The organism is Mesorhizobium sp. B2-7-2, assembly GCF_006440775.1.
Lineage (GTDB): Bacteria > Pseudomonadota > Alphaproteobacteria > Rhizobiales > Rhizobiaceae > Mesorhizobium.
In genome coordinates this window covers 1-53765 of sequence record NZ_VFTZ01000024.1, presented here as the reverse complement: position 1 = coordinate 53765, position 53765 = coordinate 1, and the positions used below count along the sequence as shown (strand labels likewise).

Annotated in this window: 61 protein-coding genes, 1 pseudogene and 1 riboswitch (1 of these 63 running past the window's edge); of the genes and pseudogenes, 44 read left to right on the top strand and 18 right to left on the bottom strand. The window is 64.0% G+C overall.

Annotation, left to right across the window (positions count from 1 at the left end; genetic code table 11):
• A protein-coding gene (locus tag FJ425_RS25875; RefSeq protein WP_140726930.1) for an NAD(P)/FAD-dependent oxidoreductase crosses the window boundary here: on the top strand, positions 1-1130 show its 3' portion. It extends 43 nt beyond the left edge of the window; 1130 of the gene's 1173 nt are visible here — the last part of the coding sequence; its start codon lies off the left edge, out of view; it ends in the stop codon at positions 1128-1130.
• A 203-nt stretch (positions 1131-1333) separates the two neighbouring features.
• Here the strand turns inward: FJ425_RS25875 and FJ425_RS25870 are convergent, their stop codons facing one another.
• Entirely contained in the window at positions 1334-3259 is a 1926-nt protein-coding gene (locus tag FJ425_RS25870) for an LTA synthase family protein (protein ID WP_140700165.1), read from the bottom strand.
• A 275-nt stretch (positions 3260-3534) separates the two neighbouring features.
• Here FJ425_RS25870 and fabD point away from each other — a divergent pair, with 275 nt between their 5' ends.
• From fabD to gmk, 9 genes are all read left to right on the top strand, one after another.
• Positions 3535-4488, top strand: a complete 954-nt coding sequence (gene fabD, locus FJ425_RS25865) for an ACP S-malonyltransferase (RefSeq protein WP_140726927.1) — start codon at positions 3535-3537, stop codon at positions 4486-4488.
• A 66-nt stretch (positions 4489-4554) separates the two neighbouring features.
• Positions 4555-4776 carry a ribbon-helix-helix protein, CopG family gene (locus tag FJ425_RS25860; protein WP_140726924.1) on the top strand — a complete coding sequence of 74 codons (222 nt, stop codon included), beginning with the start codon at positions 4555-4557 and terminating at the stop codon, positions 4774-4776.
• Positions 4760-5026: a type II toxin-antitoxin system RelE/ParE family toxin gene (locus FJ425_RS25855; RefSeq protein WP_140726922.1), complete on the top strand. Its 267-nt coding sequence runs from the start codon at positions 4760-4762 to the stop codon at positions 5024-5026. The genes FJ425_RS25860 and FJ425_RS25855 overlap by 17 nt, the downstream gene beginning before the upstream one ends.
• Before the next feature lie 37 nt (positions 5027-5063).
• The gene (gene fabG / locus FJ425_RS25850) at positions 5064-5801 is read left to right on the top strand and encodes a 3-oxoacyl-[acyl-carrier-protein] reductase (RefSeq protein WP_140726919.1); all 738 of its coding nucleotides are present in this window, start codon (positions 5064-5066) and stop codon (positions 5799-5801) included.
• A 198-nt stretch (positions 5802-5999) separates the two neighbouring features.
• Complete coding sequence (locus FJ425_RS25845) at positions 6000-6236, top strand: acyl carrier protein (protein WP_006203723.1); 237 nt, start codon at positions 6000-6002, stop codon at positions 6234-6236.
• 34 nt (positions 6237-6270) lie between these two features.
• Complete coding sequence (gene fabF / locus FJ425_RS25840) at positions 6271-7533, top strand: beta-ketoacyl-ACP synthase II (protein WP_140636032.1); 1263 nt, start codon at positions 6271-6273, stop codon at positions 7531-7533.
• Positions 7534-7777: 244 nt separating this feature from the next.
• Positions 7778-8968, top strand: coding sequence for an endolytic transglycosylase MltG (gene mltG, locus FJ425_RS25835; RefSeq protein WP_246678003.1), 1191 nt, complete (start codon positions 7778-7780; stop codon positions 8966-8968).
• Between the two features lie 303 nt (positions 8969-9271).
• Complete coding sequence (locus FJ425_RS25830; protein WP_140726913.1) at positions 9272-10162, top strand: YicC/YloC family endoribonuclease; 891 nt, start codon at positions 9272-9274, stop codon at positions 10160-10162.
• Positions 10163-10166: 4 nt separating this feature from the next.
• Positions 10167-10841: a guanylate kinase gene (gene gmk, locus FJ425_RS25825; protein ID WP_095767013.1), complete on the top strand. Its 675-nt coding sequence runs from the start codon at positions 10167-10169 to the stop codon at positions 10839-10841.
• A gap of 201 nt (positions 10842-11042) precedes the next feature.
• Here the strand turns inward: gmk and rsmA are convergent, their stop codons facing one another.
• The 6 genes from rsmA to lptF all read right to left on the bottom strand — a co-directional run bounded on the left by rsmA (position 11043) and on the right by lptF (position 19041).
• A complete protein-coding gene (rsmA, locus tag FJ425_RS25820; RefSeq protein WP_140726911.1) occupies positions 11043-11888 on the bottom strand; it encodes a 16S rRNA (adenine(1518)-N(6)/adenine(1519)-N(6))-dimethyltransferase RsmA in 846 nt (281 codons plus the stop codon).
• A 7-nt stretch (positions 11889-11895) separates the two neighbouring features.
• On the bottom strand, positions 11896-12930 hold the full coding sequence (pdxA, locus tag FJ425_RS25815) for a 4-hydroxythreonine-4-phosphate dehydrogenase PdxA (protein ID WP_140726908.1): 1035 nt from the start codon (positions 12928-12930) through the stop codon (positions 11896-11898).
• Between the two features lie 262 nt (positions 12931-13192).
• Positions 13193-14113 carry a peptidylprolyl isomerase gene (locus FJ425_RS25810; protein ID WP_140540857.1) on the bottom strand — a complete coding sequence of 307 codons (921 nt, stop codon included), beginning with the start codon at positions 14111-14113 and terminating at the stop codon, positions 13193-13195.
• Between the two features lie 235 nt (positions 14114-14348).
• Positions 14349-16760 carry an LPS-assembly protein LptD gene (locus tag FJ425_RS25805; protein ID WP_181176050.1) on the bottom strand — a complete coding sequence of 804 codons (2412 nt, stop codon included), beginning with the start codon at positions 16758-16760 and terminating at the stop codon, positions 14349-14351.
• Entirely contained in the window at positions 16760-17842 is a 1083-nt protein-coding gene (gene lptG, locus FJ425_RS25800; RefSeq protein ID WP_140726905.1) for an LPS export ABC transporter permease LptG, read from the bottom strand. The genes FJ425_RS25805 and lptG overlap by 1 nt, the downstream gene beginning before the upstream one ends.
• A gap of 2 nt (positions 17843-17844) precedes the next feature.
• On the bottom strand, positions 17845-19041 hold the full coding sequence (gene lptF, locus FJ425_RS25795) for an LPS export ABC transporter permease LptF (RefSeq protein ID WP_140726901.1): 1197 nt from the start codon (positions 19039-19041) through the stop codon (positions 17845-17847).
• Between the two features lie 377 nt (positions 19042-19418).
• On the opposite strand from lptF, the gene FJ425_RS25790 reads away from it, so the two are divergent.
• The 11 genes from FJ425_RS25790 to FJ425_RS25740 all read left to right on the top strand — a co-directional run bounded on the left by FJ425_RS25790 (position 19419) and on the right by FJ425_RS25740 (position 29242).
• Entirely contained in the window at positions 19419-20921 is a 1503-nt protein-coding gene (locus FJ425_RS25790) for a leucyl aminopeptidase (RefSeq protein ID WP_140636015.1), read from the top strand.
• Between the two features lie 9 nt (positions 20922-20930).
• Positions 20931-21380: a DNA polymerase III subunit chi gene (locus tag FJ425_RS25785; RefSeq protein WP_140636013.1), complete on the top strand. Its 450-nt coding sequence runs from the start codon at positions 20931-20933 to the stop codon at positions 21378-21380.
• An 81-nt stretch (positions 21381-21461) separates the two neighbouring features.
• Complete coding sequence (locus FJ425_RS25780) at positions 21462-22319, top strand: hypothetical protein (protein ID WP_140636011.1); 858 nt, start codon at positions 21462-21464, stop codon at positions 22317-22319.
• 92 nt (positions 22320-22411) lie between these two features.
• Positions 22412-23401, top strand: coding sequence for a 3-oxoacyl-[acyl-carrier-protein] synthase III C-terminal domain-containing protein (locus FJ425_RS25775; RefSeq protein WP_140636009.1), 990 nt, complete (start codon positions 22412-22414; stop codon positions 23399-23401).
• 2 nt (positions 23402-23403) lie between these two features.
• Positions 23404-24387: an NAD(P)-dependent oxidoreductase gene (locus FJ425_RS25770; RefSeq protein ID WP_140636007.1), complete on the top strand. Its 984-nt coding sequence runs from the start codon at positions 23404-23406 to the stop codon at positions 24385-24387.
• Complete coding sequence (locus FJ425_RS25765) at positions 24384-25208, top strand: MBL fold metallo-hydrolase (RefSeq protein WP_140636005.1); 825 nt, start codon at positions 24384-24386, stop codon at positions 25206-25208. The genes FJ425_RS25770 and FJ425_RS25765 overlap by 4 nt, the downstream gene beginning before the upstream one ends.
• Complete coding sequence (locus tag FJ425_RS25760; protein ID WP_140636003.1) at positions 25205-26461, top strand: F390 synthetase-related protein; 1257 nt, start codon at positions 25205-25207, stop codon at positions 26459-26461. Before FJ425_RS25765 ends, FJ425_RS25760 begins: the two co-directional genes overlap by 4 nt.
• Positions 26458-27603: a GNAT family N-acetyltransferase gene (locus FJ425_RS25755; protein WP_140636000.1), complete on the top strand. Its 1146-nt coding sequence runs from the start codon at positions 26458-26460 to the stop codon at positions 27601-27603. Before FJ425_RS25760 ends, FJ425_RS25755 begins: the two co-directional genes overlap by 4 nt.
• On the top strand, positions 27600-28595 hold the full coding sequence (locus FJ425_RS25750) for a Rieske 2Fe-2S domain-containing protein (RefSeq protein WP_140635998.1): 996 nt from the start codon (positions 27600-27602) through the stop codon (positions 28593-28595). The genes FJ425_RS25755 and FJ425_RS25750 overlap by 4 nt, the downstream gene beginning before the upstream one ends.
• Positions 28596-28647: 52 nt before the next feature.
• On the top strand, positions 28648-28935 hold the full coding sequence (locus FJ425_RS25745; protein WP_140635996.1) for a type II toxin-antitoxin system RelE/ParE family toxin: 288 nt from the start codon (positions 28648-28650) through the stop codon (positions 28933-28935).
• 1 nt (position 28936) lies between these two features.
• On the top strand, positions 28937-29242 hold the full coding sequence (locus FJ425_RS25740) for an addiction module antidote protein (RefSeq protein WP_140540881.1): 306 nt from the start codon (positions 28937-28939) through the stop codon (positions 29240-29242).
• A 6-nt stretch (positions 29243-29248) separates the two neighbouring features.
• Here FJ425_RS25740 and FJ425_RS25735 read toward each other — a convergent pair whose 3' ends face one another.
• The 4 genes from FJ425_RS25735 to FJ425_RS25720 form a co-directional block, all read right to left on the bottom strand.
• The gene (locus FJ425_RS25735) at positions 29249-30385 is read right to left on the bottom strand and encodes a hypothetical protein (protein WP_246678002.1); all 1137 of its coding nucleotides are present in this window, start codon (positions 30383-30385) and stop codon (positions 29249-29251) included.
• Between the two features lie 120 nt (positions 30386-30505).
• Positions 30506-31576: a glycosyltransferase family 2 protein gene (locus FJ425_RS25730; RefSeq protein ID WP_140726895.1), complete on the bottom strand. Its 1071-nt coding sequence runs from the start codon at positions 31574-31576 to the stop codon at positions 30506-30508.
• Positions 31577-31581: 5 nt separating this feature from the next.
• The gene (locus FJ425_RS25725; RefSeq protein ID WP_140726892.1) at positions 31582-32499 is read right to left on the bottom strand and encodes a lysylphosphatidylglycerol synthase domain-containing protein; all 918 of its coding nucleotides are present in this window, start codon (positions 32497-32499) and stop codon (positions 31582-31584) included.
• 340 nt (positions 32500-32839) lie between these two features.
• A complete protein-coding gene (locus FJ425_RS25720) occupies positions 32840-33313 on the bottom strand; it encodes a carboxymuconolactone decarboxylase family protein (protein ID WP_140726889.1) in 474 nt (157 codons plus the stop codon).
• 132 nt (positions 33314-33445) lie between these two features.
• Between FJ425_RS25720 and FJ425_RS25715 the strand changes: the two genes are divergently transcribed.
• The 3 genes from FJ425_RS25715 to FJ425_RS25705 are packed head-to-tail and all read left to right on the top strand — an operon-like array spanning position 33446 to position 35631.
• Entirely contained in the window at positions 33446-34066 is a 621-nt protein-coding gene (locus FJ425_RS25715; protein ID WP_246676251.1) for a TetR/AcrR family transcriptional regulator, read from the top strand.
• A 31-nt stretch (positions 34067-34097) separates the two neighbouring features.
• Entirely contained in the window at positions 34098-34724 is a 627-nt protein-coding gene (locus FJ425_RS25710) for a hypothetical protein (RefSeq protein WP_140726886.1), read from the top strand.
• A gap of 58 nt (positions 34725-34782) precedes the next feature.
• Positions 34783-35631, top strand: coding sequence for a 23S rRNA (adenine(2030)-N(6))-methyltransferase RlmJ (locus tag FJ425_RS25705; protein WP_140726883.1), 849 nt, complete (start codon positions 34783-34785; stop codon positions 35629-35631).
• Between the two features lie 9 nt (positions 35632-35640).
• Here the strand turns inward: FJ425_RS25705 and FJ425_RS25700 are convergent, their stop codons facing one another.
• Positions 35641-36396, bottom strand: a complete 756-nt coding sequence (locus FJ425_RS25700; protein WP_140726880.1) for a helix-turn-helix domain-containing protein — start codon at positions 36394-36396, stop codon at positions 35641-35643.
• 183 nt (positions 36397-36579) lie between these two features.
• Between FJ425_RS25700 and FJ425_RS25695 the strand changes: the two genes are divergently transcribed.
• The 3 genes from FJ425_RS25695 (at position 36580) to FJ425_RS25685 (ending at position 38290) form a co-directional block, all read left to right on the top strand.
• Positions 36580-37002, top strand: a complete 423-nt coding sequence (locus FJ425_RS25695) for a VOC family protein (RefSeq protein WP_140726877.1) — start codon at positions 36580-36582, stop codon at positions 37000-37002.
• 36 nt (positions 37003-37038) lie between these two features.
• The gene (locus tag FJ425_RS25690) at positions 37039-37401 is read left to right on the top strand and encodes a DoxX family protein (RefSeq protein WP_140726874.1); all 363 of its coding nucleotides are present in this window, start codon (positions 37039-37041) and stop codon (positions 37399-37401) included.
• Between the two features lie 436 nt (positions 37402-37837).
• Complete coding sequence (locus tag FJ425_RS25685) at positions 37838-38290, top strand: hypothetical protein (RefSeq protein ID WP_140726871.1); 453 nt, start codon at positions 37838-37840, stop codon at positions 38288-38290.
• Positions 38291-38548: 258 nt separating this feature from the next.
• On the opposite strand, the gene FJ425_RS25675 is transcribed toward FJ425_RS25685, so the two are convergent.
• Entirely contained in the window at positions 38549-39139 is a 591-nt protein-coding gene (locus FJ425_RS25675; protein ID WP_140541114.1) for a TetR/AcrR family transcriptional regulator, read from the bottom strand.
• Between the two features lie 105 nt (positions 39140-39244).
• On the opposite strand from FJ425_RS25675, the gene FJ425_RS25670 reads away from it, so the two are divergent.
• From FJ425_RS25670 to FJ425_RS25650, 5 genes are all read left to right on the top strand, one after another.
• Positions 39245-39775, top strand: a complete 531-nt coding sequence (locus FJ425_RS25670) for a DinB family protein (protein WP_140726866.1) — start codon at positions 39245-39247, stop codon at positions 39773-39775.
• 410 nt (positions 39776-40185) lie between these two features.
• Complete coding sequence (locus tag FJ425_RS25665) at positions 40186-40551, top strand: hypothetical protein (protein WP_181176048.1); 366 nt, start codon at positions 40186-40188, stop codon at positions 40549-40551.
• 272 nt (positions 40552-40823) lie between these two features.
• On the top strand, positions 40824-41420 hold the full coding sequence (locus FJ425_RS25660) for a glutathione S-transferase family protein (RefSeq protein WP_140726863.1): 597 nt from the start codon (positions 40824-40826) through the stop codon (positions 41418-41420).
• Between the two features lie 263 nt (positions 41421-41683).
• Complete coding sequence (locus tag FJ425_RS25655; protein ID WP_140540900.1) at positions 41684-42061, top strand: TfoX/Sxy family protein; 378 nt, start codon at positions 41684-41686, stop codon at positions 42059-42061.
• An 86-nt stretch (positions 42062-42147) separates the two neighbouring features.
• Complete coding sequence (locus tag FJ425_RS25650) at positions 42148-42561, top strand: GFA family protein (protein WP_140726860.1); 414 nt, start codon at positions 42148-42150, stop codon at positions 42559-42561.
• Between the two features lie 154 nt (positions 42562-42715).
• Here FJ425_RS25650 and FJ425_RS25645 read toward each other — a convergent pair whose 3' ends face one another.
• Entirely contained in the window at positions 42716-43363 is a 648-nt protein-coding gene (locus FJ425_RS25645) for an outer membrane protein (protein WP_140540903.1), read from the bottom strand.
• A 413-nt stretch (positions 43364-43776) separates the two neighbouring features.
• Here FJ425_RS25645 and FJ425_RS25640 point away from each other — a divergent pair, with 413 nt between their 5' ends.
• The 10 genes and pseudogenes from FJ425_RS25640 (at position 43777) to FJ425_RS25590 (ending at position 51149) form a co-directional block, all read left to right on the top strand.
• The gene (locus FJ425_RS25640) at positions 43777-44541 is read left to right on the top strand and encodes an SDR family oxidoreductase (protein WP_140726858.1); all 765 of its coding nucleotides are present in this window, start codon (positions 43777-43779) and stop codon (positions 44539-44541) included.
• Positions 44538-46628 (top strand): excinuclease ABC subunit UvrC, encoded by a 2091-nt coding sequence (gene uvrC / locus FJ425_RS25635; protein WP_140726855.1) that lies wholly within the window; start codon positions 44538-44540, stop codon positions 46626-46628. Before FJ425_RS25640 ends, uvrC begins: the two co-directional genes overlap by 4 nt.
• A 513-nt stretch (positions 46629-47141) precedes the next feature.
• Positions 47142-47738, top strand: a complete 597-nt coding sequence (gene pgsA / locus FJ425_RS25625; RefSeq protein ID WP_040984724.1) for a CDP-diacylglycerol--glycerol-3-phosphate 3-phosphatidyltransferase — start codon at positions 47142-47144, stop codon at positions 47736-47738.
• 9 nt (positions 47739-47747) lie between these two features.
• Positions 47748-48005, top strand: coding sequence for a molybdopterin converting factor subunit 1 (gene moaD, locus FJ425_RS25620; protein WP_095767047.1), 258 nt, complete (start codon positions 47748-47750; stop codon positions 48003-48005).
• 1 nt (position 48006) lies between these two features.
• Positions 48007-48486, top strand: coding sequence for a molybdenum cofactor biosynthesis protein MoaE (locus tag FJ425_RS25615; protein ID WP_140635959.1), 480 nt, complete (start codon positions 48007-48009; stop codon positions 48484-48486).
• A 133-nt stretch (positions 48487-48619) separates the two neighbouring features.
• On the top strand, positions 48620-49033 hold the full coding sequence (locus FJ425_RS25610; RefSeq protein ID WP_140635957.1) for a YbaY family lipoprotein: 414 nt from the start codon (positions 48620-48622) through the stop codon (positions 49031-49033).
• Between the two features lie 181 nt (positions 49034-49214).
• Positions 49215-49484: a hypothetical protein gene (locus FJ425_RS25605; RefSeq protein ID WP_140635955.1), complete on the top strand. Its 270-nt coding sequence runs from the start codon at positions 49215-49217 to the stop codon at positions 49482-49484.
• 222 nt (positions 49485-49706) lie between these two features.
• Positions 49707-49769: riboswitch (Fluoride riboswitch) on the top strand.
• A 98-nt stretch (positions 49770-49867) separates the two neighbouring features.
• Positions 49868-50257 (top strand): annotated as a pseudogene (gene crcB / locus FJ425_RS25600) (fluoride efflux transporter CrcB); the annotation flags it as partial.
• A 90-nt stretch (positions 50258-50347) separates the two neighbouring features.
• A complete protein-coding gene (gene crcB / locus FJ425_RS25595; RefSeq protein ID WP_140726853.1) occupies positions 50348-50770 on the top strand; it encodes a fluoride efflux transporter CrcB in 423 nt (140 codons plus the stop codon).
• 34 nt (positions 50771-50804) lie between these two features.
• Positions 50805-51149 (top strand): DUF190 domain-containing protein, encoded by a 345-nt coding sequence (locus FJ425_RS25590; RefSeq protein WP_027165589.1) that lies wholly within the window; start codon positions 50805-50807, stop codon positions 51147-51149.
• Here the strand turns inward: FJ425_RS25590 and FJ425_RS25585 are convergent.
• Both FJ425_RS25585 and ndk read right to left on the bottom strand, forming a co-directional pair.
• A complete protein-coding gene (locus FJ425_RS25585) occupies positions 51124-51372 on the bottom strand; it encodes a hypothetical protein (RefSeq protein WP_140726850.1) in 249 nt (82 codons plus the stop codon). The genes FJ425_RS25590 and FJ425_RS25585 overlap by 26 nt on opposite strands.
• Positions 51373-51536: 164 nt before the next feature.
• On the bottom strand, positions 51537-51959 hold the full coding sequence (gene ndk, locus FJ425_RS25580; protein ID WP_027165590.1) for a nucleoside-diphosphate kinase: 423 nt from the start codon (positions 51957-51959) through the stop codon (positions 51537-51539).
• Positions 51960-52117: 158 nt separating this feature from the next.
• Between ndk and FJ425_RS25575 the strand changes: the two genes are divergently transcribed.
• Positions 52118-52351, top strand: coding sequence for a hypothetical protein (locus FJ425_RS25575; protein ID WP_140540922.1), 234 nt, complete (start codon positions 52118-52120; stop codon positions 52349-52351).
• A gap of 49 nt (positions 52352-52400) precedes the next feature.
• Here FJ425_RS25575 and FJ425_RS25570 read toward each other — a convergent pair whose 3' ends face one another.
• Together FJ425_RS25570 and FJ425_RS25565 are read right to left on the bottom strand one after the other, a co-directional pair.
• Positions 52401-52697: a DUF1905 domain-containing protein gene (locus FJ425_RS25570; protein ID WP_140540923.1), complete on the bottom strand. Its 297-nt coding sequence runs from the start codon at positions 52695-52697 to the stop codon at positions 52401-52403.
• 23 nt (positions 52698-52720) lie between these two features.
• Positions 52721-53413 (bottom strand): glutathione S-transferase family protein, encoded by a 693-nt coding sequence (locus FJ425_RS25565; RefSeq protein WP_140635947.1) that lies wholly within the window; start codon positions 53411-53413, stop codon positions 52721-52723.
• 60 nt (positions 53414-53473) lie between these two features.
• On the opposite strand from FJ425_RS25565, the gene FJ425_RS25560 reads away from it, so the two are divergent.
• Positions 53474-53765, top strand: a 292-nt coding sequence (locus FJ425_RS25560; protein WP_246678001.1) for a DinB family protein, incomplete at its 3' end; no start/stop codon positions are given.

Sequence of the window (53765 nt, the reverse complement as noted above, 5' to 3'; positions counted from 1 at the left end):
GTTCCACCGCCATTGCACTCGCCCAACATGGTTGGTCGGTGGCAATGGTGGAGAAGGTGGTATTTCCTCGCCGCAAGGTCTGCGGCGAATTCATGTCGGGCACCAGCCTTGCCTTGCTCGATCAACTGGGCGTCGGCGAGAGCTGGCGCGCGGAAGCCGGCCCTGAAATAAGGCGCGTCGGGTTCTTTTCGGGCGATGTCTCGGCTCAGGCGCGAATGCCGGGCGCCAAGACGGGTCTCGGCCGCGCGCTCGGCCGCGATCGTCTGGACACCATCCTGCTACAGGCCGCCGAACGTGCGGGTGTCGAGATACTCCAGCCTTGCAAGGCAGTCGCTGTCCGCCGGCGCGATGACTTGCAATTTCTGACTGTGGAGTCGGACCAGCAACAGAAGCTGCTCAGCACACCTGTCATCATTGCCGCGCACGGATCCTGGGAAACCGGGAAACTTCCGAGCCAGCTTGAAAGAACCAGCCAACCCTCCGACCTTTTCGGCTTCAAGGCGCATTTTACCGGCGCCGCACTGGCGCCCGATCTGATGCCGCTGCTGGTATTCCCGGGCGGATATGGCGGGATGGTAACTGCGGACCATGGCCGGGTTTCAATCTCCTGCTGTATCCGCCGCGATGTTCTATCCGGGCTGCGCCGGCGCTTTGGAAATATTGCCGCCGCGGATGCGGTATCGCGCCACGTCCTGGACTCGTGCCGAGGCGTGCGAACTGCGCTGGCAGGTGCCGAATTGGATGGCCCATGGCTGGCTGCGGGGCCGATTCATCCCGGCATCCGGGCCGGCTACGATCAGGGCATCTTCCGTGTCGGCAATATCGCGGGCGAATCGCATCCTGTCATCGCCGAAGGGATTTCGATGGCGCTGCAATCGGGCTGGCTGCTTGCGCGAGAACTGATCGCATCGGGCAAAGGTCACGAGGACCGCGACGCCGCCGGGCGTCGCTACGAACGCGAATGGCGTCGGCAATTCTCGACCCGTCTGCGTGCCGCGGCCTTGATTGCCAAAATCGCGCTTGGGCCAGGTGGCGCGTCGGCCATGCGCGCCGTGATCAAGAATTTTCCGGCCGCTTTGACGCTTGGCGCTCGGCTGAGTGGAAAGGTCCAGCCCGTTCCGGGCTTTTGACTTTCAGTGCGTTTCACCGTTTCACGGAAACGGCGAAACGCCCTGTCTCTTTGTTTTTTACGCAATTCCGGACGGAAAACCGCTCACACTTTTCCTGGAATTGCTCTAAATCGCAGCGACAAAACCTTTCCAAGGCCCGGCATCGAAGCATCGTTTCCCACCACGGACCGGGATAGCCGCGATCGGCTGTGACTGCGCTCAGCTCAGCTTGTATGCGCGACCAGCCTGTTCACCGTCTCGGGGAAGAAGTCGGGCGCCGAGAGCCGCTTGCCGAACATCATGTCGTATTGAATGAGCCGGAAATCGTTGATCTTCGGATCGATCTGCTTCTGCCTCGCCCAATCCGGCGTTGCTTCGCCCACGGGCGACAGGAGCAGGTTGCGGTCGACCACCCGGTAGTGTTCGCGCAGCGCGCCGAGGAAGCCGGTGTAATAGGGGTGGCTGATGCCTGCCGTGGTCAGGATATGGTAGGGCAGGAAGGCCGGGCTCACCGAGCCAATGTTCTCGACCGGACCGGAGCGGTTCGACCAGATAACCAAAGGCGTATCGTGGTGTTCGAGCGCGGCGACCGCCGGCTCTTTGCGCGGCGCGACATTGTCCTTGAGAAAACCGGTCTCGACATAGACGGGTCCGAGCGGCGGCAGATGGTCGCCGAAGAAGGCGATGATGGTCGGCCGCTGGCGGGCCTTTGCCCAGTCGATCAGGCGCTGCAGGCCGCGGTCGGCGTCGGCCGACCCCTCGGCATAGGAAAGCAGCGATTCCCGCGCCCAGGAACTGATCGGCGCGTCGATCGAATGCGTCGGGTTGTAGTAGCGGTAGGGCTCGTAAGGACCGTGGTTCTGCAGACTGACGGCGAACAGGAACACCGGATCGTCGCTGGCGTCCGCCTCGCGGATGATCTCGTCGGTCATTGCCGCGTCCGAAGCCAGCGGCCCACGCTTTTCCATCGGCGGCAGTGTCTCTTCGGAGCGGAAGTCGTTGAAGCCGAAATCGGCATAGACGGCGCCGCGGTTCCAGAACCAGTTGGTGCCGGGATGGATGGCGCGCGCCCGGTAGCCCTGGCTCTTCAGGAAGGTCGCCAGCGACGGGGTCGGGGTGCGCACATATTGCTGATACGGGATCGAGCCGGCTGGCAGGAAGGCGTTGGAAAAGCCGGTCAGCGCCTCGAACTCGATATTGGCGGTCATGCCCCCAAACTCGGGCGAGAACATCGAGCCGGAGCGCAACGCCCTGACCGTCGGGATCGGGTCGGGCTTGATGGTGACGCCGGGCAGGTGCGTCGGATCCCAGAAGGATTCGCTCATCACCACCACGATATCCGGCTTCTCGTCCGGCACGGAAGCGGCGACGTCGGGGCGCTGGATCGCGGCCATCGTCTTCTCGGAATAGCCGGGCGGCGCCGCGACATGCGCCATCGGCACGTTCATCGCGAAGGCCAGCGCAAAGCCGTTGGAGGCGTAGTTCTCCTTCTGGTCCCACATGATCGGGATGATCTGCAGCCGGTCGCGAGTCCACGAGAAGGTGGCGTAGTCCATGATCGAGACGAAGAAGGCGAGCAGCGGCACGGCAAGCGCCAGCCGCGCCAGGCGGCCCTTGCGGCTGAGGATAGGCACCCGCCGGCGCCAGGTCCGCCAGCCGTACACGAGCAACGTCAGACCGCCGACGATGCCGACCGCCAGCATGACGGCCGTCCACGGGCGCTCGCGCACCAGGAGCGGCATCAGCGCCACGATCTGGCGGGCGAACAGGAAATCCGTGGGATAGAGCGGGTCGCCGAGATAGCGCGATTTCTGGTGGCCGACAAAGGCCAGCGCCAGCGTCAGCGGCGCCACGATCATCAGGCTCTGGTGGCTGCGGCCGAGTATGGCGTCCAGCCCGAGCAGCACCAGGGCGAAGACGATGATGGTAGTCCAGCCGGGCTTGAAGGGCTGCATGAAGAAATCGACCGTGCCGAAGAAATCGCCGCGGACGATCAGCTCGATCGCGAAGACGAGCAGGGCTGAGGCAAGAAGCGTCGACAGGCCGTAGCGTACGGTCGGCCAGGCTCGTCCCGGCAGATAGCCGGTGGACGGATCGTCTTCCAAAAATTGCGGCGCGGGTTTGGCCGCGCCTTTCCTGATCCTTGCCACTTTGCTTCCCCGGCCCTTGTCACGCGTCTTCCACTCGCGTCACGCCACTGTCATCGAAATGTCACGAAAAGCTAGCGCCTGTGGCGGAAATAAGAAGAGCCAGCAAACTAAACGTGAGCGGTTTTCATCAGGTGTGATCGCCAAAAAGGCTTTTGGAACAGGCAGTCGGCAGGTTCTTACGGCTGAAATGCAGGCCGAAGAGACGCCTGCGGGCTTGACTTGGCTGTCCGCCTTGCGCCAGAGGCAGACAAAACCAGCCTCTGGAGAGACCTCAAATGGCCGTCGCATTCACCTTTCCGGGACAGGGCAGCCAGGCCGTCGGCATGGGCAAGGACCTCGCCGTTGCATTCCCCGAAGCACGCCGCGTCTTCGAGGAAGTGGACGCAGCGCTCGGCGAAAAACTGTCGAAACTCATCTGGGAAGGACCGGAAGAGACGCTGACGCTAACGGCCAACGCCCAGCCTGCGCTGATGGCGGTGTCGCTGGCGGCGATGCGCGCGCTCGAAGCGCGCGGCTTCTCTTTGAAGGACAAGGTGGCCTATGTCGCCGGCCATTCGCTGGGTGAATATTCCGCGCTTGCCGCGGCCGGCTTCGTTTCGGTCGGCGACGCGGCGCGGCTGCTTCGGACCCGCGGCAACGCCATGCAGGCGGCGGTGCCGACCGGCGAGGGCGCCATGGCCGCGATCATCGGGCTGGAACAGGCCGACGTCGAGGCCGCTTGCGCCGAGGCAGCTCGCGAGGTCGGCAACGGTTCCGTCTGCCAGGTCGCCAACGACAATGGCGGTGGCCAGCTGGTGATCTCCGGCGCCAGGCCGGCGGTCGAGCTGGCGGCGAAGCTGTGCACCGAAAAAGGCGCCAAGCGGGCGCTGATGCTGCAGGTTTCCGCCCCCTTTCATTCGGCGCTGATGACGCCGGCCGCCGACATCATGCGCGAGGCGCTGGCCGGTGTCGCGAAATCCGCGCTGGTGGTTCCGATCGTCTCGAACGTCACCGTAACCCCGACCAGTGACCCCGATGAGATCGCCCGCCGCCTGGTCGAGCAGGTGGTCGCCCGCGTGCGCTGGCGAGAGACAGTGGAATGGTTTGGCGCCCACGGCGTCGCGAGCCTCTATGAAGTCGGCGCAGGCAAAGTGCTGTCGGGCCTGGCGCGCCGCATCAACCGCGACATCGCCACCGGCGCCGTCGGCACAGCGGCGGAGGTCGAGGCGACGCTGGCGGCGCTGGGATAGTTATCAAAGCTTGAACTTTCAGCCCTAAGGCGATACATGAATACATGTATTCACCGGAAGCTCCTCATGCCGACATCCATCCGCCTGGCGCCTGAGATTGAAGAACGCTTGGACTTTCTCGCGGCCAAGACCGGCCGCAGTAAAGCCTACTATCTGCGTGAGCTCATTGAACGTGGGCTCGAAGACGTGGAAGACTATTATCTCGCTGCCGAGGTGCTTGAGCGCATCAGGCGAGGTGAGGAGGATGTCGTAAAGAGCGAGGATTTCTGGCGTGGCATGGACGCTTGAATATGCTCGTTCGGCCCGCAAGTTTGTCGAAAAACTAGATCCACATACACGCAACCGTATCCGCGACTTCATCGAAAATCGACTGGCCGAACTCGACAATCCGCGTGAGCTGGGCAAGCCACTAAAGGGGCCGCTGGCGACGTTCTGGAGATACCGGGTTGGGGATTATCGGATTATCTGCGATGTGCAAGACAGGCGGCTTGTCATTCTTGTCGTAACCATCGGCCATAGAGGCGACGTCTACAGATAGCCGGCACCTGACCTGTCCGATTTGAAAGGGAATAAAAATGTTCGAACTGACCGGCCGCAAGGCGCTCGTCACCGGCGCATCGGGAGGCATCGGCGAGGCGATCGCCAGGGTGCTGCACAGCCAGGGCGCGATCGTCGGCCTGCACGGCACCCGTGTGGAGAAGCTGGAAGCCTTGGCGGGCGAGTTGGGCGACCGCGTAAAACTGTTTCCGGCGGACCTGACGAACCGTGACGCGGTCAAGGCGCTCGGCCAGAAAGCGGAGGCCGATCTCGAGGGCGTCGACATCCTGGTCAACAATGCCGGCATCACCAAGGACGGCCTGTTCGTGCGCATGTCGGACGCCGACTGGGATTCGGTGATCGAGGTCAACCTCACCGCCGTGTTCCGGCTGGCCCGCGAGCTGACCCACCCGATGATGCGCCGCCGCCATGGCCGCATCATCAACATCACCTCGGTGGTCGGCGTCACCGGCAATCCCGGCCAGACCAATTACTGCGCCTCCAAAGCAGGCATGATCGGCTTTTCCAAGTCGCTGGCGCAGGAGATCGCCACCCGCAACATCACCGTCAACTGCGTCGCCCCGGGCTTCATCGAATCGGCCATGACCGACAAGCTCAACGACAAGCAGAAAGAGACGATCATGGCCGCGATCCCGACCCGGCGCATGGGCACCAGCGTTGAAGTGGCATCCGCCGTCGCTTATCTTGCCTCAAACGAGGCGGCCTATGTCACCGGCCAGACCATTCACGTCAACGGCGGCATGGCAATGATCTGAGGCTGGGCGGGCGCCTGTGAAAACAGCCATTTCGGCTTGGACGCCCGTCATTTTTCGTGTAATGCGGCCCGCAACCCGGCGGTTCGGGCAAAAACCGGTCCTGTGGCGTTGCGTTGCCCGCAAGACCATCTTTCAGCTTGATTAGCGGCATTCCGCCCGCTAACGAAGATAGACAACCTAAGACGAGGATTGCCCCAAATGAGTGACACCGCAGAGCGCGTCAAGAAGATCGTCATCGAGCATCTCGGCGTCGATGCCGACAAGGTGACGGAGCAGGCGAGCTTCATCGACGATCTGGGCGCGGACAGCCTCGACACGGTTGAACTCGTCATGGCATTCGAAGAGGAGTTCGGCGTCGAGATTCCGGACGATGCGGCCGAGACCATCCTCACCGTCGGCGACGCCGTCAAGTATATCGACAAGGCCTCGGCCTGAGTTCTCTCGCAGGCATCACCGGGGAGGACCTGCGATGAGGCGTGTCGTCGTCACGGGCCTTGGCCTGCTTTCGCCGTTCGGCATGGGCGTCGAGCATAGCTGGCGGGAATTGCTCTCCGGCCGCAGCGCCTGCCGGCGCGTCACCGAATTCGAGGTGGACGATCTTGCCTGCAAGATCGCCCACATCATTCCGCGCGGCGACGGCTCGAACGGCACCTTCAATCCGGAGGCTGTGCTCGAGCCGAAGGAACTACGCAAGATCGGCGAGTTCATTCTCTATGGCATCGCGGCCGCCGACGAGGCGCTGGCCGATTCCGGCTGGAAGCCGCAGACACATGAGGACCAGTGCGCCACCGGCGTTCTGATCGGCTCCGGCATCGGCGGCATCGACGGCATCGCCGAGAACGCGATGATCCTGAAGGAACGCGGCCCGCGCCGCATCAGCCCCTTCTTCATCCCCGGACAGATCATCAATCTGGTCTCGGGCCAGGTTTCCATCCGCCACGGCCTGAAAGGCCCGAACCATGCGGTGGTCACTGCCTGCTCGACCGGTGCGCACGCCATTGGCGACGCAGCCCGGCTGATCATGTGGGGCGATGCCGATGTGATGCTGGCCGGCGGCGCCGAGGCACCGGTCACCCGGCTGTCGATTGCCGGCTTCGCCGCCTGCCGCGCGCTCTCCACCGAGCGCAACGACAGCCCCGAAACAGCTTCGCGTCCTTATGATCGCGACCGCGACGGCTTCGTCATGGGCGAGGGCGCGGGCGTCGTCGTCCTGGAAGAGCTGGAGCACGCCAAGGCGCGCGGTGCCAAGATTTATGCCGAGGTCACCGGCTATGGCCTGACCGGCGATGCCCACCATATCACCGCGCCGGCCGAAGATGGCGATGGCGCCTTCCGCTGCATGACGGCGGCCCTGAACCGGGCGAAACTCTCGCCGGCCGACGTCGACTACATCAACGCGCACGGCACCTCAACCATGGCCGACACGATCGAGCTCGGCGCGGTCGAGCGGCTGGTCGGCAATGCCGCCTCGAAGATCTCGATGTCGTCGACCAAGTCGTCGATCGGCCATCTGCTGGGCGCCGCGGGTGCCGCCGAAGCGATCTTCTCGATCCTCGCCATCCGCGACAACGTCGCGCCGGCAACCATCAATCTCGACAATCCGGAACGCGAGACCGCGATCGATCTCGTGCCGAATAAGCCGCGCCAGCGTCAGATCGATGTCGCGCTGTCGAATTCCTTCGGCTTCGGCGGCACCAACGCCTCGCTCGTGTTCCAGCGCTACAATGGCTGAAAGGCCAGCGGGAGCAATCCCGGGAAGAGTGCTCAGCGCCTTTCCACCCGGGATTGCTCAGAAAAAGACAACCAGCCGGCAGTCCCGCCACCTGCCGTCATTTTTGCCAAATTCTCCCCTAGTTTGTAGCTAGGGGGATTCGTTGCAAGATCAGACGGTAGGGCGCGCCATGAGCACAAATCCTGGGAGCACAAATCCGGGCGGCGACGGGGATTTCGCACGGCAGGGCACAAAGGTGCCGATCATGCCGAAGACCGCGGCCGAGGCGTTGCGCCCGGAAGCCGGTACGCCGCCGCCTTCGAAGCGCTCGCTCGCCTCGCGCAGCCAGTTCGTCGTGTTCCTGAATTTCTTCCTCTCCATGGTTATCCTTGCCGTGCTCGCCTCGGGTGCCGCGCTCTATTTCGGCATGCAGGCTTTCGTCGAGCCAGGCCCGTCCGCCAATGGCGACACCTTCATGATCAAGCCGAACACCGGCGTGCAGGAGATTGCCGACCAGCTGGAACGTCGCAGCCTGATCAGCGATGCCCGCATCTTCCGGCTCGGCGTACGCGCCACGGGCAATGAATCGGCGCTCAAGGCTGGCGAATATGCCATCAAGCCGCGCGCCTCGATGCGCGACATCATGGAGCTCTTCAAGAGCGGCAAGTCGGTGATGTACTCGCTTACCATTCCCGAAGGGCTGACGGTCGAGCAGGCGCTGCAGCGCGTCGCCGATCAGGAGGCGCTCACCGGCGACATGCCGCTGACCTTGCCGCCGGAAGGCACCATAGCCACCGACACGCTGCGCTTCACCCGCGGCGCCACCAGGCAGCAAATGGTCGACAAGCTGGTCGCCGACCAGAAGAAGCTGGTCGAGGATGTCTGGTCGCATCGCGCGGCCGACCTGCCGATCGCCAACATCGACGACTTCGTCACGCTCGCCTCGATCGTCGAGAAGGAAACGGGCAGGAGCGACGAGCGCTCGCGCGTCGCTGCGGTGTTCCTCAACCGCCTGGCCAAGGGCATGCGGCTGCAGTCCGACCCGACCATCATTTACGGCCTTTTCGGCGGCAAGGGAAAGCCGGCGGACCGGCCGATCTACCAGTCGGACCTCGACAAGCAGACGCCCTACAACACCTACATGATCAAGGGCCTGCCGCCGACGCCGATCGCCAATCCGGGCCGGGCGGCGCTCGAAGCGGTCGCGAATCCGTCCAAGACCGACGACCTCTATTTCGTCGCCGACGGCAATGGCGGCCATGTCTTCGCAGCGACGCTGGAAGAGCACAACCAGAACGTCGCCCGTTACCGAGCGCTGCAGAAGAAGCAGGCTGATGCCGCCGCCAAGGCCTCCGGCCAGACGACGGCGCCGGCAGCCCCCGATGGCAACGCCGACAGCAGCGACGCCGGGGCCAATGGCGAGAATGGCGACGCCGGCGGCGACGACGCGCAATAGGCGCCATGCATGTCGCCCAAAAGTGCGCAGCGGTTTTGGGAAGACGACATGCATCGAAACTCATTGCATGTCGCCCAAAAGTGCGTAGCGGTTTTGGGAAGACGGCATGCAACGAAACGCAATGCATGTCGCCCAAAAGTGCGCAGCGGTTTTGGGAAGACGACATGTACCACACGGAAGCACGCGTCCTTTGACGCGAGGCCATATTCATGTTTTGAGGGGGCGCCGGCCGATCGTCCGGCGATTTTGGGCGCGCAGCGCTGGGCAACGCAGCCTTGGCTGCGACAGGGGGACGACAGGGCAATGAGCCTGCAAAGCATGACCGGTTTTGCGCGGTGCGCCGCTGAAAACGAGGGCACCTCGATCGCCTGGGAGGTGAAATCGGTGAACGGCAAGAGCGCCGAGGTGAGGCTGAGATTACCGCAGGGTTTCGACCGGCTGGAGACCGCCGTCCGGCAGACCGTTCAGAAGCGTTTCGCGCGCGGCAATTTCCAGGCGACGTTGACCGTCGGCCGCGCCGCCGCACGGCAAATCCAGCCGGTGGTCAACGAGGCGTTCCTCAGGGACCTGGCAGGGCTAGCCAAGCGTTTGCAGGAGCAGTTCGGCACCGAGCCCGCCACCGCCGACGGCCTGCTTTCCCTGCGCGGTGTGCTGGACATTCCCGAGGCCGTGGAGACGGAGGAGGAGCGGGCCGCTCTCGACGCGGCGATCCTGTCTGCGCTCGAGATGGCGCTCGCCGGGCTGGAGCAGGCGCGCCGCAGCGAGGGCGCGGCGCTGGGCGCGCTTCTTGCCGGCCATGTCGATATCATCGAGGCGCTGACGCTGAAGGCCGAAGCCGATCCCTCGCGCGAGCCAGCGGCAATCCGCGAGCGTATCGCCGAGCAGGTGCGCCTGTTGACGGATGCTTCGGCCAATCTCGACGCCGTCCGGTTGCACCAGGAAGCGGCCTTCCTCGCCACCAAGGCCGACATCCGCGAGGAGATCGACCGGCTGAAGACGCATGTCGCTTCGGCGCGTGCGCTGCTCAAAAGCGGCGCCGCCGTTGGCCGCAAGCTCGATTTTCTGGCGCAGGAATTCAATCGCGAATCGAATACCTTATGCTCCAAGTCGAATGCCGCCGCGGTCACCGCGATCGGGCTGGAGCTCAAGGCGGTGGTCGACCAGTTTCGCGAGCAGGTCCAGAATCTGGAGTGACGGGATGGTTGCCAAGGAGCCGACGGCCGCCAGGGATCTGGGGTCCCGCATCCGCCGCCGCGGATTGATGCTGGTGCTGTCGTCGCCGTCGGGCGCCGGCAAGTCGACGATCGCGCGCAATCTTCTCGAAAGCGATGGAAGTCTCGAGCTTTCGGTCTCCGTCACGACAAGGCCGCGCCGCGGCTCGGAGATCGAGGGCGTCCACTACCACTTCCGCACCATGCGCGAGTTCGAGCGGCTGCGCGATTCCGACGCGCTGCTGGAATGGGCCGAAGTGCACGGCAATTGCTATGCGACGCCGCGCGAGCCGGCGGAAATCGCGCTGGCCGAGGGCCGCGACATGCTGTTCGATATCGACTGGCAGGGCGCCCAACAGCTCAAGGAGAAGATGCGCGCCGACATCGTCTCGATCTTCATCCTGCCGCCGTCGATGAAGGAATTGAAGGCGCGCCTGAAGCGCCGCGCCGAGGACCAGGAATCGGTCATCGAGACAAGGCTGAAGAACGCCCGCCTCGAGATCGAGCATTGGAAGGAATACGACTTCGTCATCGTCAACGACGATCTCGACCGCGCCTTCGCCGAGGTCCGCGCCATCGTCACGGCGGAGCGGCTTCGCCGCGACCGTCGGCCGGGGCTGTTCGATTTCATTTCGGGATTGCTGGACGAGAAGACGGGGTGACTCTTCCTTCTCCCCTTGTGGGAGAAGGTGGATCGGCGCGAAGCGCCGAGACGGATGAGGGGTGTTGGAAGGAACGAGGCGCTGAAGATTAAGACGCTTCAAACGCCGATCTCGTCATCGTAGCGATCCTTCCAGCACCCCTCATCCGACCGAGCTTCGCTCGGCCACCTTCTCCCACAAGGGGAGAAGGGAAGGGCGCAGCTACACCGCGTTTGTCAGCCTGACAAACTCTTCCACGCTGAGCGTCTCCGCCCGCCGCGTCGGGTCGATGCCGGCCCGTAGCAGCAGCGCCTCGCCGCCAAGGCTCTTCACGCTTTGCCTTAGCATCTTGCGGCGCTGGCCGAAGGCGGCCTCGGTGACCCGGCCCAATTTTCTGGCATCCACCGGCAGCGGAGATAAGCGCGGCACCAGATGCACCACCGATGAAGTGACCTTCGGCGGCGGCGTGAATGCCTGCGGCGGCACGTCGAAGGCGATCTTCGCCTCGGTGCGCCAGCCGGCCAGGACGCCGAGCCGGCCATAGCCGTCGCTGTCCGGGACCGCCGTGATGCGCTCCGCCACCTCGCGCTGGAACATCAGCGTCATCGATTGGTAGAAGGGCGGCCAATCGGCCACCGTCAACCAGCGGATCAGAAGCTCGGTGCCGATATTGTAGGGCAGGTTGGCAACGATCTTCACCGGCCCGCCATTCGCCGCGCCGGCAAGCGCGGCAAAATCCGTCTTCAACGCATCGCCGGGAATGACCTCCAGGCGACCGGGATAATGGCTGGAGACCTCGGCCAGCGCTTCGAGGCAGCGCTCGTCGCGCTCGATGGCGATCACGCGCCGCGCGCCGTTGAAGAGAAGCGCCCGCGTCAGTCCGCCCGGACCCGGGCCGACCTCGATCACCGTCGCCTCGCCGAGATCGCCGGCGGCGCGCGCGATCTTGCCTGTCAGGTTGAGGTCGAGCAGAAAATTCTGCCCGAGCGCCTTCTTGGCCTGCAGGCCATGCCGCTCGATCACCTCGCGCAACGGCGGCAACCCGTCGATTGTGGTGCGCCCGCTCAATGGATCCTCACGCGGCGGTGGCCTGCCGTCCGCTGTCGGCCAGCCGGCGCGCCAGCCTTAGCGCGGCGATCAGGCTGTCGGCGCGCGCAATACCCTTGCCGGCAATGTCGAAAGCGGTGCCGTGATCGGGCGAGGTTCGGATGAACGGCAGGCCCAGCGTCACGTTCACCGCCTCGTCGAAGGCTAAGGTCTTGGCCGGGATCAGCGCCTGGTCGTGATACATGCAGAGCGCCGCGTCATAGGAAGCGCGCGCGCGCGGATGAAACATCGTGTCGGCCGGCAGCGGTCCGATCGCGTTGATCCCTTCCGCTTTGAGCATCTCGACGGCCGGGGTCACGATCGCAGCATCCTCCAGGCCCATGGCGCCGCCTTCGCCGGCATGCGGGTTGAGCCCGGCAATCGCAAGCTTCGGCCGCGCAATGCCGAAGCGGGTCTCGAGATCGGCGGCGGTGATGCGCGCGGTCGCGACGATCAGCTCCGTCGTGAGCAGCTTCGGCACTTCGGCCAAAGCGATGTGGATGGTGACCGGAACGGTGCGCAGATCCGGTCCCGCCAGCAACATCACCGGCGTCACGTCCCTGCCGGTGTGGCGCGAAGCCAGATGCGCCAGATATTCGGTGTGGCCGGGAAAGCCAAATCCGGCATCATAAAGCGGCTTCTTGGCGATCGGGCAGGTGACTATCGCCGCGGCGTGGCCGGCGAGACAGTCGGCGACGGCGCGGTCGATGGCTTCGATGGTGCCGGCGGCGTTGGCCGGGTTCGGCTCTCCCGGGCTGTCGAAATGACGCGCATCGAGCGGAACGACAGGCAGAGCCCGGGCAAAGTGGTGCGCCGCCTGTCCGGGCAAGGTCTCGACGATCGTCACATTCGCGCCGACCAGGCGGGCGCGGGCTTCGATCAAAGCGGGGTCGGCAAGCAGGTAGAAGGGCGGCACACCGGCGCTGTCGCCAGCCTGCCAGGCGGCGATGGCGATCTCGGGCCCGATGCCCGAGGGATCGCCAACACTGAGCGCCAGCGGCGCGTGGGTCTTCTGCGTGCTCATGCGGTCGGCTGGCTGCGGTATCGCACGCTTGTCGCTCAGAGCATGATGCCGAAAAGCATGCAGCGGTCTTCTGGCGACATCATGCTTCGTTTCTTCGGTTTGGAGACGGATTCGGATTTCAGGTCGGACCGACCTGAAATCATCCGGCTCAGAGCATGATGCCGAAAAGTATGCAGCGGGCTCCGGGCGACATCATGCTTCGTTTCTTCGGTTTAGAGACGGATTCGGATATCAGGTCGACTCGACCTGATATCATCCGGCTCTAGCGTTCGACGATCTTGGCCTTCTGGCGCAGCTCGGCGACATATTTCTTGCTGAGCTCGTCGGCGTCCTTGTCGTTGCTGCCTTCGGCCTGGAACACCATCTGCGCGGCCTTGTCGTCGGAAACCTCGCGCGAGGAGCAGATGCCGATGAACTCGACGCCGCGCTCGGTCTCGCGGGTCGGCGTCGCGGCGCCGACCTTGGTCGCCTTGATCTGCTCGGCCCAGTCGGACGGCAATTGCGGCGCCAGCACGCGGCCGAGGTCGCGCACGGTGACGTCGATCAGGCCCTTGGCGAATTCCCGCGTGGTGCTGCAGCCGCTGAAGCGGGCGCGCATGGCGTCGGCCTCGCGCTTGCGCTTGGCGAGTGTGCCGGCGCGCTCCGATGCCGGCACCACGAAGATCACCTGCTGCAGCATGTATTCCGTCGCGGTCGGCTTGGCGCCGCCCTTGTCGAGCATGCGCCGCACGGCGTCCTGCTCGGTCACCGAGCCGCCTTCGCCGGAGCGGTAGCGCGCGCTGAGCGCTTGGTTCCAGGCCATCTGGGCACGGATGAATTCCTTGAAATGTTCCTTGGTGACGCCCGACTGCGTCATGATCGCGTCGAGTTTCGCCAGCGGCATCTTGTTGCCCGAGGCGAAGCGCTGGTAGGCGGCTTCGACCTGCTGATCGCTGATGCGGATGCCCAGCCGCTTGGCCTCGGCCAGGCGCAGCGTCTGGTCGATCATCTCCTGCGCGGCATCGCCCTTCTTGTGCTGCAGCTTGAAGAAGGCGGCGCGGTGCGCGATGTCGCCGGTGGTGATCGCGATGTTGTTGACGACATACTTGATCTCAGCGGCGAAAGCAGGCCGCACGACAGCCGTGACCGAAATCGAGGCCGCCACCAGAAGCGCGAATCCCGCTGAAAACAGGTATTTCCTCATCTTACCTTCCTAATTTTCCCCATCCCGATTTTCCGCCATCGCGGCGCCGCGCGTCCTCCGAACGCCTGCGCGATGCAGTCGACCCCATGCCCATCTTATGCGGCGAAACGATGTCGCCGGCGCATGGCCCCGGGAAACGCGGCCCATTCTCGAAGGAACACGCTCCAAATCAAGACCAAAGCCCATCAGCGCCCCAGCCGGCGCACGGCTCGGAGACCGCGCGCCCGCCGCTTGATCACTGGATGGTATCGACCGCGCTTGTTGACGAACCGAAATCGCCGAGCGTGCGGAACGACAGGTTGAAACCGATGTTCTGCGACACTTCCTTGGTGACGGTGTCACGCGTCTGCGAATACGTCATGATGTAAGTGAAGCAGGTATCGTTGTAGGCGAAGCCGACGCCGTCCTTGACCAGCACATTTGTCTCGATGTCGTAAGTGCCGGTGCCGAACAGCCGCCAGTTCTGCGCCAGATGGGTCGAAGCGCCGAGCGTGAGCTCGTGTCGGTCGGTGGTGAACCCATAGAGCGGCTGCGCCTCGATGAAGGCATATTTGGCGCTGAGCGATATCGGCAGGCTGGAATAGGCAGCCTTCACTTCGGCGCGCCTGACCTCGAAACTCTGCTCGTCGAAACGCCCGCTCAGCGAGCCGGAGAAACCGCTCGGGCTGTTGAAGCCGACAAGACCGACATAATCCGAGGTCTGCTTGTCCAGGCCGGACTCGGCCCCGACATTGACGAGGTCGGGCGCGGCAAAGGAGTTTTCGCCCGCGAGCTGGTAGGACTGGCCGAAAATTGCGTTCGTGGCCCAACCATTGTCATAGGCGCCTGAATACCGGAAGCCGACATTGGCGCGCGTGCCGCCTTCTATGCGGTCATAGCCCGAGAATTTGTCGCGTTCGAACAGCGTGGTGGCATCGAAGACGAAGCTCTGCGCGTCTTCGTTCGGGACGGCCAGCCCGCCGACATATTGCTCGTTCGGACGCACGAAGACCTGCGCCGTCGGCTCCAGTACATGGCTGGAGTTGGGCATCGAGAACAACAGCGGCCAACGCGCCTCGAGGCCGAGCGTGGCCATGTAGCGGGCCAGCGAGGAACGCATGTCGCCGCTTTCCTTCAAATTTTCCGCCATCTGGTTGACGGCATCGAGCGAAGCCGAATTGGCGTTGACGTAACCGGCATCGCCGCGCAACGCGAGCAGCGGCGTCAGTTGCAGGCCGCCATCTGTGGTGAAGGTGCGCTTCCATTCGGCTTCCGCCGTCAACCGGCTCGACTCGCCTTCGATGCCGCGCACATTGTTGATGGAAGTGTCGACGACCGGATTGGCCAGAACAGCATCCAGCCGGTTGCGGCTGATCACGCGTGTATTGACGTTGAACGACAATTGGCCGCCGGCCACCGACGTGTCGGGGATATAGGCGTAGTCGAGCGACGGCAGCACCCAGGGCTGCTTGGCGGAACGCGCCGTCGGATCGCTGGAGAGCGTGTCTTCCTGCACCTCGAAGCGCATGGCGCGAACGTCGAAATAATTGCGGTCGCTCAAGCCCGTCAGATAGATCGACGACTGGTGGACGAGGTCGTTGTAGCCTTCGATGTTGTAGGTGCGCGAGAAATTCTTGTCGGTCTGGAGCAGCACGTCCCAGCCGAAGTCCCAGCGCTCGTTGATGGCGAACTGGCCCTTGGTGCCCATCATGCCGCGGAACTTGTTCGGATCGTTGACAGGCCCCGAATTCACATTATGGCCGGCGGCATCGACAAATGCGCCGGGATCCTGCTGATTGATGCCGGCGATCTTCAGCGTGTACTGGCCGCTGTTGAAGCGCTGGCGCCACTCGGCCTCGCCGAGGAAACCCTGCTTGGTATAGCCGCTGCCGGTGACGGTCAGGTCATAGGTCGGAGACAGGGCGAAGTAATACGGGACTTTGACGCCGACGCCGAGATGGTTGTTGTAGACGATGCCGGGGATCAGGAAGCCGCTCTTGTGCTTCACCGTCGGGTCGGCGATCTCGAAGGCCGGCAGATAGGCGAGCGGGTAGCCGAAGAATTCGAAATTCGAGTTCTCGAAGCGGACCGTCTTCTTCTCGCCGTTCCAGATGATCTTTCGCGCCTTGATGCGCCAGGTCGGCGCTTTGTCCGGCTTGTCCTCGCAAGGTTCGCAGGCGGTGTAGACGCCGTTGTGGAAGGTGGTGAGCACGCCGCCCATGCGCTCCGCGCTCTCGGCGGCGAAATAGGCTTTGTCTATCGTCTCGACGCGCAGCGCATTGAGAAAGCCGTCGGCGAAGTCGTCGGTGATGTCGATATGGTCAGAATTGACCTTGGTGCCGTCGCTGTTGATCAACTCGACGGCGCCGCTGGCGACAAGGCGCTTGGTGTCGCGGTTGTACACCACGCGCTGGGCGACCAGCTTGTTGCCGCCATAGTCGATCTGCACGCCGCCGACGGCCGTCACCGTATGCTTGTCGTTGTCATAGACAAGCGTATCGGCGGCCAGCAGCATCTGCGTGCCGGAAGGGACGGACTTGGCAGTGATCTGCTGCGCCAGCGCGGATGCCGTCGGCACCGCGCAAGCGAACAGACACGCCAAAGCAGTCGCCCCATAGAGGCGTGCCAAACCGGCCTGCCTATGGCTGCGCAAAACCGCCTCCCTCACTAGCCGTCTTCCTTGTATAGCAGAAACGTCACCCCAAAGAACATAGCCACGACAACCGGAACCCATGCAGCCACCACAGTAGGCACGAATCCGGCTACACCGAATGCCTTGACCAGTACCGAAACGACATAAAGCAGAAAGCCGGCCACGACGCCACCCAGAATCATCGTTGCCGATTGTCCCATTCGCGCAAATCGCATTGAAACCGTTGCAGCAATCAGCGTCATGGCGACGAGGAGGAACGGCAAGGCCACCAGCGAATCAAACTGCATGGAGAAGGCGTTTGCCTTGAGCCCGAAGGAACGGGCAACCTCGATCTTGCGCGGCAGCTCGTAGAAGGGGATGGTTTCCGGGCGCGCCAGGCGCTCCTGCACGAATTCCGGCTTGAGATTGGTCGGCACCCTGTCGGACGGCAGCGCCTGGATATTGCCCCCCTTGAAGACCTTTACGTCCTGCAATTCCCAATAGCCGTCGCGCAGGAAGGCTTTGGCTGCATCCTTGCGTTCGGCGATGTTGCCCTGCGGGTCGAGGATGAAAAACACCGCGTCCGCCATCTCCAGCCCCTGATTGAGGATGGCGCGGGCGCCGATGATGGTGTCGCCCGATTCGGTCTTCTGCCTGAGCCACGGCGTGACGTTGGTCGTCACGGCATTCGACTTGCCGGCCCGCAGATCGTTCTCCATCTGCTCGGACCAGGAAAAGCCGTGCGCGGCGATCGGATTGATCACGGCGACCGACAGCACGCCGAACATCAGCGCGCCGACGCAGCACGGAAACAGGAACTGCCAGGCCGAGACGCCGGCCGAGCGGGCGATCACCAGCTCGTAGCGGCGGTTGAGCGACACCAGCGTTGCCATTGCCGAGAACAGTCCGACGAACGGCACCGTCTGCAGCATGATCATCGGCATCCTGAGCGCCGAGATGGCGAAGGCTGTGCCGTAAGTGAAGCCGGGCAGCCCGGTCGTGCGGCCGGAAAGCTCGGTAAAGTCGATCAGGAAAACCAGCGCCAGCAGGCCGAGGAAGAACCAGAAGGTGATCGAGACGTAACGGAAGAAGAAATAGCGGCCCAGCGTCCAGCCCATGGTCAGGCTCCCTGGCCGGAAGTGCGCCGGACGAGCCAGAGCTTGAATGTTGTCCAGTTGTCGCCGGCACGCTTGGCGAGGCCCGTCAGCCAGTCCGCCCAGCTGACCGGCAATTCCATGGTGCGCGACGATACGATGAACCAGATCGAAACCGCCGAGGCGATGAGCGGTATGGCGTAGAGCAGGTAGACATAGTACCAGACCCTGTCGGCCTTGCCTGCGGCGAAGAAGCCCAGCCATCGCACGAAAAGCGCTATCGCGATTGCCGTGATCAGCGGATTGATGCGCGCCTCCCGGTGCGAGCGCGCGTCGCCCGCAACGGCAAGAGCGATCAGCGCGAACACCAGCGAATAGGACCATTCGGCGAGACGCTGGTTGAGCTCCGCCCGGTAGCTGCCCGGTTCGCGCTGGAACATCTTGTCGTTGGGGTCCGGGTTGAGCAGATATTGCGTCGTGCGGTCCTTAGGCAAAAGCGTGATGTCGTTCGCCGCCGACATGAACGCCGACATGTCGAAGGCGTAGGAGGTGAAGCGGATGACGGAGAGGTCGCCGGTCACCGATTTGCGGTTGATGACGCCGTCATTCATCATCAGCACCTTCTCGTCGCCCTTTTCGACGATGCTGCCGGTCTTGGCATAGTAGGTCAGGCTGGCGCCTTCCTCGCGTGAATCGGCCACGAAGATGCCGCCGAGCCGGTTGCCGGGAAGCCGCTCGCCAACCTGCAGGAACAGGCCTTCGTCAATCTTGCGGAACGTGCCTTCCTGGATGATCAGCGACAGAAGGTCGGCGCGCGATGCTGCCACCAGCTGGCGGTTCTTCTGCCTGGCATAGGGATCGATGGCGTTGTCGACGATGAAGGAAAACGCGCAAGCCGCTATCGCGAGCAGCAGGATCGGCCGCGCGATCGTCCAGCGTGAGGCGCCGGCGGCGCCGAGCACGGCGAGCTCCGAATCGGTGTTCATGGCGCTCAGCGTCTGCGCCACCGCCACCACCAGGGCGAACGGCACCACGATCGGGATGATCGAGGGGATGATGAGTGCTGCGACTTCGAAGAAAGTCAGCGCCGACTGGCCATTGTCGGTGACGAGGTCGATCTTGGCCAGAACCTGCGTGGTCCACACGATCGCCAGCGTCCAGACCAGCGCCGCGAGGAACATCGTCAGCGCGCGGCGCATGATGTAGCGTTCAACGACCTTCATGAAGGCTTTTCTCGATTTTGCCGAACGGCATCATGCCCGCCGACAAGGTAGTGATCCGGCGGCGCCCGCACAACTGCGTCATGGGCGGCTCGCTCCGGTTTGTCGCCCCACGCCACGTGCCCCGGCGTGGCGGAGTCTCCGCGCCAATGAATAAGAAATGCAAAACATCGATGGTTAACAGCAGGTTGCGGCAGCAAGCTAAGGTCGTGCCGAGGCGAATCCTTTGTCTATGGTGGCGCCGATATAGACCGCGATTTCGGCCAAAGTCTTGCCAAATGGCGGAAAACGACCAAATGTCGCGCACGCTTGCCAAACCGCTCGCCCGTTGAAAATTACCTTTGCCGGCACCTTACGGCCATCCCCGAAAGCAGGACCTGATGACGTCGAGACCATCCATTTCCTTCGCCAAATTCGCCGCGCCTAAAAAGGGCAGCGTCTTCGTCTTCGCGGCCGATGACGGCGGGCTCGGCGAGGCGGCGAAAGCCTGCGATCCGGCTGGTGCATTGGCTCGCGCCTTTCCGGTCGCCGATTTCTCCGGCAAATTCGCAAGCTCGGCCGAGGTGCTGGCGCCGGAAGGAACGCCGGTCGACCGGCTGGTGGCGGTCGGCGCCGGCAAGGTCTCGAACCTCGACGACAATGCCTGGCTGAAGCTCGGCGGCGCCGTTGCCGCTTCGCTGCGCAAGGCGACCGAGGTGGCCGTCATCCTCGATCTGCCGGAGTTGCAGCCCGACGGTCGCCAGGCGGCGAGCCTCGCCGCCGGCATCCTGCTGCGCAGCTATTCCTTCGACAAATACAAGACCAGGAAAGACAAGGAAGACGGCCAATCCGACACGAAGTCGGGCAAGCCCGCTAAGGTAACCATTCACTGCGCCGATCCCGCTGCCGCAAAGAAGGCTTTCGCCGGCGAGGAAGCGGTGGTCGACGGCGTGCTGCTTGCGCGCGATCTGGTCAACGAGCCGGCCAATGCGCTTGGGCCCGTCGAATTCGCCGAGCGCGTCAAGGCGCTGGAGCAACTCGGCGTCGAGGTCGAGATCTTGGCTGAAAAAGAGATGAAGAAGCTCGGCATGGGCTCGCTGCTCGGCGTCGCGCAAGGCTCGCCGCGCGGCGCGCGCCTGGCTGTGATGCGCTGGAACGGCGGCAAGGCCAAGGGCGCGCCGCTCGCCTTCATCGGCAAGGGCGTCACCTTCGACACCGGCGGCAATTCGATGAAGCCGGCCTCGGGCATGGAGGACATGAAGGGCGACATGGGTGGTGCCGCAGCCGTCACCGGCCTTATGCGTGCGCTCGCTGCGCGTAAGGCGAAGGCCAATGTGGTCGGCGTCATCGGCCTGGTCGAGAACGCCGTCGACGGCCATGCCCAGCGTCCCGGCGACATCGTCACCTCGATGTCGGGCCAGACCATCGAGGTGCTCAACACCGATGCGGAAGGCCGCCTCGTTCTGGCCGACGCGCTCTGGTACGCCAACGACCGTTTCAAGCCGAAATTCATGATCAACCTGGCGACCTTGACCGGCGCCGTCATGGTGGCGCTCGGCCAGCATTACGCCGGCCTTTTCTCCAACAATGACGAGCTTGCCGGCCGGCTTTTCGGCGCCGGCCAGGCATCGCAGGAGCGGCTATGGCGCATGCCGCTCGGGCCCGAATACGACAAGTTGATCGATTCCAAGAACGCCGACATGAAGAACATCGGCGGCCGCTATGGCGGCGCCATCATCGCCGCGCAGTTCCTGCAGCGCTTCGTCAAGGACACGCCCTGGGCGCATCTCGACATCGCCGGCACCGCGATGGGCGCCCCGTCGAGCGAGATCAACCAGTCCTGGGGCTCGGGTTTCGGCGTGAGGCTGCTCGATAGGCTGGTCCGCGACCACTATGAGGGTTAGGTTTCCGGGATGACAGACATCCTGTTCTACCATTTGACCGAATCGACGCTCGAGGAGGCGCTGCCCGGCCTGCTCGAGCGCAGCATCGAGCGCGGCTGGCGCGCGGTAGTGCAGACCGGCACGGAAGATCGCCGTGACGCGCTCGACCAGCATCTGTGGACTTTCCGCGACGATTCTTTCCTGGCGCATGCCACCGACCGCGAGGCCTATCCGGCCGAACAGCCGATCCTGCTCACCACGGGCGAAGGCAACCAGAATGCGGCGCAGATCCGTTTCCTGGTCGACGGCGCGACGCCTCCCGACTTGTCCGGCTACGAGCGCGCCGTCTTCCTGTTCGACGGCCATGACGCGGCACAGCTCGAAGCCGCTCGCGGCCATTGGAAGACGATGAAGGAGGCCGGCCACGCCGTCACCTACTGGCAGCAGACCCAGGACCGACGCTGGGAACGCAAGGCTTAGCTCGCAAATTTATAAATTAGCGTCCGATTCTGACCCATTGCGGACGTTGGCAGCACCCCCACGGAGGCGGATCCTGACTTCATGACAGAGTTGAAGTTCAGCTTAGACACGCTTGAGACAGGAGCTGACGAGTTCCTGACAGACGATCACACGGCTCAGCTGGCGGCCAATCCTCACTACGATGAGATCTACATTCGATGGAACAAGCTGTTTGCGAAATCTGATGCCGGTAAACTGAAGGCGATCCGGTCTGTATACAGCGTCCAGATATGGTGCGACATCACGCGCGCGGCGGTCAATTCTATCGTGCAACTTCCTAACCTTAGGGCACTTCATCTGCTGGGTATTTCTCGGGCCGGTCGCTTGGACGGTTTTAGAACGGCCGAAGCTCTTGAGGAGTTTAGCTGTCTGTGGGGTGTAGGCAGCAGTGATCTGTTCCAAATTGCACAGCTTCCAGCTGTCAGAAAACTCACCGCGCAAAGGGCGCGCATTACGGAAGAATCCCTTGCAGCGCTCCTCGGCAATCCGTCGCTGACCGAACTGGACTTTGAGGACTCAAGGTTCTCCGACGATTTTGCGCGGATGGTCTCGCATTCGAAGGCAATCACGGCTTTGGAGCTTGGCGCCACAGACATCACGGCAGTTGGCCTGCAGGCGATCTGCAAGATGTCGCAGCTGCGTTGGCTCGACATATGGTCAACGGGTATCGCTGAGCACGATCTCAAAATGCTGTCACAGCTCCCGAACCTTGAATATTTGTCCATTGGCGGCCACGAAGGCCAAACAACGTTGACCGCTGCAGGAACTCTGGCAACGCTGTACGAAATCCCGTCTTTGAAAACAGTTTGGTTGGACGGATTGCATGTTACTAAGCAGGATTGGGGAAAACTCACCGAACGGTTCGAAAAGGTCTGGGTGTCATCGGTTATCGACGGCTAGGCCGAGGTCCCAAAGGACCGCATGAGCTTGGAAACGTCGCTATCGATCGCTTTTTGCGCTAGATAGGGCCAAGCTCATGCGGCGGGGGGAGAATGCGGATCAGGATCGTCGGAACCGGCAGGGCGGTACCGGCTGAGCGCGTCACGACGCGGACGCTGGAGGAGCGGCTTGGCCTCGGCGAGGGCGCGCTCGAAACCGCGACCGGCGTCGTCGAGCGCTATGTCTGCGAGGGCGAATCGCAAATCGATCTAGCTTGCGCGGCGGCGACGCTGGCGCTTGAGGATGCCGGCCTCGATCCCGGCGCCGTCGACCTGATCATCGGCGGCTGCGGCGTGCCTTATCAGCCGCTGCCGGCGACCGCGCCCTTGGTCATGCAGCGCCTTGGGCTGGCCGACGGCTCGGCCGCCGCCTTCGACGTCAACAGCACATGCCTGGGCTTCCTCACCGCCTTCGAGACCGCCGGCCGCATGATCGAGGCCGGGCAATGCGAGACGGCGCTGGTGTTTTCCTCCGAGATCGCCTCGCGCGCCTTGCCGTGGCAGGATGCGCCCGAGATCGCCGCGCTCTTCGGCGACGGCGCCGCGGCCGCCGTGCTGCGCAAAGGCGGCCAAGGCGAGGGCAAGGTGGCGGCAAGCCTGATGCGCACCTATCCATCTGCGTGGGAAGCCTGCGGCATCGGTTCGGGCGGCACGCGCTTCGATTTCCGCAAGGAGCAGGAAGCGTTCGCGGCGCACAGTCTGTTCCACATGGACGGCAAGGAACTGTTCAGGCTCACCGCGCGCCATTTCAACGGCTTCGTCGCTGCTCTGCTCGAGCGCGCCGGCTGGCGGCATGCCGATGTCGATCTCGTCGTGCCGCACCAGGCGAGCCCGTTCGCGCTCGCCCATATGGCGCGCCAGACCGGCTTTGCGCCGGAAAAGCTCGTCGACATTTCCGCCCGCTTCGGCAACCAGATCGCGGCGTCCATTCCCTTCGCGCTGGACGTCGCGCGCCGCGAGGGCCGCGTAGCGCCGGGCATGAAGCTGCTCATCCTCGGCACGTCGGCCGGCGTCTCCTTCGGCGGCATGGCGCTGGAGGTCTGAGGATGGCCGTGCTCGTCACCGGCGCCAGCGGTTTCTTGGGCTCGCACGTGCTCGAGCGGCTGGCCGCGTCCGGCACGCTGGCGCTCGGGCTCGGCCGCGATGAAGCGTGCTGCGCCGCGCTGGAGGCCGCCGGCCATCGCATCGTCCGCCACGATCTCGTGCGGCCGCTCGACGGCGCGCTCGATCCGAGGCTTGGCAGGGTCGAACGGATCATCCATTGCGCGGCGCTCTCCTCGCCTTTCGGACGCCTCGCGGATTTCGAGGCGGCCAATGTCACGGCAACGCGCAACCTTGTCGATTTCGCACAGCGGCAGGGTGTCAGCCGCTTCGTCCACATCTCCACCCCGTCCGTCTGCTTTGCCTTCCGCGACCAGCTTGGGCTCAGCGAGGACGCGGCCTTGCCGGAGCCCGTGAACCACTATGCCCGCACCAAGCGCGAGGCCGAAAAGATCGTGCTCGGCCAGCCAGATGTCCATCCGCTGGCGCTGCGGCCGCGCGGCATCTACGGCAAAGGCGACCACGCGCTGCTGCCGCGCCTGCTCAAGGCGGCAAGAAGCCGCCCGCTGCCGCTGTTTCGCGATGGCCGGGCGGCCATCGACCTCACTTATGTCGACGACGTCGTTGACGCAGTGATGGCGGCGCTTGCCGCGACCGGGGAAGCGGAATGCCGGATCTTCAACATCTCCGGCGGCGAGGTGCTGCCGGTCCGCCGCATCGCCGACGAGGCCTGCGCCCGCGCCGGTCTCCAGGCGCGCTGGCGGCCGACGCCGCTCAAGCCGGCGATGCTGGCGGCGGGCCTGATAGAAGCAGTGGCGCTCCGGTTGCCTGGACGGCCCGAGCCGCCGGTCACCCGCTATGGGCTCGGCCTCTTCGCCTATGCGCAAAGCCTCGATCTTTCCAACGCCAAGCGAGTTCTCGGTTGGACGCCGAAAATCTCGTTCGAACAGGGGCTTGACCGCACTTTTTCCGGCGGTGCGCAGGCATGAGGATCGTCTTCGCCAACAGCGCCTGGGTGAGCGCTGCCGAGCGATTGATCCTGCGCGGCGGCAACTGGCAAAGCGTCAGGCTGCGCGTCCGTTACGGGCTGTTCTTTCACCCGGCTGCCGGGCCGGTGCTCATCGACACCGGCTACACACCTGAGGCGTTGAGCGACGCGCGGCGCAGCCGCATGCTTCGGCTCTACGCTGCGCTGCTGAAACCTCAAATCAACGCCGCCGAGCAGGTCCTGCCGGTGCTGCGGCGTTTCGGCCTGTCGCCCGACGACATCCGCACGATCACCGTCACCCATTTCCACGCCGACCACATTTCGGGCCTGTCGCTGTTCCGCAACGCGCGCTTCATCGCCAGCGACGCCGCCTGGGCGCGGGTCAAGGCGCGCAGCCCGAGGCAGAATCTGCGCCACGGCGTCTTCACCGAACTCTTCCCGCCGGATTTCGAGGCGCGGCTGGAGGCGTTGTCCGCGAAGCGGCGAGTCGAGGCGCGCGAAGGCGCGCCAGGCGGCGCCGATCTTTTCGGCGACGGCAGCGTGATCGCGGTCGATCTTCCAGGACATGCCGACGGCCAGTTCGGCCTGCTGTTTACCGGACCGGCCCGGCCGCTGCTCTACGCCGTCGATGCGCAATGGCTGCTCAATGCCTTGACCCATAACCGCACGCCGGGTTTCCCGACCACGTTAATCGCCGAGGATGCCGCGGCGATCGAGCCGACCAGCGCCATGCTGCGTCGCTTCCTCGCCTCAGGCGGCGAAGTGATGCTCTGCCATGATCCCGCTCCGACATCTTACGACCTCGCACCGGAGGCCGCATGAACGGGCTGGCGGAAGCGGCAGGCTCCTTCGCGCTGACACGCTGGGTCTCGCGCAAGCCCCGGCCCGACTTCGAGCGCTGGCAGGCGGCGGCCTTGCGGCGCTTCCTGAACGGCGACCTGCCGCGCGCGCCCTTTTACGGCAAGCCGCCGGCGCGCCTCAGCGATCTGCCGGTCACCGACAAGGCACTGCTGATGGCGCGCTTCGACGAATTCAACATCCACCGTCTCACCGCCGCGCAAGCCTGGGCGGCCCTGGCGGGCGAGGGCCGCGCAGGACCGCTCACTATCGGCGCCAGCACCGGAACATCGGGCAATCGCGGCCTGTTCGTGATTTCCGAGGCCGAAAAATACCGCTGGCTGGGCGCGGTCCTGGCCAAGGCGGCGCCCGATCTTCTATGGAGCGGCATGCGCGTCGCGGTCATACTGCCGCAGAATACCGGGCTTTACGACAGCGCCCGCAAATCGCGCCTGATCAAGCTCGCCTTCTTCGATCTGACATCAGGGCCGGAGAGCTGGCGCGGCGCGCTCCAAGCCTTCGACCCGACGGTGATTATCGCGCCGCCGAAAGTCCTGCGGCATTTCGCGAGCGAGGGTTTCCGTCTGCGTCCGAAGCGTGTCTTCTCGGCGGCTGAAACGCTGGATCCGGTTGACCGTCCGGTTATAGAGGATTTCTTCCGGCTGCCGCTCGATCAGATCTACATGGCGACCGAAGGCCTGTTCGCGGTCACCTGCCGCCAGGGCGGACTGCACCTTGCCGAAGACTCCGTATTCTTCGAATTCGAGCCGGCGGGCGAGGGCCTGGTGACCCCGCTGGTGACGGCCTTTCGCCGCCGGACACAGATCATGGCGCGCTACAGGATGAACGACCTATTGCGCTTGTCCGAAGAACCTTGCCGCTGTGGTTCGCCGCTGCGCAGCGTCGACGAGATCGTCGGCCGCATGGACGATGTGTTCCGGCTCATGTCGCCGGACGGACCGGTCCTCGTCACGCCGGATGTGCTGCGCAACGCCGTGCTCAAGGCCGATCGCCGCATCGACGATTTTCGTCTTGTCCAGACCGGGCTGGACAGGATCGAGCTCAGCCTTCCGCCGACGCTTCCGGACGACGCGGCAGCTGCCGCGCATCAAGCTGTGCTAGCGTTGCTGGAAGCAAGAAAGGCGGTCGCCGCCGTCACGCTCGTCCGCGCGCCGCTGCCGCTGGAGACAGGCCGCAAGCTGCGTCGCGTCGAAGCCCGCCTGGAGCGCGCGCGATGAGCGGCGCGGCGATGGCGCAAAGGCCTGTGCAACAGGCCGACCGGGTCGAGAACAAGCCGGCAAAGGTCGAGACTTTTGTAAGGCTTTTCAATGAGATGCCGGTGCGCCACCTCATCGCCAATCTGGACACGAAAGTCGAGACGTTCGAAATCGCCGGAGGCATTTTTCCGCTGACGTTGAACGACGAGGGCAAGGCGCACAACTGCTATATCTGCTGCCCGACCAGCGCCTATATCGACTACGCGATGGATGAGACGCGCAACTTCGCCGCCCATCCTCTGCTGCGGCGCGCGCTGAGTACTCTGATTGGAGTCTGCGCGCCGCTGGTCAGGGCAAGCGGCCTCGACCGTCAGGCGCAGGTCAACAACTGGCTCTATTCGACCAATCCGGTGCCGCTGCTCGACGGGCCGGCGATCGCGTCGCTGCGCGCGGCCTTGACCGCGCGTTTCCCCGATCGCGCCATCGTCATCCGCTCGTTGAACGACATCGCCGACCCGGCGACCATTGCCGCCTTGAGGGCCGAGGGGTTCCGCATGCTGGCGGCGCGCCAGATCTACATCTTCGCCGATCGCAGCGCCGCGCCCGCAATGACGCGCGACATGAAGCGCGATCGCGCCCGCTTGCGCGCAACACCGTTTGAGCGGGTCGGCAATGGCGATTTCACCGAGGCCGATTATGCGCGCGCCGAGCAGCTCTACGCCATGCTCTATCTCGACAAGTACACGCCGCTCAATCCGCACTACACCGCCCGCTGCATCGCCGAAATGCACCGGCGCGGCATCATCAGCCTGGCGGGATTGCGCCGGCCGGCAGGCGAGCTGGTCGCCGTCACCGGCCTGTTCGAAAACGGCGGCACGCTGACCCAGCCCATCGTCGGCTATGACACCAGCCTGCCGGTCGCCGGCGGGCTTTATCGCATGATGATGGCGGTGGCGCAGGACCATGCCACGGCGCGCGGCCTTTTCTTCAACATGAGCGCGGGTGCCGCAGATTTCAAACGCCGGCGCGGCGCTGTCGCCGCGATCGAATACAACGCCGTCTATGCCGGGCATCTTGCGCTTCGCCGACGCATGGCGATCCGCGTCATGGAGACGGTGCTGGCATGGGTCGGCATCCCCCTCCTCAGGAGCTTCGAATTGTGAGCGAGCGCGGCAGGGAAGCCTGTTGGCAGGCGGTGGCGCTGTCCGCCGATATCGGCAAGCGGCCGAAGCGCATTATGCTCGATGGCGAGCCGGTGGTGCTGTTCCGCTCGGCGCAAGGCATTGCGGCCCTGTTCGACCGCTGTCCGCACCGGCTGGTGGAGCTGTCGACCGGCAAGATCGTCGGCGGCGAGATCGAATGCCCCTATCATGGCTGGCGTTATGACGGCGAGGGACGCTGCACCGCGATCCCCGGCCATGTCGGCGCCATGCCGCATTACCGGGTCCGTCGCTTTGCCGCGATCGAGCGCGACGGCGTCGTCTTCATTTCTTCCGGCTCGCCGACGAGCGAGCCTTACCTGCACTGCATGCAGGGCAAGGATGTCATCGTGCGGCGGGTGCGCTCATCGACGCAGTCGACGGTCATCGATGCGGCGGAAAACATCCTCGATGCCACCCATACCCATTTCACCCACAAAGGCCTGCTGCGCGGCCTGACCTCGAAGCGCCACCTGGTGCGGGTCGAGGTGACCGGCGGCGAGGGCTGGGTCGAGGCCTGCTACACCGGCGAGGACCGTCAGCAGGGCCTGATCAGCCGGCTCTTGGAAGGCGAACGTGCGAAGACCATCGGCCGCTTCCGCCATCCCGGCATCGCCGAGCTCGAATATTGGGGCAGGGACGGGCTGGTCTTAGCCACCACCTTCCATCTGCGCCAGGCGGATAAGCACACCGTCGAGGGTATCGGCTGGCTGATCGGCCGGCGCCAAGGCCTGCTCGGCGAGCTGAAGGCGCTGGCCTTCAAGCCGCTTTTCAACATCGCGCTGCACCAAGATCGCAGGGTGCTGAAATCGGCCAGCGACAACGCCCGGCTACCGCCGCAAGCCCTGCCGGTGATCGGCCCGCTCGACTTTCTGCGCCGCGACATCGCGGCGATCATGGAGGGGAAGATGCCGGCGGCGGCGACTGAGGCAAGGGTGCATGAGATTGAACTGTGAATTATAGTTCACATATCTTGATTTGCTTGTATCTGTGAATTATAGTTCACATATGATCGATGTTCGGCAGACCGAGGAATTCAGGAAGTGGCTGCGGGACCTCAAGGATATCCGGGCTGCCAGGAAGATCGCTCAGAGGCTTATCCGTGTTGGGGCCGGTCTGTTGGGGGATGCCAAATTCTTCGAAGGCATAGGCGAGCTTCGGATCGACTACGGGCCGGGTTACCGCGTCTATTTCGTCCGGCGCGGCAGCACCATCATCATCCTGCTTTGCGGAGGTGACAAATCCTCCCAAGACAGAGACATCAGAAAAGCCAAGCAGATGGCAGACGAGGTTTAATATGGCTCTCAAAACCACACCGTTCGATGCTGCTGAATATTTCGACGACGCGGAGTCCCAGGCCGAACTCCTTGCCGACGCCTTCGAAACCGGCGACGCAACCTATATCGCGCACGCGCTTGGTGTTGTCGCCCGTGCGCGCGGTATGACAGCTGTAGCCAAGGATGCTGGCGTTACGCGCGAAGCGCTTTACAAAGCGCTGAGTGAAAAAGGCGATCCACGCCTCAGCACGCTGCTCGGTGTAACCAAGGCGCTGGGCTTGCAGCTCGAAGTCAGGCCGATCGGCCCTGGCTCGCTCGGAGCTTGAATCGCGTCAACAAGGCCCATTCCACTCGATATCGCGCGTCGACGCCGCCTGCAGGCTGATCCGCTCGCGCAACGCCATTTGTGCAATCTCCGCCAGCGCCGGCCATTGCGCCTTAACCGGCGCTGAATCTTCCGGCCAATTGAGCAATTCCTGGCCCCCGCGCATCGCCTTTCGGAATTCGCCAAGCCCGCCCGAACGCAGCGCCACCGGCAATCCGTAAATCCACATCGCGAGCCGCACCGTTTGCGGGGCGATGACGTCGGGCGTGAGTTCCCGACCGTCGCCGAGCACGGCATCCACAAAGCGCGCGGGGTCGCGAAAGAAATGCAGGCCGCTCACCGCGCGCGGATTGCATTCGAGCGGCAGCACACGGCCGCCCGGCTCGCGCATCATGTCGAAGGAAATCTGCCCGGTCCACGTGGTGCCGGCCACGATCCGCTCGACCAGCTCGCGCGCGGCCTCGTCCTCGACCCGCTCGAAGAAGATGCCTGCGCCCTTTCCGGCACGATAGAGCGATCGGTAGAGCGCGAGCGCCTTGAGCCTGCCCTGGCGCGCCATCGCATAGGCGCTGATCTCCTCGCCCTCGACAAAACGCTGCGCCACCCAGGGCATGGCGGCCGAGGGCGCGATCGCATCGAGCGCTTCGGGCGGCGGACGCAGCAGCACATGGCTGGCAAAGCGCGACCAGACCGGCTTGAACGCCAGCTCGCGAGAGCGGCCGCGCACGACCTCCATATCGCTACGCGAGCTGAGCAGCGTCGTTTCCGGCACCTCCAGCCCGAGCCGTTCGGCGAGCCGGATGAAGCTGTGCTTGTTGTGGACCTCCGCCAGCAGCTCGATATCGGGCGCGAACATTTTTGCCGGCATGCTCCTGCCGCGCCAGGCAAGCGCAAGGTGAAAGACCTCCTCGCAGGTCGGGACGACGAGGCCGATGCCCTCGGCCCGGATCAGCTCCTTAACCGCATCGGCATAGGCCCGCGGCTCGAAGCGCGGCGGCGGCAATCGATGATAACGCGCGCAGGCTTTGCTCGCCGCCGCGATCGGCCGCGCCGGCGTGTCGGCCAGGATCACCCTATGGCCCGCGCCATGGAAAAGGCGCGCCAGATGCAGCGCAACCGGTGCCCGCGCCCCGGTAATCAGCATGGATCCGTCAGCCCCCGGCATCGCTCATTCGCGTCGTTCCCGTCGCGAGAAATCGTTGCGCGAAATCGGCGTGGTTGGCAACGCGGGCAGCGATCGGTGCCGGAGCGGCAAGATCATTTCTTACGCGGCTTCGCCTTCTCGGCCGCCGGCTTGCTTTGGCCAATGCCAGCCTTCGCCCTCGCCATGCGTGGCCTGCGGCCGCGCCACATAGGCGAGCGCGCCATTGGCCTCGAGATAGACGCGCGACAGCATCTCGGCGAGCACGCCCGATGTCACCGCCTGCAGCGCGGCGATCACCAGGAAGAAGCCGGTGATGAGCATCGGTCGCGTGCCGATGTCCTGCCCCCAGAAAACCTTGATCGCTAACAGATAGGCAAGGATCAGCGAGCCGAGCACGCCGAGCACGATGCCGATGCCGCCGAAGAAATGGCCGGGCCGCGTGCGGTAGCGCAGGAAGAAGAACATGAAGACGAGGTCCAGCACCACGCGGAAGGTGCGCGAGATGCCGTATTTCGACTGGCCGTGGATGCGGGCGTGGTGCGTCACCACCTCCTCGGCGATGCGGCGCGGCGTCGTCACCGTCGCGAGCCAGGCCGGGATGAAGCGGTGCATCTCGCCATAGAGCCGCACGCTGCGGATGACGCTGCCGCGGAACACTTTCAGGCTGCAGCCATAGTCCTTGAGCTGCACCCCGGTGACGCGCGCGATCAGCCTGTTGGCGATGCGCGAGGGCAGGCGGCGCATCCAGAAGCCTTCCTTGCGGTCCTTGCGCCAGCCGGCGACGAGGTCGAGATCCTCGGTCAGCAGGCGGTACACCATGCGCGGAATGTCGAACGGATCGTTCTGCAGGTCGCCGTCGAGCGTCGCGATGACGTCACCGCGCGCGGCGTCGAGGCCGGCTTGCATGGCGGCGGTCTGCTTGTAGTTGCGCACCAGCTCCACGCCATGCACATGCGGCCCGTATTGGGCCGCCAGCCGGCGGATCTCGGCGGGCGTGGCGTCGGTGCTGCCGTCGTCGACCAGCACCACTTCCCAGGGCTGGCTGTAATTTTCCATCGCCTGATGGATGCGGACCAGCAGCGGCTCGACATTGTCGGCTTCGTTGTACATCGGGACGACGATGGAGAGCTTGTGCTCGGGCATGACGGCGCCCTCGGGCAATCCGGAGGCCGGAATGGGAAGCACGTTCATCGCGATCATTTCCTTGCCGGCCCCGCCGCCGGGGTTTCCGGCAGCGTCGATTTCGAGGGGAACAGCCAGGCGATCGCACCGGTTGCGACCGCCGAGCACAGGATGAAGAGATGCAGCGCGAGCGCGGCCTGCAGGCCGTCCTTCATGGCAATGCCGGAATAGAGCAGTGCGGCGGCGGCGCCCGCTTCATAGGTGCCGAAACCGGCGACACCCTGTACCGGCAGGATGGCGGCCGCCTCTGCCCCGACCGCGCCGGGAAAGGCGGTCTGGAACGAGGTGTCAAGCAGCATGGCGAGCAGCCAGCCCTGCACGCCGAGCTTCAGCGCCCAGTTGGCCATCGTCCACCACCAGCCGTAGCGCGAGCGTCCGGTCGCTTCGGTGAAGATGTCGCGCAATTTGCCGAGCTTCGAGACGATTCTGCCGCCCGCCGTCCAGTTGTGCGGCGCGCGCGCCCAGCGCGGCAGGTACCATGCGGCGGCGATCAGCGCCGCGATGCCGGCGGCCCGCAGCGCCGGATGCAGGCCCGGCCAAACCAGGCAGGCCAGCACCCCGACGACGAAAGCGTCCTGCAGCCTGAACCACAACAGCGAAGCGCCGGCGCGCACGATCGGCACGCCGAACACCTGGCGCAAAAGGATCGGGAAGGCCGTCTCGCCGCCGCGGAACGGCACGACGTTGATCATCGCATTGTGGACCAGGATGACGCGAAGCACGGCGCCGAAGCGGCCGTTCACGTCGTCGCGGAACTCGTCGCAGACACGCAGCGCCCTGAGCACATAGGTGACGAACAGCGCCGCCGCGACTGCCGCGAAGGCGCCTGGCGTAATGGAGGCGAAGGCATCGCCGACCATCTTCCAGCGCTGGTCGCTGGCAAGCCATGCCAGCAGCGCCAGAGTGACGATTATCGATATCGCTCGCTTCAAACAGGTCTCCAACGGGCCGCCCGGTCGGGGCGGAAGCGCCATTCGAGGGCCTGCAAAGGGGGCGCTCTCGAATGTCGGCCCGACCGGCGCTGGTCCGATATCGGATCCGTGCCGGCTTTTTCAAGGCGCTGTTCCTATAGAGCAATTCCAGGAAAAGTGTGAGCGGTTTTCCGTCCGGAATTGCGTCGAAACAAAGAGATAGAGCGGTTCGCCGTTTCCGTGAAACGGCGAAACGCTCAAGAGCAGCGGCGCCGGCGAATCCACAAGCTTGGTTGGAGCAGCGATTGGGGGCGGCGAAAGCGGGCGGACATCGCGTCTGCCCGCTTTGCCGTGATAAGCTCTACTCTCCGCCCATCTCTTTCTTGAACTGATCGAAATCGACCTGCATGCCATTGAAGATGGTGCTCCAATGGCGCGTCAGTGCCGCCATGGTGACGGCCTCCTGGATCTCCTCGTCGGTGGCGCCGGCGTGCTTGGCGTTCTGGGTGTCCGACCAGATGCAGTAGCTGCAGGGGATCTGCGCCGCGACCGCCAGCGAGATCAGCGACTTCTCCTTCGGCGTCAGCGCCGTCTTGTCGCTGAGCTCGATGGCCTTGACCTCGGCCCAGGCGCCGGGCAGGCCGGCCTTGGGGAACTGTTTGATGAAGCTCGGCACACCGCCCATCGTCGACTGGATGTCCTTCAGCGCGGTGTCATAGTCATCGGCGCGGGCGGGCGCGGTGGCGAGCACTGCGGCAGACACGCCCGCCACGGCGATCAGCGAGGCGAAGCGAAGGCAGGAATGCGCGGTTGAGACGATGCGAATGACTGACATGATATTCTCCTCTGGTTTTTGTTAGCCTTACGATGTAAGGTGTGCGGAAGATGAACCTTACAGTGTAAGTTGTCAAGCGCCATGGATGCACCGAGCAAAAAAAAGCGACCCCGCGGGAAACTCTCCCGCGAGATGATCGAGGACGCCGCCTTCGAGGTGATCGAGCGGGAAGGGCTTTCCGGCTTTTCGATGCGCAAGCTCGCCGCCAGGCTCGGCTGCGAAGCGATGAGCATCTATCACCACTTCCCCTCGCAGGCGCATCTCTACGAGGCGCTGGTTGACCACCAGATGAGTGGGCTTGTGATCCCCGACGGCAGCCTGCCCTGGCGCGAGCGGGCCCGCATCGGCATGCAGGAATTCCGGCGCGTCGCTACCGAGCACCCGGCCTTTGCGCCGTTCATCGTCGTCTACCGCATGAACTCGCCGCCCTGCCTCGCCAAGCTCAACGCCATCATCGGCCTGTTCGAGGATGGCGGCTTCGGCCCCGAGCTCAGCGCCCGCCTGTTCCGCGCCGCAAGCTACTATCTGATGGGCGCGATCCTCGACGAGACGGCCGGCTACGCCAAGGGGCCTTCGGCGGTCACCACCGTCAGTAACGAGGAACTGGCGCGCGACTATCCGAGCGTCATGAAAGCCGGCGCCTATTTCGGCGCCGCCAGCTTCGACAAAACTTTCGAGCTTGGCCTGGAAATGTTTCTGGACGAGATGGAGCGGGTCCGCGAAGCTGCGCGAAACGAACCCGTCAAAAAATAGCAGCGATCTCGCTCAGAAGACCAAGGCTTGAATGCGCTTCCTGTGTGTCCTTCTCCTCATCGCCGGTGCCGCCATCGGCATCTTCTATCCCTGGGCGATGAGCAATTTTTCCGGCCACGCGATCGGCACGTATCGGGTCTATGAGGGCGGCCGCTTCAGGCCCGTCACCGTGCAACTTGCCGCAAGCGACGCTCCGGTAAGGGTGTTGGTCGACCTGACCGCGCGGGCCGAGCGCGTCGCGGGTCAGCAGCGCACGGTGCTGACGCTGACCGCGGCGCATGGCGGCCGCACGGTGCTGGCCTCGGCGCTCTCCTTCAACCACACGGACAATCCGCGCCAGGCCAGCCCGCAACTGCCCGACAAGATCTTTCGCGACGAAGCCGGCGTCATCGATAGGGTCACGCCCGGTCCTTACCTCTTCACCGTCGAACCCGGCGATGCCGACGGCATCGACATGCGCGCGGTCGATCTCATCCTGCGCGCCGGCACCGGCTCGATCGACGAACGCGCGCAGCCGGCCGGCTATACGCTGATGGGCGTCGGCCTTGCCGGACTGGCGCTGTCGCTGGTCTTCGGGCGCCGCGGCGGTGGCCCGAAAAACCCCAATTCGCAGCCGCCACCGCCGCGCTGGGGCCGCAACGGTTCGCCACGAGCATGATGCCGAAAAGTGTGAGGCGGCTTTCGCTCGACCTCATGCTCTCTGGAGGTAAGCACGCATGAATTATCGCCACGCCTACCACGCCGGCAATTTCGCCGATGTCGTCAAGCATGCCGTGCTGGCGCGCCTCGTCGAATATCTCAAGCAGAAGGACAAGGCTTTTCGCGTCATCGACACCCATGCCGGCATCGGCCGCTACAATCTTGCCTCGGTCGAGGCCGGCAAGACCGGCGAATGGCAGACCGGCATCGGCCGGCTGGTCGAGTCCGCGCTCGAGCCGCAAGCGGCGGCGCTGCTTCAGCCCTATCTGGAAGCGGTACGCACGCGAAATCCCGACGGCGGCCTCAAGCACTATCCCGGCTCGCCGCTGATCGTGCGCCATCTCCTGCGCAACCAGGACCGGCTGACGGCGATCGAGCTGCACCCCCAGGATGCCGCGCGGCTGAAATCCGTCTTCGTCGGCGATTTCCAGACAAGGGTGATCGAGCTCGACGGCTGGCTGGCGCTTGGCGCGCAATTGCCGCCGAAGGAAAAGCGCGGCCTCGTCCTCATCGATCCGCCCTTCGAGGAGGAGGGCGAGTTCTCCAGGCTCGTCGAAGGCCTGCAGAAGGGGCATCGGCGCTGGCCGGGCGGCATCTACGCGCTCTGGTACCCGATCAAGGACCGCAAGGCGGTCATCGCTTTCCGCACGGCGTTGAAGGGGACTGGCATTCCGAAGCTGCTCGACATCGCCTTCGAGATCCGGCCCGCCTCGAGCGAGCCCAGCCTCGATGGCAGCGGGCTGGTGGTGGTCAATCCGCCCTACACGCTGGAACGCGAATTGAAGGTGCTGTTGCCGGCCCTCCACAAGGTTCTCGCCGTCCGGCAACCGTCGCGATGGACCCTCGATTGGCTGGCGGGCGAGTAGGGCGCCGCCTTACGCCAGCGCCGAGGGCGTCAAGCCGGTCAGCCGCCGGCTTTCGCGGATCAGATGCGCCTGGTCGGCATAGCCGGCCTCAATGGCGAGCAGCGCGGTCGAGGCGTCGCCTTGCTGTCGTTGCAAGCGCCGGTACCGATGGAAGCGCAGGATACGGTCGAGCGTCTTCGGGCCATAACCGAAGGCGTCCTCGAAGCGACGGCGCAGCGTCCGTTCGCTCATATGCAGCTGGCGCTGCAGGAAGGAAACCAGCGGCGTTTCCGGCGGCAAACCTTTGTGGATGACGTCGAAGGCCCGGCCCATCTGCGGGTCGAGCGCATCGCGGCCTTCGGTGTGCACGCCGACCGCCTCTTCCAACTGCCGCAGCATGGCCGGCAGATCGGTCACAGCCTTGATGCGATCCGACAGTTCGCGGGCACGCGTACCCCATAGCTCCTGGAGATCGAGCCGCCCGCCGACGATTTCGCTGGCCGGCACGCCGAGCCAACCGGCGGCTGCGCCGGGCCGGAAGCGGAAGCCGACGATCACCGCCCCGGCCGGCGGCGTCTCGATCTGCGGCTCCTTGTCGGGTCCGGCCACCCGGAAGCGGCCGTCGATCCATTGCAGGTCGATCGTTGCGTCCGGCGTGATGACGATGGGCGGAACGGCGTGGTCGTCCATGCGGTGGACCCAGACCGCGCAGAAGGCAGCGGCAAGGCCGCCAGCGACGGGCCGCTCGCGAAAGACGCCGGTGGTCTGCGCCAGGACCGGTTCCATTCTCTCTCCGATCTGCTCCAGCGGGAGTTGCCGGATCGGTGCGACGGTCATTTTGGCCGAAATATTGAATGCGGGCCACGTCATCCATGGCAAAACGGACGCAACGTCACCGCGCTTCACGCGCTCGCATCAGACCGCATCCGTTTGCGGCCGTGGTCACGAATATAGAAAGGAGTGAGAGAAATGAAAGCTCGCATCACCGTGTTGACGCTCGGCGTCGACGATCTGGAAGCGTCGCTCAAATTCTATCGCGACGGCCTCGGCCTGCCGACGGAAGGCATCATCGGCCGGGAATTCGAACATGGCGCCGTCGCCTTCTTCGAACTCGCAGGCGGCTTGAAGTTCGCCATCTTCGAACGGTCCAGCATCGCCCATGACGCGACGGTGCCGCAGAGCGGCCGCAGCCCGACCGAGCTCACCATCGGCCACAATGTCGGCAGCGAGGCCGAGGTCGATGCCGTGATGGCCGAGGCCGTCAAGGCCGGCGCGCGCGTCGCCAAGCCGGCGCAAAAGACCTTCTGGGGCGGCTATGCCGGCTATTTCCAGGATCCCGACGATCATCTGTGGGAGGTCGTCTACAACCCGGCCTTCATTCCGCTGGATTGAGCAAAGCAAAGCGCGTCGTCGAGAGAGGAGGCCGCCATGCCCGTTCAATCCATTCAAGCGCTTGGCGCTCTCTTCATCGGCGGCGTGTTCGTCTTCGCCGGCATCGAGCATTTCCTGAAATTCGGAGCGATGCGCGACTATCTGGCCGCGCAGAAATTTCCGGCGCCGGCCTTGATGCTGGCCGTCGGTTCGATGGTCGAGGCCGTCGCGGGTTTCCTGCTTGTCATTGGCATGGCCCGGCCCTTCGCCGCCGGCGCGTTGGTCGTCTTCACGCTGGCGACGAACGTCATGCTGCTGCATTTTTGGGCCGTGGAGGAGCCGGAGAGGCAGGTCCTGCGCAACGCATTCCTGATCAACATTGCCGTCATCGGCGGGCTGCTGCTTGCCGGCACGTTTTGATGAGGTGGCGATGTCGGGAACGAAGCTTTGCGGAAACCCAAGTCTCTTTCGAAAAACCTTTATTTCGGGTAGTGTCTCAGTCTGTGAGCCCATTAGTAAAATATTATGGCGCTTGGTTAGTATTCGCAGCGCTAGTCGTTGTCGAAATCTCTGTTCTTGACAGCGATTTTGGCCATAAATTTGAGACATTTTTCTTTGGGCAGGCCGGGTTAGTCGTTTATGCGTGCTGGCTTGTCCGCTGCCCGCAATGTGGCCTGCGCCTCCACGCTGGGCGCGTTTGGTATCTCCGCCGCACTCCGGGCCGTGTTTGCCCCAACTGCGGCCATGACTTGCTCTCGCAACGAATTTCAAACTGAGACACCACATTATTTCGCGACCGCTTGACCGCCGCCAAGCGAATCCGCACAGTGCGCGGAACCGACCTTGAGAGGCTGTCATGACTCGCTTCGCCCATTCCGCCCTTGCCGCGCTGATTTCGCTATGCACCCCATTGGCCACATCGCTGGGCTTCAGCCAGGCGGCGCAGGCCGCCGATCTTTCCGTCTACAGCGGCGACGACGGCAGCGTCTGCGGCGAGGCCTGGGTGCTGAGCAAGATCACCGACCGCTTCTCCTATCAAGTGCATCACGTGCCGCATCTGCCCGACGTCGCGATCACCGATTTCCGCAACATCCGCCAGCATCGCTATGAGCCGGCGAGCGACGAATGGCCGATCGGCCGCCATTATTGCCGCGCCACCGTCAACCTGACGGACGGCCGCGACCGTTCGATCTTCTACCTGATCGAGGAAGGTCAGGGCTTTGCCTCGATCGGCGACAATGTCGAATTCTGCGTCTTGGGCTTCGACCGCTGGCTGGTGTATAACGGCCGCTGCCGCGTGCTGCGATAAAGTTTCGTCGGCCGATAGATTGGTGAGGTAGGCGCTCTACGGCGGCCCGGCTTCGGCGTTCAGCTGCATTCTGTAGAGTTGGTGATTGGCGAAAGCCGGCGCGCCAACTGATCTCCCCCCTTGTGGGGGAGATGTCCGGCAGGACAGAGGGGGGCGCTGTCCCGCCGACCTGTCGGAAGTTGGCTTCTGGCTTTCAGAGGTCCGCCGCCGGCAGTCCTGCAAGCAGCTCCCGCTCATAGCTGTTCCGCTGCCGCTCGCTCAGGCTGCCTTGCGGCCCGATACGTAAGCCTCGATCAACTCGACCAGTTGCTTCTGCAATTCCGGCGCGTCGAGCATGTTGCGCCGTGCCGCATTGTGGATCACGCCCTCGATCGCCGAGGAGAGCACGCGCGCCATCGTCTCGGTATCCTTGCGGCGCTTGCGATACTGCGCGACGGCCGCCGCATAGTGTTCGAGATAGCGCGCCTGGAACGAGGCATGCGCGGCGCGCGAGCCGCGGTCGCCGGGCGCTTCGTCGAGCAGCACCTGGTGCAGCGTCGGATGGATCGAGTGCGCGCCGATCATGCCGCGCACCAGCTCGCGCGCGAACTGCCTGAGCGGCTTCTCGTCGGCCGCCGCTTCGCGAATCACCGACAGCACATGATCGAAGTGGCGGCGCCGGATCGCTTCGACCAGGGCGAGCTTGTCGGGGAAATATTGATAGAGCGAGCCGATGCTGACGCCTGCGGCCTCTGCCACCTTGTTGGTGGAAAAGCCTGCCCAGCCGAGCTCGCTCAAAACGTGAGCACCGGCTTCGATGATCGCCTCGACGGTGGCGATCGAACGCGCCTGGCGCGGCTGCTTGCGCATGCGTGCGGCCGGCTTTGCAACGCGAGTAGACATGCTGGGCCCGTCTCCCGAGAATATAGACAGGATACTCACATTCATTTCACCAACGCAAATGGGGCGGCAAAGATGAGCGCCAAGACCTTGCTGAAGGGCATGCTCGCCTACCAGGCCCGGGCGAACGATGAATTGGTTGAGAAGCTCGCCGAGATCGACCCTTCTCGCGACGCGGGGGAGTGCCACGCCGCGATCCGTCTGATGAACCATATCCATGTCGTGGCGCGGATTTTTGCCGCTCATCTGAAGGGCGTCGCCCATGGCTATGCGAGCGACAATACGCCGGACACGCCCGAGCCGCGCGCATTGCGCGCCGCCTTGGCCGAGATCGACGGCTGGTATCTCGACTATCTCGAAACCGTTTCGGAGCAAGAGCTTGGTGGTCCTGTCGCTTTCACCTTCACTGACGGCAACAGGGGCTGCATGACGAGGCAGGAGATGCTGATCCATATCGTTTTGCACGGCAGCTACCATCGCGGCGAAATCGGCCGCATGCTGGCCGCCATGGCGCTCTCGCCGCCCTGGGACACCTACGCCGTCCATCTGCACAAGGCCGAGCCGGCGCGCCGCCTGCGGCCCGGACGCCACCCGGCGGGCGTTTGAATGCGGCACCTGAATATGAGCTTTACGCTCACTTTAAGCGTTCAAGCTTTGGTCGTCGCATCTAGCCGGTTCGTCTGTAGATGTTTCTGCTGGACAAGATGAAGTCGACGTTCGGCGGCCTGTTGTCTATTATGAGCACTCTGCTCACATTGCGATGCAAGGTTATGCCGCCGGCCGATGGAGGATCGGGCGATAGAAGCCGCGCGAAAATCTGTGCGCCGGGCCATCACTTCGAAAGTGACAGATTCGCTCACAATTTTTCAATGAGATGCATCTTAAAGCGTTTCGTGTAACCAAAATTCAATAACTGAAAATCATTGTGTTGCTTCGCTGGCTAGACAGTCGCGAGTCAGATATGCATAGACACGCCGGGTCACTCACGACCATTGGCAAAACGCAAGGGGCATCGCATGGCAAAGACGACAACCAAGGCGCCGGCGGCGAAAGCGCCGGCAAAGAAGCCGGCAGCTAAAGCTGCCGCGAAACCTGCAGCAGTGAAGAAGGCCGCCGCACCGAAGGCAGCCGCCAAGGCCCCGGCCAAGGCAGCAGCGAAGGCTGCGGCCAAGCCCGCCGCCAAGAAGCCGGTAGCGAAGGCCGCGGCCAAGCCCGCCGTCAAGGCAGCGGCAAAGCCGGCGGCTAAGCCCGCCGCCAAGAAGCCGGCAGCGAAGGCCGCGGCCAAGCCCGCCGCCAAGGCTCCGATGAAGGCCGCCGCCGCCAAGGCACCGGCAGCCGTGAAGAAGGCAGCTCCGGCCAAGAAGCCGGCCGCCAAGAAGTAATCGCGTAGCTTCGCTCGCGAACCGCAACAGGTGAGGACGGGTGCCACTCAGGCACCCCTTTCGCCAATTCGGTGTCACGGCGAGCGGAGCCGGAGCACACACTCCTCCTAAAGCTCTCGGAAATTTTGCCGCCAGGCAAAACTTCCGGGAGCTTTTTTGTTGCCGCGCCCGCGCTGCCAAAATGAATTGGCCAAGCTGGATTGGCCTTGCTGGGCCGTTGCCCTGGAGACCCATTCGGTCGACAGTGCCGCAGACAAACTGGAAAGCCGATCATGCCGAAGCTGCTTTACGCGCCCACGTCTCCTTACAGTTCGAAGGTCCGCATGGCGGCCGTCCATGCCGGCATCGCCATCGATCTCGTGCCCGTCAAGACGGAGGACAAGCCGGCCGAGCTGATCTCGGCCAATCCGCTCGGCAAGATCCCGGTGCTGGTGCTGGAGGACGGCCGGTCGGTCCATGACAGCCGCGCCGTCATCCAGCATCTCAACCGGCTGTCGAAGAACGCGCTGTTCCCCCGCAATCCCGACAAGCGGCTCGAAGCGGAAGTTCTCGAGGCGCTGGCCGACGGCATCTGCGACTGCGCGCTGTCGATGGTCTATGAACGACGCACGCGTCCGGAAGCGATGGTCCACCAGCCCTGGCTCGATCGTCAGTGGGCGAAGATCACCGCCGCGCTCGACCTCATCAACGCCAACCCGCCGAAGCTGCCGAAGAAGATCACCGCCGGCCATATGGCGCTGCGCGCCTGCCTCGGCTATCTGGCGCTGCGCTTTTCCGGCCAATGGGAGAAGGGCCGCAGCCGGCTCGTGCGCTGGGCCGCGAGGTTTGATGAGAAGTTTCCGGAGCTGGAGGGCTGCGTGCCGGGGTGACGGCGGCGCCCTCTTCTCCCCTTTGTTTGTGGGAGAAGGTGGATCGGCGCGATAGCGCCGAGACGGATGAGGGGTGCTCCAGCGGAGTGGGACTCTGGCGAACCCGGTGCCGTCCATCGCTGACGAATGCGTCAAGCTGGAGCACCCCTCATCCGTCCGAGCTTCGCTCGGCCACCTTCTCCCACAAGGGGAGAAGGGGAAGACTACCTTGAACCCCGTCCGTTTCCATGCTTGCCTGATACCGCCCAAGTCGGAGTGGTGACATGGCAAAGCCCTCAACGAGCCTCGCGCCCGACCCTATGGTCGAGCGTCTGCGCGCGGCGCTCGGCCGGCGCGCCTTCACCGAACAGAAAATGTTCGGCGGCACCTGCTTCATGATCGACGGCAACATGCTGATCGGCACGTCGAAGCGCGGTTTGCTGGTGCGTGTCGGCAAGGCCGCGCATGCAGCCGCAGCCGCACGGCCTCATGCAAGCCCGATGGAAATGGGCGGGCGCTCGATGGAAGGTTATGTCCATGTCGCGCCGGAAGGCACAGCCACCGAGGCGGATCTCCGCGGCTGGCTCGGCCTTGCGCTGGCATTCGTCGAAACTTTGCCGCCGAAGATCAAACCCGCCAAGGTCGCAAAGAAACGCGCGTAAGCCGCTCGTCGCACCGGCATTGCGGGCCGCGACGTGTCAGTTTTGTTGAGCTGGCTTCGAGGAACGCTCGGCCACGGGAGGAAGCAATGGCACTCAATGGACATTGCATGTGCGGTGCTGTGGCCTGGGCCTATTCAGGCGAGATCACGCGCAACCTGGTCTGTCACTGTACCGATTGTCAGCGGGCGACATCCGCCCCCTTCACGGCATTTCTGGGAATGAGGCCGGACAAGCTGAGCTGGAGCGGCGACATCAGGCACTATGAAAGCAGCCCGAATACTTTTCGCGGTTTCTGCCCATCCTGCGGCGCGAGGCTCTACTTCCGCTCCGACCGATGGCCTGCCGAGATCCATGTCCACGCCGCCACGCTGGACGACCCGGACGCGTACCGTGCGGATGCGCAAGTCATGATGCGCTCAAGAGCAAAATGGCTCGACCGGCTGCAATCGATTCCGGTCCATGAGGATTTCCAGCAGGCGCCGTCGACGGCGACTCCCTGAAATGTGGGCGATACGGCTCGCGTGAAGTTTGTTGCCTGCTCGTTCAAAACTTCTCGAAACCGGCAAGCTCCCGACAAGGGCAGAAGGACAGGATTGCAAACACAAAAAAAGCCGGGCGCAAGGCCCGGCTTTTCCGTGTCGTGGCTTCTACGACTTAGAACTTCATACCGACGCCGAAGGTGACGCGGTTGTCCGAAGACTTGACCTTGCCGGTGGCGCCGAAGTTCTTGCTGCCGTAGTCGGTGTAGCGGTATTCGACGCGGCCGAACACGTTGTCCGTGATCTTGATGTCGGTGCCGGCGCCGGCGGTCCAGCCGAGCATGGCCTTGCTGTCGTTTACGCCGGTGACACTGTCATCGATCTTCTGGTTCTTGGCAGCGAGACCGCCCGTGCCGTAGAGCAGGATTTCCGGGGTCACGGCATAGCCGAGGCGAGCGCGCAGCGAACCCTCGATGCCGGACTTAGCGGAAAGGCCGTTATCCGAGCCCTTGGTGCCGTTATAGCCGAGGTCGGCTTCAGCACCGTACACGAAGTTCTCCTGCTGCCAGTTGTAGCCGCCGAAAACGCCGCCGATGAAACCCTTGGTCTTGGCGTCAACGCCCGGGGCCTTCACATGGCCGCCGAAGCCGTAGCCGAGATTGATACCGGCATAGGGGCCGGCCCAGGAAGCGACCGGAAGCTCGGCAACCGGAGCGGGAGCCGGCGGCTCTTCGGAAACGACGTCGGCCGCAAAGGCGGTGCCACCAAAGGCGAACAGCCCGAGCGCAGCGGCAAGCGGCGCGAATTTGAAATTGGTCTTCATTGTTATACTCTCCTTAAGCCACAAGACACGTAGGCTTTTTTGTTCATGAAACGCCCCGGCCCGTCCGGGGGGATAAACGGGCTTGGCGCTCAACGGTTCCAAATGTCGTGCTGAAATGCGGCTGAAGCGAACCTGAACTTGGGTCATTCCCCGGCGCGAATAAGGCCGAAAGTTGACGTTGCATCTTCGCAACAGCGAATGTCAGCAGGCTAATCATGTTGCGCTGCACACCGCTTGGTTCAAGGGGTCCGGCGACATATATTGCCGGGAACGGCGCCCCGAATCCGATAGGGCGGAAGCGCGTCCGGGCCGCTTCGCCACATTCCTGCCCCAGGTGGAAATGGCATTTAACGCTTGGCCCGTCACATTGTGCCGGCTTCCCGGAATCGTGAAGCCGATTGAGGATTGACAGCATGAGACAAGCCGCGACCGTCGCGCTGGTGACGGGTGGAGCAAGGCGGATCGGCAAGGCGATCGTAGAGGATCTGGCCGCCAATGGCTTCGCCGTCGCCATCCACGCCAATCGCTCCGGCAACGAGGCCGAGGCGTTGGCAAAGAAGATCGTGGCCGAGGGCGGCCGCGCCGCCGCGGTTGCCGCCGACCTCACAGACATGGATGCCGTGGGTGAGCTTGTCGGCCGCGCGCATGCGGCGCTCGGACCCGTCACGCTGCTGGTCAACAACGCTTCGTTGTTCGTCGACGATCGCGTCGAGGATTTCGACTGGCAAGCCTGGGACCGCCACTTCGCCATCCATGTGAAGGCGCCGGCGCTTTTGGCGCAGAACTTTGCCCGCGCGCTGCCGCAAGACGGGGAGGGGCTGATCGTCAACATCATCGACCAGCGCGTCTGGCGGCCGACGCCGCGCTATTTCTCCTATGCGCTGTCGAAATCGGCTCTGTGGACGCAAACGCAAATGCTTGCACAGGCGCTCGGACCGCACATCCGCGTCAACGCCATAGGTCCTGGCCCGACACTGAAGAACAAGCGCCAGGATGACGATGATTTCGAAAGCCAGATCGAGGGCCTGATCCTGAAGCGCGGCCCGCAATTGCCCGAATTCGGCGCCACGATCCGCTATCTGTGGCAGGCACGCTCGGTGACCGGCCAGATGATCGCGCTCGATGGCGGCCAGCATCTTGCGTGGCAGACGCCCGATGTGACAGGCATGGTGGAATGAGTCCCGCAGCCCAAAGAGACAAACGAAACGGCGCCGCCGACGATCTGCCGCCCGACATCGACCCCGAAATCGACGTTGAGGACGAGGCGGCGGAGGAGATCGTCGAGGCCGAGCCTTTGCCGTCCGGCCCCGAAGTCGCCTTCACGGCCATCGACTGGACGCCGCATGCCGGCGACGCCGACGGCATGATCGGCGCAGAGGTGATCCAGACCCTGGTCAAGCGGCTGCCCAACCAGCCCGGCGTCTATCGCATGATGAACGCCGCCGGCGACGTGCTCTATGTCGGCAAGGCGCGCAGCCTGAAGAAGCGCGTCACCAATTACGCGCAGGGGCGCTTCCACACCGCCCGCATCGGACGCATGGTGCGCGAGACGGCGACGATGGAATTCGTCGTCACCCGTACCGAGATCGAGGCCCTGCTGCTCGAGGCCAACCTCATCAAGCGGCTGCGGCCCCGTTTCAACGTGCTGATGCGGGACGACAAGTCCTTCCCCTATATCCTCTTGACCGGCGACCATGTCTCGCCCGGCATCTACAAGCATCGCGGCGCGCGCTCGCGAAAGGGCGACTATTTCGGCCCCTTCGCTTCCGCCGGCGCCGTCGGGCGCACCATCAATTCGCTGCAGCGCGCCTTCCTGCTTCGAAGCTGCACCAATTCCTTCTACGAGAACCGCACAAGGCCGTGCCTGCTCTACCAGATCAAGCGCTGCGCCGGGCCCTGCACCGGCGAGATCTCGCATCAGGGCTATGCCGAGCTGGTCGCCGAGGCCAAGGATTTCCTCTCCGGCCGCAGCCAGAAGGTGAAGACCGAAATCTCGGCCGCCATGCAGCAGGCCTCCGAAGAACTCGACTTCGAGCGCGCCGCCATCTACCGCGACCGGCTTGCGGCGCTCTCGCATGTGCAGGCACATCAGGGCATCAACCCGCAGACGGTCGAGGAGGCCGACGTGTTCGCCATCCACCAGGAGGGCGGCCAGACCTGCATCCAGGTGTTCTTCTTCCGCACCGGCCAGAACTGGGGCAACCGCGCCTATTTCCCCAAGGCCGATCCGGCGCTGGAGCCGGCGGAGGTGCTGGGCTCGTTCCTGGCGCAATTCTATGACGACAAACTGCCGGCGCGCATGCTGCTTCTGTCGCAGCCCGCGCAGGAACAGGAACTGCTCGCGGAGGCGCTCGCGACCCATGCCGGCCGCAAGATTACGATTTCGGTGCCGCAGCGCGGCGAGAAGAAGGAGCTGACAGACCACGCGCTGCAGAACGCGCGCGAAGCGCTTGGCCGCAGGTTGGCCGAGACCTCGACGCAGGCGCGGCTGCTCGCCGGCTTCGCCGAGACCTTCGGCCTGGCAAAGCCGCCGGTGCGTATCGAGGTCTACGACAACTCGCACATCATGGGCACCAACGCGGTCGGCGCCATGGTCGTCGCCGGACCGGAAGGTTTCGTGAAAAACCAGTACCGCAAATTCAACATCCGCTCCACCGAGATCACGCCGGGCGACGATTTCGGCATGATGCGCGAAGTGATGCAGCGGCGCTTTTCGCGGCTGCTCAAGGAGCATGGCGACGTCCAGCCCGGCTCGACCGTCGAGGACGAAGCCGGCGAGGAGGATCTGGTCGCCGGCAATGGCGGCTTCCCGGCCTGGCCCGACGTCATCTTGATCGACGGCGGCCAGGGCCAGATGACGGCCGTGCGCCAGATTCTTGCCGATCTCGGCGTCGAGGACAGGGTGGTGGCCATCGGTATCGCCAAGGGCCCGGACCGCGACGCCGGCCGCGAGCGCTTCTTCGTCAAGGGCAGGGAAAGTTTCATGCTGCCGGTACGCGACCCGGTGCTCTATTTCGTCCAACGCCTGCGCGACGAGGTGCACCGTTTCGCCATTGGCTCGCACCGCGCCCGCCGCAAGAAGGAGATGGTCAAAAGCCCGCTCGACGAGATCGCCGGCATCGGCCCCGGTCGCAAGCGCGCGCTGCTCCACGCCTTCGGCACCGCCAAGGCGGTCAGCCGCGCCGCAGTCGAGGACCTTGTCAAGGTCGACGGCATTTCCGAGCATGTGGCGAAGCTGGTCTACAATCACTTCCACGAGAGCTGAGGGCTGGTCGCGAGCACGGAAGGTTGACCAAGCCGTCCGTGTGGTGAGGGATGTTGCACCTTGGCGATTAGCTCAAACGCCCACCACGTCGTCATTCCAGGGCGGAGCAAGGAGCGCAGCGACGCGGCGCAGACCCTGGAATCCATTCCGTTACCTCTACGCGTTGCAGCGGTTCAGAAAACCTCCGTTCTGCTCCGTTGCGCCCTTCGCGCGAGGTCACGGAATGGATCCTCGGGTCTGCGCGTCCGCTTCGCTGCCGCTCGGCCCGTGGATGACGAAGTTGCCTGGGCTTCGCCAGCCCCCAACGTTGCAAGAAAAGCTTACATCCGTGCAAGAAGAGTATACATCGAAGTTGCCAATCTCTGCGTCTGACGTGGGATGCCCAGGCCAGAGCGAGGTGCTTCACGCCGACCTTCACGCCATTTTTCCCTGGTCAATCGAATCTCGGCTGTTGACCCCCTACATTGGCTTCTGATTTGAGTACGTCTGGCGGTGGAGATTTCCCGAGACGACATGGCACAGCGCGCGTTCAACCTGCCGAACATCCTTACCTATGCCCGCATCGTCGCGGTGCCGCTGGTCGTGCTGTGCTTTTTTCTTGAAGGCCACCTGAAGTCGTCCGACTTCGCCCGCTGGTCGGCGCTGGTCATTTTCCTGCTTGCCTCGATCACCGACTACTTTGACGGCTATTTCGCGCGCGCCTGGCAGCAGACTTCCAACATCGGCAAGATGCTCGACCCGATAGCCGACAAATTGCTGGTTGCCACCTGCCTGCTCCTGCTTGCCGCCGACACCGACCGCCATGGCGGCATCGCCGGCTGGTCGCTATGGGCGGCAATCATCATCCTGTGCCGCGAGATCCTGGTCTCGGGCCTGCGCGAATATCTGGCCGCCTTGAAGGTGTCGGTGCCGGTGACCCAGCTCGCCAAGTGGAAGACCACCATACAGATGGTCGCCATCGCCTTCCTGCTGGTCGGCCCCGCCGGCGACAAGATCTTTCCGCTGACCACGCAGATCGGCCTCGTGCTGCTGTGGGTCGCGGCACTTGTCACGCTCTACACCGGCTACGACTATTTCCGCGCCGGCCTCAAGCACATCATGGACGAGTAGGAAGCGCGGATGTCGACGAAACTCATCTATTTCGCCTGGGTGCGCGAGCGGATCGGCAAGCCGGAAGAGGACGTCGACTTGCCTGCCGGCATCGAGACGGTAGCCGATCTGCTGCGCTGGCTGAAGTCGCGCGGCGAGGAGTATGAAAACGCGCTGCAATACCCGGACGTCATTCGCGTCGCCATCAACCAGGAACATGTCGGCCATCGCGAGAAGATCGAAGGCGCGCGCGAGATCGCCCTGTTTCCGCCGATGACCGGCGGCTGACATGGCCGGTGCGGTCGTGCCCGCCATCCGCATCCAGCGCGAGGACTTCGACGTCGCCGCCGAGATCGCCGGCCTGACCAAAGGCCGGACCGATATCGGCGCCGTGGTCACTTTTTCCGGCCTTTGCCGTGACGAGCAGGGCGCGCTCTCGGCGCTCGAGCTCGAGCACTATCCCGGCATGGCGGAGGCCGAGATCGGCCGCATCGCCGCCGAGGCCGCCGGGCGCTGGCCGCTGCAGGGGCTCACCGTCATCCATCGCCACGGCAAGATAGCGCCGGGCGACAATATCGTGCTGGTGGTCGCGGCCTCGTCGCACCGCCAGGCCGCCTTCGAGGCGGCGAATTTCCTGATGGATTACCTGAAGTCGCGTGCGCCCTTCTGGAAGAAGGAACACCGCGCCGACGGCTCCCAGGGCGGCTGGGTCGAGGCCAAGGAAGCTGACGATCAAGCTGCGGAGCGCTGGAAGAAACAGGGCGAATAATGATGTCGCCCAGAAGTGGGCAGCGGTTCTGGGGCAACGACATGCATCAGAAAAAACTCCGGTTCGGCCATTGAACGACCGCAATCCTTCCCAAGCCTGTCGATTGGTTTGATTTGCTTGGCGGAGCAATCTCATGCTGGACCGGATCGCGGAATTCTTCATCTTCGGGCTGGTGCCGCTGGCCGTCGGCGTGCTCGCCGTGCCGGAAGCGACCAACGCCGGCGAAAAGACGATCGCGGGCGAGGTGACCTATCGTGAGCGCATCGCGCTGCCGCCCGACGCCGTGCTCGTGGTCGAGCTCGCCGATGTCTCGCTGGCCGATGCGCCGGCAATCGTGATCGCCAAGCGCAGGATAGCGCCCACCGGCCAGGTGCCGATCAGGTTCGACATCGGTTTCGATCCCAAGGCGATCCAGAAGGGCCGGACCTATACGCTGCAGGCGCGTATCACCGTTGGCGAACGGCTGATGTTCGTTACCGGTACAAGTCATCAGGTCGATCCGCTGACGGGCAAGCCTCAGACGGTTCTGCTGAAAATGGCGCGCTGACGTCGCGCGCCGAGCCCGACCGCGCAACTTTTGTGCCTGGACACCGTTTTCTCCGGAATAAACCGGCAACGCCGGGCGTTGACTTATGCAGATGGCGGGCAGGCAAAGGGACAATGTCCCTTCACTTAAGCCGCCAGACCGAATGCGCGGGCTCGATCTGGCCACTCAAAGGAGACCAGACATGAAAAAGCGCACGCTCATCCTCGCAGCCGCGAGTGTATCGCTGATTGCCTTTGCCGGCATTGCCCGGGCGGACGACCATCTGTTCAATGCCGAGCAGCATGGCCTCAGCCCAGACAGCCAGCCGTTCCAGACCAACAAGGCCGGCCACAGCGGCGACCTTGCCCCTGGACAGGGCAGTCCGTTCACCGGTGAGGAGACGAAGACGCCGTCTACCGATACAGAGGCAGCGAACGCCCATGCGAATGTGAAAGACCGTCAAGCCAAATGACGTCTGCCCGCCGGGTGCCGGCGGGTTTTATGAGCAATTCCGGGAAAAACGGGACGCGGTTTTCCGTCCGGAATTGCGTCGAAGACAACAGAGCATGATGTCGCCCGAAAACCGCTCCATGCTTTTCGGCATCATGCTCTGGCTGGTCTGACCGTCTCAACGGTTCTGTCCGTCATTCAAGCACGTCGCAATTGACCGCACCGCCGCAACCGCCTAGGTTCCCTCGAAAATGGGGATGGGGTTCCCCCGAAACCGCCCTTATGGGCTGATGACTCCTGCTAGGCGTGCTCTTGCGCGGCAGGATTTGTTTTTCCGCTCCGCTTCGTGCCTGTTCTTGTGAGGTGATTCCGGTTTGGGATCGCGTTTGGAAAGGCATTGAAGCTATGACCCTTGCGGCTTGCGCCCTGGTCCTGATCGGCGGTTTCTTCGGCGGCATTTCCCGCTTTTTCCTCTCCGGCGTGGTCGGCCGTTCCATCGGCGAGACCTTTCCCTGGGGCACGTTGTTGGTCAATGTTTCCGGCGCCCTGGCCATCGGCGCCTTCGCCGGCGCGGCACGCTCGGTCGGCGGCGTCTTCGCCAGCGATCTCGTGCGCGACCTGATCGTCGTCGGCCTGTTCGGCGGCTACACCACGGTGTCGTCCTTCTGCCTGCAGACGGTCAACCTCGCGGTCGACGGCGAGGGGCGGCTCGCCGCCTTCAACGTCGTCGCTTCGTCGGTGCTGTGCGTGCTGTTCGTCGCGCTCGGCTTTTGGGCGATGGTCTGGGTGACTGAGTCAGCCACCTGGGTGGTTGGTTCAACCACCTGGGTGGTTGGTTCAACCACCTGGGTGGTTGGTTCAACCACCGCAGCTATGGGCTGAGCGATGGTGGACAGGCAGATGGCAATGCGGCTTTATCTGGCGGTCGGCTGCGGCGCGGCGATCGGCTCGCTGGCCCGCTTCCTGTCGGGCTATGTCATCGTCTCGCTGCTCGGCCTGAACGCGCTGTGGTCGACCGCTCTCGTCAATATCGTCGGCTCGTGGATCATCGTGGTTTTCGCCACGCTCACCGGGCCGGACGGCCGCATAATGGTTGGTCCCGCCAGTCGCAATTTCGTCATGGCGGGCTTCTGCGGCGGCCTCACCACGTTTTCAGCGATGAGCCTCGACACCTTCACTCTGCTGTTCGAGGGCGACTTGCCGCTGGCCGCGACCTATCTCATCAGTGTGGTCGGCCTGTCGCTCGCCGCCGCGTGGCTGGGCTATCTCATGGCGTCCAGGCTCAACCGCTTGCCAATCGACAGGTGATCGAGCCAACACAGGTGATCAGGGAGAAGTGAACATGGAACTTCCCGCGCAATGCGCGCTGCTCAGGATCTTCTTCGGCGAGGATGACAGGGCGGCCGACGGCAAGCCGCTGCATGAAGCGATCGTCATCAAGGCGCGCGAGACCGGCATGGCCGGCGCCACGGTTTTGAGAGGCCCGCTCGGCTTCGGCCGCTCCAGCGTGCTCCACACCGCCAAGATCCTGCGCCTGTCGCAGGATTTGCCCATCGTCGTCGAGATCGTCGACGCGCCGGAGAAGATCGATGCGCTGATCCCCGAGATCAAGGCACTGACCAAGACCAAGAGCTGCCTGATCACCCGGGAGAAGGTGGAAGTCATCCGCTATGGCGACGGGGACTGAACTCCCCGGTCTCCCCGTCACCGCCTCGGAGACGGCGGCCGATCGTCACTTCATCGAAGACACCGGCGGAAAACAGTCTCATCGCCTCTATCGCCAGGTCCGACGCCTCGGGACTGCCTAAGACGATGCCGCGCTCCTCGCAGACCTCGTCATAGATGCGCTTCAACAGGGCGAGGTCGTCCGGATAGGCAAGGCCACTTTCAGAAACATGAGGCTTGATCATGCCTCCCTCCCACGGTTCGGCGGAAGCGCGGCTCACAGCCGCCGAGCGCTACTTTGTTGCCAATTTCGCTGAACCTAGGGCAGGCGGCGAATGTGACCACCCGTTTCAAAAACAAAAAAACGGCCCGCTGGAGCGGGCCGTTCCGTGAAACTCGAGCTTGGGCCTCAGCCGACGATCTCGGTGTCCGAGAACCAGTACTTGATCTCCTGCGCGGCAGTTTCGGGCGCGTCCGAGCCATGCACCGAATTCTCGCCGATCGATAGTGCATGTACCTTGCGGATGGTGCCCTCGGCGGCGTTGGCCGGATTGGTGGCGCCCATCACTTCGCGGTTCTTGGCGATGGCATTCTCGCCCTCCAGCACCTGGACGATGGTCGGCGCCGACGACATGAATTCCACCAGCTCGCCGAAGAACGGGCGATCCTTATGGACGGCGTAGAACCCTTCCGCCTCGCGGCGGCTCATCCACACGCGGCGCGATGCGATGACGCGCAGGCCGGCGTCTTCCAGCATTTTGGTGATGGCGCCCGTCAGGTTGCGCCTGGTCGCGTCCGGCTTGATCATGGAGAAGGTGCGTTCGATCGCCATAGGGTCGTCCTTGTTGTGGGAATGGAAATTGGAGTGGCGGGCTCTATACAAGCCGCCCGGCGGCTTGCCAAGGGGAGGCGGCTTCTGGTCAAGGCGAGCGCATTGCGGGATAATTGGACGGCTGCGAACGCGCTGGACGCAGCTTGGAGCTGAGGCGAATGAACTGGCCCTACCTCAGGCGCGGCGACATGGCGGGCATTGTCTTCATGGCCGTGGTTCTTGCCGTGGCTGCCTTCGCGCTGCTGTTCTTCCCGCAGCGCGCAGAGCAGAATTTCGGCTTCGGCCCGGAATGGCAATGCGTGCGCATGGAACAGGGCGATCCGATCTGCGTGAGGCTGGCCGACGGCAATGCGCCGAACGGAGACGCGCGCGACAAGGACAGGTCAAAGTAGACTGGCACTGCACAGGGATTTTGACCGGTCGGCTTCAGTCGGCTCTGATCTAAAGCTCGACCTCAATGGTCAGCGTCGGCGAATCCCCTGCCTTGAGACCTTCGCGCTGGCGCACCGAGGCCTTGACCGGCAACAGAAGGCTGCCGGACGCCTTGTCGGGAAAGAGCGATGTTTGCCACCTGGTCTTGCCGATCGCCGCCGTGATGCCGAGCGAGCCCCAAGGGCGCGCCAGCCCCGCCATCGCCGCCTTGATCCGTGCCGCGAACTCCACCGGTAGTGTCACGAAATGCCAGCCGCCCTTGCCGGGGTAGACCCAAATCTCGGCTCGCATCTCATAGCGCAACATGCCAGCCCCAACACTCGCGGTCTTCACGCCGCCGCCGCGACCTGCCGGCCGATCCGGTCGTGCAGGTCGAGACAGCGCTCGAACCAGCGGGCGATGCTGTCGCCGTCGTCGAGCAACCGGAAAGGCGAGGCGATGCGGCCCCATTGCAGCGCCCCGAACACGATGTAATCGGCAAACAGCGGCGCCTCGCCACCGATGAAAGGCTGGTAGGCGAGTGTCGAGCGCAGCGGCTCCAGCGCGGCGCGGAAGGCCGGGAGCCCGGCATCGCGGTTGGCCACGACGTCTTCCAGGCGCTTGCCATAGCGCTGCTCGCGATTCTCACGGAAATAGGCCGCGTTCGGTTCGTCCTGCATCGCATGCAGATCGGTCAGCGCCACCGTCGCGATGTAGGGGTGTATGGTGAGCTGCGACCAGCGCTCGATGAAGCGCGCCATCGCCTTGCCGCCTTCGCCGGAAAACAGCGTCGGCCGTTCCGGATAGGCTTCGTCGAGATACAGCGCGATGGCGAAGGAATCGGCGACAACCCGCTCGCCGTCGCGGATCACTGGCACCGTCTTCGACACGCCGCCTTCGACTTTCGGCACCTCCAGGAAGCGCGTCGGCACACTGGTGGCGGCAAGTCCCTTATGCGCCAGTGCCATCTTGGTCTTCCAGCAATGCGGGCTGAACGGGCGGGCGACGTCATGGCCGACGAGGTCATAGAGTAGAATGGTCATTGGCGGGTCCGTTGCTGCGGGTTACGAAGGGCCCGGATTCGCGTAACCGGGGTGGGAAGAATGAAGCAGCATTTCATGATGTTTGCGGCCTACAATCAATGGGCCAATGGCCGTCTCTATGATGCCGCCGCCGATCTTGGCGAAGACGAGCTCGGTCGCGACGTCGGCGCCATCTTCGGCTCGATGCTAGGCACGCTCAACCATCTGCTCGCCGTCGACCGCGTATGGATGAAGCGCTTCACCGGCGAGGGCGACGCGCCTTCGAACACCGCCGCCATACTCTACCACGCCTTGCCGGCCTTGAGGTTGGCGCGCGAGGCCGAGGACAGGAGGATCGTCGACTGGGTGGGCG

What these genes read in the sequence shown, in the direction of transcription:
- FJ425_RS25710 (WP_140726886.1), top strand. Translation starts at nt 34,098, where the DNA reads ATGCGCTTCCTGTGTGTCCTTCTCCTCATCGCCGGTGCCGCCATCGGC.
- FJ425_RS25830 (WP_140726913.1), top strand. Translation starts at nt 9,272, where the DNA reads ATGAGCCTGCAAAGCATGACCGGTTTTGCGCGGTGCGCCGCTGAAAAC.
- fabD (WP_140726927.1), top strand. Translation starts at nt 3,535, where the DNA reads ATGGCCGTCGCATTCACCTTTCCGGGACAGGGCAGCCAGGCCGTCGGC.
- FJ425_RS25785 (WP_140636013.1), top strand. Translation starts at nt 20,931, where the DNA reads ATGACAGACATCCTGTTCTACCATTTGACCGAATCGACGCTCGAGGAG.
- FJ425_RS25860 (WP_140726924.1), top strand. Translation starts at nt 4,555, where the DNA reads ATGCCGACATCCATCCGCCTGGCGCCTGAGATTGAAGAACGCTTGGAC.
- FJ425_RS25665 (WP_181176048.1), top strand. Translation starts at nt 40,186, where the DNA reads ATGGCAAAGACGACAACCAAGGCGCCGGCGGCGAAAGCGCCGGCAAAG.
- FJ425_RS25655 (WP_140540900.1), top strand. Translation starts at nt 41,684, where the DNA reads ATGGCAAAGCCCTCAACGAGCCTCGCGCCCGACCCTATGGTCGAGCGT.
- lptF (WP_140726901.1), bottom strand. Translation starts at nt 19,041, where the DNA reads ATGAAGGTCGTTGAACGCTACATCATGCGCCGCGCGCTGACGATGTTC.
- FJ425_RS25775 (WP_140636009.1), top strand. Translation starts at nt 22,412, where the DNA reads ATGCGGATCAGGATCGTCGGAACCGGCAGGGCGGTACCGGCTGAGCGC.
- FJ425_RS25770 (WP_140636007.1), top strand. Translation starts at nt 23,404, where the DNA reads ATGGCCGTGCTCGTCACCGGCGCCAGCGGTTTCTTGGGCTCGCACGTG.
- pgsA (WP_040984724.1), top strand. Translation starts at nt 47,142, where the DNA reads ATGGCACAGCGCGCGTTCAACCTGCCGAACATCCTTACCTATGCCCGC.
- FJ425_RS25810 (WP_140540857.1), bottom strand. Translation starts at nt 14,113, where the DNA reads ATGAGGAAATACCTGTTTTCAGCGGGATTCGCGCTTCTGGTGGCGGCC.
- FJ425_RS25650 (WP_140726860.1), top strand. Translation starts at nt 42,148, where the DNA reads ATGGCACTCAATGGACATTGCATGTGCGGTGCTGTGGCCTGGGCCTAT.
- FJ425_RS25610 (WP_140635957.1), top strand. Translation starts at nt 48,620, where the DNA reads ATGCTGGACCGGATCGCGGAATTCTTCATCTTCGGGCTGGTGCCGCTG.
- FJ425_RS25760 (WP_140636003.1), top strand. Translation starts at nt 25,205, where the DNA reads ATGAACGGGCTGGCGGAAGCGGCAGGCTCCTTCGCGCTGACACGCTGG.
- FJ425_RS25745 (WP_140635996.1), top strand. Translation starts at nt 28,648, where the DNA reads ATGATCGATGTTCGGCAGACCGAGGAATTCAGGAAGTGGCTGCGGGAC.
- gmk (WP_095767013.1), top strand. Translation starts at nt 10,167, where the DNA reads ATGGTTGCCAAGGAGCCGACGGCCGCCAGGGATCTGGGGTCCCGCATC.
- FJ425_RS25590 (WP_027165589.1), top strand. Translation starts at nt 50,805, where the DNA reads ATGGAACTTCCCGCGCAATGCGCGCTGCTCAGGATCTTCTTCGGCGAG.
- FJ425_RS25695 (WP_140726877.1), top strand. Translation starts at nt 36,580, where the DNA reads ATGAAAGCTCGCATCACCGTGTTGACGCTCGGCGTCGACGATCTGGAA.
- FJ425_RS25705 (WP_140726883.1), top strand. Translation starts at nt 34,783, where the DNA reads ATGAATTATCGCCACGCCTACCACGCCGGCAATTTCGCCGATGTCGTC.
- crcB (WP_140726853.1), top strand. Translation starts at nt 50,348, where the DNA reads ATGGTGGACAGGCAGATGGCAATGCGGCTTTATCTGGCGGTCGGCTGC.
- lptG (WP_140726905.1), bottom strand. Translation starts at nt 17,842, where the DNA reads ATGGGCTGGACGCTGGGCCGCTATTTCTTCTTCCGTTACGTCTCGATC.
- FJ425_RS25670 (WP_140726866.1), top strand. Translation starts at nt 39,245, where the DNA reads ATGAGCGCCAAGACCTTGCTGAAGGGCATGCTCGCCTACCAGGCCCGG.
- FJ425_RS25780 (WP_140636011.1), top strand. Translation starts at nt 21,462, where the DNA reads ATGACAGAGTTGAAGTTCAGCTTAGACACGCTTGAGACAGGAGCTGAC.
- FJ425_RS25685 (WP_140726871.1), top strand. Translation starts at nt 37,838, where the DNA reads ATGACTCGCTTCGCCCATTCCGCCCTTGCCGCGCTGATTTCGCTATGC.
- FJ425_RS25730 (WP_140726895.1), bottom strand. Translation starts at nt 31,576, where the DNA reads ATGAACGTGCTTCCCATTCCGGCCTCCGGATTGCCCGAGGGCGCCGTC.
- FJ425_RS25765 (WP_140636005.1), top strand. Translation starts at nt 24,384, where the DNA reads ATGAGGATCGTCTTCGCCAACAGCGCCTGGGTGAGCGCTGCCGAGCGA.
- FJ425_RS25845 (WP_006203723.1), top strand. Translation starts at nt 6,000, where the DNA reads ATGAGTGACACCGCAGAGCGCGTCAAGAAGATCGTCATCGAGCATCTC.
- FJ425_RS25645 (WP_140540903.1), bottom strand. Translation starts at nt 43,363, where the DNA reads ATGAAGACCAATTTCAAATTCGCGCCGCTTGCCGCTGCGCTCGGGCTG.
- FJ425_RS25675 (WP_140541114.1), bottom strand. Translation starts at nt 39,139, where the DNA reads ATGCGCAAGCAGCCGCGCCAGGCGCGTTCGATCGCCACCGTCGAGGCG.
- FJ425_RS25715 (WP_246676251.1), top strand. Translation starts at nt 33,446, where the DNA reads ATGATCGAGGACGCCGCCTTCGAGGTGATCGAGCGGGAAGGGCTTTCC.
- FJ425_RS25565 (WP_140635947.1), bottom strand. Translation starts at nt 53,413, where the DNA reads ATGACCATTCTACTCTATGACCTCGTCGGCCATGACGTCGCCCGCCCG.
- FJ425_RS25570 (WP_140540923.1), bottom strand. Translation starts at nt 52,697, where the DNA reads ATGTTGCGCTATGAGATGCGAGCCGAGATTTGGGTCTACCCCGGCAAG.
- FJ425_RS25735 (WP_246678002.1), bottom strand. Translation starts at nt 30,385, where the DNA reads ATGCTGATTACCGGGGCGCGGGCACCGGTTGCGCTGCATCTGGCGCGC.
- pdxA (WP_140726908.1), bottom strand. Translation starts at nt 12,930, where the DNA reads ATGAGCACGCAGAAGACCCACGCGCCGCTGGCGCTCAGTGTTGGCGAT.
- FJ425_RS25615 (WP_140635959.1), top strand. Translation starts at nt 48,007, where the DNA reads ATGGCCGGTGCGGTCGTGCCCGCCATCCGCATCCAGCGCGAGGACTTC.
- mltG (WP_246678003.1), top strand. Translation starts at nt 7,778, where the DNA reads ATGCCGAAGACCGCGGCCGAGGCGTTGCGCCCGGAAGCCGGTACGCCG.
- FJ425_RS25660 (WP_140726863.1), top strand. Translation starts at nt 40,824, where the DNA reads ATGCCGAAGCTGCTTTACGCGCCCACGTCTCCTTACAGTTCGAAGGTC.
- FJ425_RS25690 (WP_140726874.1), top strand. Translation starts at nt 37,039, where the DNA reads ATGCCCGTTCAATCCATTCAAGCGCTTGGCGCTCTCTTCATCGGCGGC.
- FJ425_RS25740 (WP_140540881.1), top strand. Translation starts at nt 28,937, where the DNA reads ATGGCTCTCAAAACCACACCGTTCGATGCTGCTGAATATTTCGACGAC.
- FJ425_RS25640 (WP_140726858.1), top strand. Translation starts at nt 43,777, where the DNA reads ATGAGACAAGCCGCGACCGTCGCGCTGGTGACGGGTGGAGCAAGGCGG.
- FJ425_RS25575 (WP_140540922.1), top strand. Translation starts at nt 52,118, where the DNA reads ATGAACTGGCCCTACCTCAGGCGCGGCGACATGGCGGGCATTGTCTTC.
- fabF (WP_140636032.1), top strand. Translation starts at nt 6,271, where the DNA reads ATGAGGCGTGTCGTCGTCACGGGCCTTGGCCTGCTTTCGCCGTTCGGC.
- FJ425_RS25720 (WP_140726889.1), bottom strand. Translation starts at nt 33,313, where the DNA reads ATGTCAGTCATTCGCATCGTCTCAACCGCGCATTCCTGCCTTCGCTTC.
- fabG (WP_140726919.1), top strand. Translation starts at nt 5,064, where the DNA reads ATGTTCGAACTGACCGGCCGCAAGGCGCTCGTCACCGGCGCATCGGGA.
- ndk (WP_027165590.1), bottom strand. Translation starts at nt 51,959, where the DNA reads ATGGCGATCGAACGCACCTTCTCCATGATCAAGCCGGACGCGACCAGG.
- uvrC (WP_140726855.1), top strand. Translation starts at nt 44,538, where the DNA reads ATGAGTCCCGCAGCCCAAAGAGACAAACGAAACGGCGCCGCCGACGAT.
- FJ425_RS25605 (WP_140635955.1), top strand. Translation starts at nt 49,215, where the DNA reads ATGAAAAAGCGCACGCTCATCCTCGCAGCCGCGAGTGTATCGCTGATT.
- FJ425_RS25790 (WP_140636015.1), top strand. Translation starts at nt 19,419, where the DNA reads ATGACGTCGAGACCATCCATTTCCTTCGCCAAATTCGCCGCGCCTAAA.
- moaD (WP_095767047.1), top strand. Translation starts at nt 47,748, where the DNA reads ATGTCGACGAAACTCATCTATTTCGCCTGGGTGCGCGAGCGGATCGGC.
- FJ425_RS25585 (WP_140726850.1), bottom strand. Translation starts at nt 51,372, where the DNA reads ATGATCAAGCCTCATGTTTCTGAAAGTGGCCTTGCCTATCCGGACGAC.
- FJ425_RS25700 (WP_140726880.1), bottom strand. Translation starts at nt 36,396, where the DNA reads ATGGAACCGGTCCTGGCGCAGACCACCGGCGTCTTTCGCGAGCGGCCC.
- FJ425_RS25755 (WP_140636000.1), top strand. Translation starts at nt 26,458, where the DNA reads ATGAGCGGCGCGGCGATGGCGCAAAGGCCTGTGCAACAGGCCGACCGG.